The sequence below is a fragment of the Stenotrophomonas sp. Nf1 genome, from assembly GCF_003028475.1.
Taxonomy (GTDB): Bacteria; Pseudomonadota; Gammaproteobacteria; order Xanthomonadales; family Xanthomonadaceae; genus Stenotrophomonas.
On sequence record NZ_PYTV01000013.1, the window covers coordinates 1 to 56117 of the forward strand.

Below are 56117 nucleotides of genomic sequence, written 5' to 3' on the forward strand. Positions count from 1 at the left end.
GGCGGCCCATGACCGAAGCGGAGAAGAAGAAGGTCGGCTACGTCGACAAGGGCGTGGCCATGAGTGGCCGGATCGGCAAAACCGGCGTCGTGCAGGACCTGGTGAAGCGCAAGCAGGGCGTGAAGTCTGCGGCCAGCAACCCGCTGGTGGCGGCCATCGCCGCGCGCATCCGCCGCGCCATCGTGGCAGGGCAGGGCTTCCATGTGTACATCACCTTGCCCGTGCATCCGGAAGGCAGCCTGTTCGACGGTGCCGTGCTGAAGCAGCAGTACTGGGTGCAACAGACCTTGCTGCGCGGTGACCGCAGCCTGATCCGGAGTATCTGCCGTTCACTGATCGCGCGCGACAAGGACATCCGCGAAGCGAGCGTGGAAGAGGCCGATCTGCAGGCAGAGGTGAAGGCCGGGCGCTGGAAGGAATATCTGTCGGTAATGAACCTGAGAAGCTATGGGGTCCTTGCCGACGTCAACCATAAGAACCACTACGCACCGCATACGATCGGCGCGGACCAGGCCACCCCCTTGTACGTGGTGACCGAGCAGTGTTACGTACACTCCAAGCTGCTGATCGTGGACGACGCCGTGGCCATCATTGGAAGTGCGAACTGCAACGACCGCAGCCTGCTGGGCACGGGCGATACCGAGATAGCCGCAGTGATCGTGGATGGTGCGGCCAAGTCGATGGACCTGGGCAATGGCTTGCAGGTGATAACCCGGAAGTTTGCGCGGGATCTGCGGATGAAGCTTTGGAGGAAGTTCCTGGGGCAGGCGCTTGAGACGAAGCCTGAGAAGGGGGGGAAGCAATTCGTCTTTTCTAATGCAACCGAAGACTACTACCCATGGTTCAGCGAAAAAGTTCCAACCCTGGAGGTCGACAAACCGGCAAGTGCAAGAACTTGGACGGGAATCAGGGGCCTTGCGGATGCCAATTCGGAAGCTTATCAGCGTGTCTTCACGAATGTCCCTCGCGACTCATTCCCTCGCTACGACTCTGTGTTTCATGGATTCCCGGCGGCAGGTCTTAGTGACAAAGGGCACGTGAGGCGCATGCTCTACGCGCAGCCGGCAGATCTGCAGCCAGATTTCATGCAGGAGCCAAGTGTTGTGAACGACTACGTGAACGGCGCAGTGGGGCGGCATGACGTGCGTAAGGCGACGGATTTCCTCAGAGGTACCCAAACGCGCCGCGGGATTCAGGGCTTCTGGGTGACCATGCCACTTCTCTGGGGGAGTGAGATGGATGATCCGGCTGCAGCGATGCCGAACGAGATCATCGCGGTCGTACCTATTGAGGGAAATCGGTCAACTGAACTAGCGTACTCGGGTCGACATGGTTCTTGGGGGCACGGAGAGCAGGTATGAGTGGGCATCTACTGTTGAGGGCGATGGTGGCCTTGGGGGCCCTGTGTGGAGTGCAAACCGCGCTTGCAGACTGCGGTTCGTCAAATGAGAAGGGCCTCCGGTTTCAGGATGGTGGGATGGTGATCAAGTTCAGGCCAAGCCCATCGGACGAGGTGGATGCGGTAGGCGCCAGCCTTAGTCGCGCGAACAAAGTTGCCCCCTACGTACGGATCAGTGTCGAACCAAACCTCGGTGAGCTGCACAATCAGCCGTTCAACTCGAATGGTGGTGCTATTTATTACTTGCAAGAAAGCGCTCAAGGGCAACGGCTGTGCCGCGTTGAAGAGTGGAAGAGGCGGGAATCCAAATTGATTGGGCAGGCGCCGCCTGAGAGCCTGCATCCTGCTGTGAGGCCGGTGTATCCCTATTTCGAGCTGAACAGGAGCTATGAGCTCCATTATGACTCGGCTGGTGGATTGACTTCGATTCAGAATGTTGATGCGAAAGGGCGTAGGGTCACAACGTTCTGTGCACTCTACGACGAAAATGGTCGCATAGAAGTGGCAAATGAGAGTTCTGGGTTGATTGTCTCGGATAAGCCAGAGTTCCAGTGTTCACAGCTCCGCGATGTGCCATCCCGCGTTACCACTCGGTACTTCACTTATCGGCCGGATGGATTGCGCGCTTCCGATGTAGTCAAGCAGGCCACCCGTAAGCCAGGTGAGGATCCCTACCGCGAGGACACCGGCCTTGGAACGGAGGCGACCGATGGTGCCTGGACTGTGGGGGGCTTCGTCAATGTCGACGATGCTGAATTGAAACGGATCGTCGGCATTCGCTTCTATGGCAGCGAAAAGCGAGGGCTTGTAGGGGTGCAAAGCCCTTCCGCTACGCTGGTTCCATCTGACGCCACTCCAGTTTTCGCAGAGCGCAGTCGGAGCGTGTCGCAGGAGGTGCGGTACACGTTCCCGGGTGAGCGTGTTCCTCCAGAGGTCGCTAAGGGGTACTTTGAAGGAGTCACAGGCTATACCCGTGTGCGTGAGTATCTGCACCGTTCGGATAGCAGGATTTTCGAAGTATTCGGACCGCAGGCAAAGCATCCGAGCGAACGCCAGTGGCGCACGCTGGACCTGAATCGTCAGGAAAACTACGACGCAAAGGGCAAGCTTACGCGGGTGATTCTGTCCGGCCCGGTCTCTGGTGACGACGGCTACACCGAAAACCTGCGCGCCTACGCTGAGAAGGGCGTTTTGAAGCTCACGCCGCTCACCAATGGCTACAGCTCTTACCGCGTGTACGACTATGACGCTGCCGGTAGAGAGACCCTGTCGTTCGTGTGCTGGCGCTACGAAGTCTCGACCAACAAGCCCTATGCCCATTTCCCCTGGTGGGAGCCCGATCCTCGGCCCAAGCGCAGTCGCGAAGCCGAGCTGCAGTACGCCAGGACGCAGGTTGGTACACGCTGCGGTACGCCGGACGGCAAGATGAGCGTGGAAGGCATGGGCCCGGTGAAGACGCTGATGGAAACCAAGTACGGCTTCGGTACCACGAAGCTCGGTTTGCCGGGCGAGTAACGAGTAAAGCGCTCTACGTACAAGGGTGCATGCCAGGAGGCAGTCAAATGAAGTCGATAGGTGCGGAACATCAGCAGAAGCGCGGGTGGTCAGCGGCGGGGCGGCGGGCAGCGGGCGTGATGCTGGCGTGTGTCGTGCTCAGCTCCTCGGCCTGGGCCTGTGGGGATAAGGTGGCAGACGATCCTTGGGTTTCCCCTTGGAAGATGGAGTACATCAGCGTTCTGACGTCCCCTCTGATCGATGACTATGCAACGGAGCTGAGAGAAGCATCGCCCATGGCTGATGGTCGGCTCTCGCTTCCGCAGATCAGGCTCAGTCGTTCGAATTCGGCCTCACGCACGCTTCCCTTCTCGCTGTTGGGTGGGAGCATTGTGTACGTCCAGTCGGAAGGCGGGGCCGGTGAGCGTGTCTGCCGCGAGGAGCTGTGGCGGAGCCAAAGATCTGATAGCTGGAATTCCGAAGCGGCCGGCCTGGTGTCCCGCGAGGTGCCTTTGTCCCCTCCTACCGACGTCGAGATTGATCCTTCAGCTAGAACGGCAGCTGCCGGACTTCTCCGGACGATATCCAAGGACTTCGTGCTCGCCGAAGCTCGTGATTATCTCTACGACGACCAGGAACGCCTTGTCGAGATCCGCAAGCACGGGCGTGGATCGGATGGCACGTTGTTCAGCCAGATATTGAACTGCATGAAGTATGACAAGCACAGTCGCCCGACATGGTCGGCGCAGCCAACCTCGGCCAGTCTGCGCCAAGGTGGAGAGGGATTGACCTGTGATCAGATGGATCAAGGCAACGCTCTGGTGCAACGATACCTGCTCGATGAAGATGGCCGGATGTACGCCTCTGTCAGATCAACGCCGCCGTCGCCATCGATGGGACGGAATGTCTTGGCATCGGTCAGGGGTACGTCCGGGTGGACCGGCGTTGCGGAGTACATTAGGCCGTCCGAGCGGAGCGTCTACGGATATGAGACCTATGCGATGGCCCGGATGGATCAGCAACTGGGGGTTTACGCGATCAACAGCATCGAAGGGGATCTGTTGCCGGCCGATGCGCAGCCTCTCTATCAGGATGCCGTTACCCGGCTGGGCGTGAAGGGTGCAGACCTGCGGTACGACTTCGTCAACGTCACCATTCCCGCCGAGGTGGGAATGAATGGGTTCTCGCAACTGTCGACCTATCCCCGGATCCGTAGTCATCGCGTTGCGGAGAAGATGCGGGTTCACGAAGTGTTTGATGCAGATTCCCACGCACTGCGCCGGCGGGCCTGGGCCAGCGATTCCGGGCCGGTCTATCGCCAGGAGGATTACGATAAGGCTGGACGCCTGGTGCAGGTCATCAATGGCAGGGTGAATCCTGACGTACCGATGCCGGAAGACGCCATCGCTGCAGACGGATTCGATGCACGCGTGCTCCAGGGGTCGGGCGAAGGTTACAGGGTGTTTCACTTCGACCGGCGAGGACGTCCCGAGCACGTGCTGGTGTGCGGAAAAATCGCGGCGGGCGCGGAATCACGCGATGAGATGCACTGCGGTAAAAGTGATCGTAGCGTTGTCGCCTACCAGAACAACGAGGTCAGTGGTTTCCTCAAGGATGCCTATGGATGGCGTGACCGGCCTCTGGCCGCAGGCTCTCCGCTCTGACGTCGCAGCTTTTCCACATCCGCTGTGGCTTGCCGTGCTGGTGGGATCGGCGCTCCAGCGGGATCCGATCTGGGCAATCAGGCCACCACAACGGGCGCGCAGCGGGGTGCTCAGCGTTTCGGTGATCACCCCGTTGCGCGATCCATCCTGCCGCCGGCGCACGTTCCATTGCCAGGCGAGCATTCCGGCCATCCCCCTGCGCTTTTCCACACCAGCTGTGGAATGATGCCGAATCAACCTGTGGATAGGTGGGCCAGACCCCGGCGGCACAAGGCCTGCCAGGGCGTGGCGAAAAAACCGCCAGGGCGGATCGGCATCATCGCGGGTGCACGGGGCAGATGGCACCGTAGCGCCGTCGCTGGAGGGGATGGACATGGGCAACGGCATGCGTGGGTTCGGACTGGTGGGCCTGGCCCTGCTGGCAGGCTGTGGCCAGGCGCCACCGACTGCACTGGGAACGCTGGAATGGGACCGGGTCACCGTGCCGGCCCCGGCGGCCGAAGTGATTGCAGCGGTGGAGGTGCGCGAAGGCCAGCAGGTCAAAGCCGGCACCGTGCTGATGCAGCTGGACCCGGCCCGCGGTGACGCCCAGTTCGCCGCCGCACAGGCCGACACCGCGCGTGCACAGGCGCAGCTGGAAGAACTGAAGATCGGCCCGCGCCAGGAGCAGATCGCGCAGGCCCAGGCGCAGCTGACCGCACTGCGCGCGCAGGCCGCTGAGGCCAGTGCCTACTACCGGCGGGTGCAGCCGCTGGCACGCCAGCGCCTGATCGCCGCCGCCGAGCTGGACCGCGCGCGGGCGGCCGCCGGCAATGCCGAGGCCAGCGTGCGCGCCGCCGAGCAGGCCTGGCTGGAGCTGGTGCATGGCAGCCGCGCGCAGGACATTGCCCAGGGCCAGGCGGCGGCGGACGCTGCGCAGGCGCAGCAGGTGGTGCAGGGCGTCAACCTGCAGAAGCTGCAGCTGCGCGCACCCCGCGATGGCGTGGTCGACGCCTTGCCCTATCGGCAGGGCGACCAGGCCCCGATCGGCGCACCACTGGCAGTGATGCTGGTCGGCGAGCGTCCCTATGCACGCGTCTACCTGCCGCAGCCGCTACGCTTGCAGGTCAAGGTCGGGCAGGCCGCGCAGGTGCATCTGGAAGGGCAGGGCGCTGCGTTGAAGGGGCATGTGCGCTCGATCCGCAGCGAGCCTTCATTTACGCCGTACTACGCGTTGACCGGTGACGACGTGGCGCGGCTGAGCTACCTGGCCGAGATCGAAGTGGACGAGGCGACCGACATGCAGAAGCTGCCGGCCGGGTTGCCGGTGCGGGTGAGCTTCTGAACACCGGCGACGACATTGCCGTGCATGCGCAGGGCCTGACCCGCCGCTTCGGCGATCTGCTGGCCGTGGACAATGTCGACCTGACCGTGCCTCGCGGCCAGGTCTACGGTTTCCTCGGCCCGAACGGCTCGGGCAAGTCGACCACCATCCGCATGCTGTGCGGCCTGCTGGAGCCGAGCGCGGGGCAGATCGAGGTGCTGGGCCTCGCTGTGCCGGAACAGGCAGAAGCACTGCGCCGCCGCATCGGCTACATGACCCAGCGCTTTTCGCTGTACGAAGACCTGTCGGTGCGCGAGAACCTGGAGTTCCTTGCCGCCATCCAGGATCTGCCGCGCGCGCAGGCCCGACAGCGCGTCGATGCACTGTTGCAGCAGTATCGGCTGCAGGACCGGCAGCCGCAGTTGGCCGGCACGCTCAGCGGCGGGCAGAAGCAGCGTCTGGCCCTGGCCGGTGCGGTGGTGCATGGGCCCGAGCTGCTGTTCCTCGACGAACCGACCAGTGCGGTCGACCCGGAATCGCGCCGCGATTTCTGGGAGGCGCTGTTCGAACTGGCCGACGCCGGCACCACCGTGCTGGTTTCGACCCACTACATGGATGAAGCCGAGCGCTGCCACCGGCTGGCGATTCTGGATCGCGGCGCGCTGGTGGCCGATGGCACGCCGGCCGAACTGTGCGCGCGGCTGCAGGGGCGCACGCTGCAGGTCACCTCTTCGCAGCCGCGCCAGGCCAGCCGCGCGCTGGCCGAACTGCCCGGGGTGCTGAGCGTGGCGCAGATCGGCACGCAGCTGCGCGTACTGTGCAGTGAAGACGCGGCCGACATGGCCACGTTGCAGCGCGCCTTGGCCGGTGCCGATCCGCAGGCGCGCATCGAGGCGGTGGCGCCGAATCTGGAAGACGTGTTCGTCGCCGCCACCCGCGGTCGTGGCCGGGAGCCGGCGGCATGAACCTGCGCCGGCTGTGGGCGATCATGCTCAAGGAGCTGCGGCAGCTGCGCCGCGACCGCATCACGCTGGCGATGATCGTCGGCATTCCGGTGATGCAGCTGCTGCTGTTCGGCTATGCGATCAATCTCAACCTGCGCCACCTTGATGCGGGTGTGGCCGACCAGGCCAACAGCGCGGCCTCGCGCGCGCTGGTGCAGGACATGGTCGCCACCGGTGTGATCACCCCGCGCAGCGAAGCCTACAGTCCGGACCAGCTGATGCAGGCGCTGCGCCGCGGCGAGATCAGTGTCGGCATCGTGGTGCCGGCAGATTTCGAGCGTCGCCGTTTCGATGGGCGCGAAGCGGTACAGGTGCTGGTCGATGGCAGCGACACCGTGGTGCAGAGCGCGGCGATCCAGCTGGCGCAGGTGCCGCTCGACACGCGCCCGACCAGCAACACACGGCCGCTGCGCGAAGGCAGCATCGCCAGCGGCCAGGTCAGCGTGACCAGTTTCTACAACCCGCAGCGGCGCTCGGCAGTGAACATCGTGCCGGGGCTGATCGGGGTGATCCTGACCATGACCCTGGTGATGTTCACAGCGGTGGCGGTGGTCCGCGAACGCGAGCGCGGCAACATGGAGCTGCTGATTGCCACGCCGGTATCGCGCAGCGAACTGATGGTGGGCAAGGTGCTGCCCTATGCGGCCATTGGCCTGCTGCAGACCACGCTGGTGCTGGTGCTGGGTACCTGGCTGTTCCAGGTGCCGATCCGCGGCAGCCTGCTGGATATCTACCTGGCCGCGGTGCTGCTGGTGCTGGCCAACCTCGCGCTGGGCCTGTTGATCTCCACGCGCGCGCGCTCGCAGTTCCAGGCGATGCAGATGACGTTGTTCCTGTTCCTGCCGTCGATCCTGCTGTCCGGCTTCATGTTCCCGTTCGCCGGCATGCCACGGCCGGTGCAGTGGCTGGCCGAAGTGCTGCCGTTGACCCACTTCCTGCGCCTGGTGCGCGGCATCATGCTGCGCGGTGCTTCGCTGTGGGAGCTGTGGCACGACGCGCTGGCGCTGCTGGCCTTCATCGTGGTGATGATGACGCTGGCGATCCTGCGTTTCCGCAAGCGCCTGGATTGAGGGCATGCCATCCGGTAGTGCCGGCCGCTGGCCGGCATCGATTCCGGTAGGTGCCGACCGTTGGTCGGCACACCCTGACTTTATTCGGCCACCACCCGCGCGCGCAGCGAATTGGTCAGCGCTTCGGTAATCACCACATCCACGAACTGGCCGATCAGCCGTGCCGGCGCCGGGAAGTTCACCGACCGCATGTTCTCGGTCTTGCCGGTCAGTTCGTTCGGGTTCTTGCGCGAGGGGCCTTCCACCAGCACCGTCTGCACGGTGCCGACCATCTTCTCGGAGATGCCGGCGGCGTGCGCATTGATGCGCTCCTGCAGGCGCGACAGGCGCGCGTGCTTCTCGGCATCGCTGATCGTATCTTCCAGATCCGCAGCCGGCGTGCCTGGGCGGCGCGAATAGATGAAGGAGAAGCTGTGATCGAAGCCGATGTCCTCGATCAGCTTCATGGTCTTCTCGAAGTCGGCGTCGGTCTCGCCGGGGAAGCCGACGATGAAGTCCGAGCTGATCGAGATGTCCGGGCGCACCGCGCGCAGCTTGCGGATCTTCGACTTGAATTCCAGCGCGGTGTAGCCGCGCTTCATCGCCGACAGCACGCGGTCGCTGCCGGCCTGTACCGGCAGGTGCAGGAAGTTGGCCAGCTGCGGCACGTCGCGGAACGCATCGATCAGCGAATCGCTGAACTCCAGCGGATGCGAGGTGGTGAAGCGGATGCGGCCGACGCCGTCGATCTCGGCGATGGTGCGGATCAGCAGGCCCAGGTCGGCGAACTCGCCGTCGCCATACGGGCCGCGATAGGCATTGACGTTCTGGCCGAGCAGGTTGATTTCGCGCACACCCTGCGCGGCCAGCTGGGCCACTTCCACCACCACGTCCTCGAACGGGCGGCTGACCTCGGTGCCGCGGGTGTAGGGCACCACGCAGAACGAGCAGTACTTGGAACAACCTTCCATGATCGACACGAACGCCGAAGCACCTTCCGCGCGCGGCTCCGGCAGGCGGTCGAACTTCTCGATCTCGGGGAAGCTGATGTCCACCTGCGGGCGCTTCTGCTCGCGGCGGGCGCGGATCAGTTCCGGCAGGCGATGCAGGGTCTGCGGGCCGAACACAAGGTCCACGAACGGCGCGCGCTTGATGATCGCCTCGCCTTCCTGCGAGGCGACGCAGCCGCCGACGCCGATGATGACCTCGCGGCCCTTGTTCTTCAGGCCCTTCCACACGCCCAGCTGGCTGAACACCTTCTCCTGCGCCTTCTCGCGGATGGAACAGGTGTTGACCAGGATGACGTCGGCGTCGTCCGGAGTATCGGTCAGTTCCAGGCCATCACTGGCAGCGAGCACGTCGGCCATCTTGGCCGAGTCGTACTCGTTCATCTGGCAACCGTGGGTCTTGATGTACAGCTTGCCTTTCACCTGGTCGGACTTGCGCGGACCAGTGGGCAGGGCAACGAGCGGGGTACCGCCCGGCGTGGCGGGCGGAAAGACGTCTGGCGTCCCGGTCATGGCGCTTAATCCATTCGGGTGGCGGGAAAGGCGGCAATTCTACCCGCATCCCACGCCGCCCGCCGCGCGCCCTTGTAGAGCCGAGCCCACGCTCGGCTGGTTTCAGTAGAGCCAGGCCATGCCTGGCTGCCCCATGGGGAGCGGTAAGAGCAGCCGAGCGTGGGCTCGGCTCTACAAAAGAAGCCCGGCGGGCGCCCTTACGCCGCCGCCAGCTCCGCATCGATCTGCCGCGATCGGTCGAAGGCGGTCATCGCGCTCATCCGGGCGATGTAGTCGGCCGTTGCCGGTGCCGGCTGCACCAGGCCGAAGGCCGTGGTCCAGGCCAGCGCATTGCCCCACAGCACGTCGGCGGCACTCATCACCTCGCCCAGCAGGTACGGCCCCTGCGCCAGCTGGGCCTCGATCACCTGCAGCACGGTCTCAGCGTCGTTGTAGGGCGACATCGACTGCGGCGGCGGGTCGCGGCGCATCGCGCGGTCGATCATCGCCGGCTCGAAACACGCGCCGTAGAAGGCCATCCAGCGCAGGTAGGGGCCGCGCAGGGCATCACCGATCGGCGGCGCCAGCCCGGCTTCCGGGTACAGGTCGGCCAGATACAGGTAGATCGCCACCTGCTCGGTGACCAGCGCACCGTTGTGGACGATGGCCGGCACCTTGCCCATCGGGTTGATGGCCAGGTAGGCCGGGGCCAGGTTGGCGCCGGCCTTCAGGTCCAGCACCTGCATGCGGTAGTCGGCACCGAGTGCTTCGAGCAGGGCCACCGCGCCGCTCGAGCGCGAACGGGCGGCGTGGTACAGGGTGATCTGGCGTGAGGTCATGGCAGTGCTCCTTGCAGTGGGTGGTGAACTGGAGGCCATCCTGAGGCACTATTGCGGACGACTTCTGTCCTCGATCCTTCATGCGCCATACCGCCCATCGCCTGCTGCGCCTGATCGCCCTGTTGCAGGCCCGCCGCCAGTGGTCGGGGGCCGAACTGGCCGAACGCATGGGCGTGGACCGGCGCAGCATCCGCCGCGACATCGAGCGCCTGCGCGAACTCGGCTACCCGGTGCAGGCCTCGGCCGGGGTCGGCGGCGGCTATCAGCTCGGGGCCGGTGCGCCGGTGCTGCCGATGCTGCTGGACGAGGAGGAGGCCACCACGCTGGCCATTGCCCTGCGTGCGGCCTCGGCCACCGTCGCCGGCATCGATGACACCGCGCGCGGTCTGCTGTCCAAGCTCGACCCGCTGGTGCCGACCCGCCGTCGACAGCAGGCGGGCGAAGTGCATGCGGCCACCGCCACCCTGTCCGATCTGCCCGCCACCGATGCACGCCTGCTCGGCCGGCTGGCCCAGCACTGCCGGCAGGCCTCGCGGCTGGCCTTCGAGTACCGCAGCGCGCAGGATGCGGTCACCCAGCGCGAGGTCGAGGCCCAGCACCTGGTCAACTATGGACGGCGCTGGTACCTGCTGGCCTGGGACCTGGGGCGGCAGGACTGGCGCACCCTGCGCGTGGACCGGATGGGCGCGGTGCGCGAGTGCACCGAGCCAGGCCTGCATCGGCGCACCCCGGCACCGCCGGACGTGATGGTGCGGCAGGCGGTCAGCCAGGCGCCGTTCGCGTTGCAGGCCATTGTGCGCCTGGCCGGCAGCCGCGCCGACCTGGAAGGCCGCGTCCCGCCGTGGTGTGGCGTACTGGAAGCGGATGGCCCCGACCACTGCCTGCTGCGCATGGGTGCCGAGAGCCGCGGCATGATGCTGGCGCAGATTCTCAGCCTGGACCGGGTACCGGTGGCGCTGTGGACCACGCCGCCCAGCCTGCGTGAGGAGCTCGCCCAACGGCTGGACGGGCTGGGGCAGGTGCTGGCTGTGCCGCCGGTCACAGGCTGAGCCGCGTGGCTTGGCAAGTTCCGGCGAAGCTGGGACACTCGCCGCCATGAAGGGGATACTGGGGACAACGGCGATCATCATCGCTGCGCTGACCGCTGCGCCGGCCAGCGCCGGAACCCTGTTCAAGTGCCAGGGCGCCGATGGCGTCACCAGCTATGTCAGCAAGCGCGTGGCCGGGGCCCGTTGCAGCACGATCAGCTACAGCCGCGACACCCGCCCGGCGCCGCGTCCCATGCTGGCGGCGCCAAAACCGGCGACGGCCACGGTGGCCAGCATCGAGCGCAATCCGGTCGCGGTCGCCGCCAGTGCCGCCGCGCCGGCCGTGGCCACACCGACGCCGCCGCCCGCCGCCGCACCCGCGCCGGCAGCGTCTCGCGGCGGACGCATGGTCAGTGGCCAGGTCTATTCCTTCATGAAGGATGGCGTACGTCACTACACCAGCGCACGCCCGACCCAGGTCGCCAACCTCGGCCCGGTGCGCACCATCCGCTACAGTTTCATGGAGCGCTGCTATGCCTGCGGGGTCAACCCGCGGGTCGACTTCGGCACGGTGCGTCTGAACACCACGGCCTTCCAGAGCGAGATCACCTCGGCCGCGCGCGAGTTCGGTGTCGAGGAGGCGGTGGTGCGCGCGATCATCCATGCCGAGTCGGCCTACAACCCGACCGCGCTCAGCCGCGCCGGCGCGCAGGGGCTGATGCAGCTGATGCCGCCCACCGCCGCCCGTTTCGGCGTAAGCGATTCCTACGACGCCGGGCAGAACATCCGCGGCGGCGTGCAGTATCTTGCGTGGTTGTTGAAGCGCTTCAACGGCGATCTGACCCTGGCCGCAGCGGGCTACAACGCCGGCGAAGGCGCGGTCGACCGCCACGGTGGCGTGCCCCCTTACAGCGAAACCCAGTACTACGTGCGCCGGGTCGGCCAGCTGGCCGAGCGTTACCGCACCGCCCTGAGTCACCAGTAGTGCCGGCCGCTGGCCGGCAACCCCTCGAACAGGCAGGTGCCGACTGTCAGTCGGCACGCGCTTCAAAATATTGTTGCACCGCGTTGTGTGGCGCGCGACGGTTCCGCTACACTCGCCCAAGATTCAATGCGGCTCTGGCCCCCACCGGATCCGCTGGCAGCCTTAAAGCTACCTAATCAATATCGGAGTGCCGGATGGCCAACGATGGGGTACACGATCCAGTCAACACCGGACGTCGGCGTTTTCTTTCTGCCACCACAGCCGTGGTGGGCGCCGTCGGCGTCGGATTCACCGCAGTTCCTTTCATCAAGTCCTGGAACCCCAGTGCCCGCGCCAAGCTTGCCGGCGCACCGGTGGTGGCCGACATCAGCGCCCTGCAGGAAGGCCAACGCCTGATCGTGGAATGGCGTGGCCAGCCGATCTGGATCGTCAAACGGTCCAAGGCCATCCTTGATGCGCTGCACGGGCTGGATGGCCGCCTCAAGGACCCCGAGTCCGGCGAGAAGGACCAGCAGCCGGACTACGTGCTCAAGCAGAACCCCGAGCTGCGCTCGATCAAGCCGGACATCTCGGTGCTGGTCGGCCTGTGCACGCACCTGGGCTGCTCGCCGGAAATGGTCGCCGAGATCCGGCCCGAACCGTATGACCCGCAGTGGAAAGGCGGCTACTTCTGCCCCTGCCACAAGTCGCGCTTCGACATGTCCGGCCGCGTCTTCAAGGACGTGCCGGCACCCATCAACCTGAAGGTGCCCGCGCACCACTACCAGGACGACAACACCATCATCATCGGTGTCGATCCGCAGGGGGCTGCCTGATGGCCAATATCCTCAGCCGTACCGCCAGCGGCGTGGCCGACTGGGTCAACGCCCGCGCGCCGGGCCTGATGCCGGTGTACCGCAAGCACGTCAGCGAGTACTACGCGCCGAAGAATTTCAACATCTGGTACTACTTCGGTTCGCTGGCGCTGCTGGTACTGGTCAACCAGATCGTCACCGGCATCTTCCTGACGATGCATTACAAGACCAACGCCGCCGAGGCGTTCGGCTCCATCGAATACATCATGCGTGATGTGGAGTGGGGCTGGCTGATCCGCTACATGCACTCCACCGGTGCCTCGCTGTTCTTCATCGTGGTCTACCTGCACATGTTCCGTGGCCTGCTCTACGGCAGCTACCAGAAGCCGCGCGAGCTGGTGTGGATCCTGGGCATGCTGATCTATCTGGTGCTGATGGCCGAAGCCTTCATGGGCTACGTGCTGCCCTGGGGCCAGATGTCGTTCTGGGGCGCCAAGGTGATCATCTCGCTGTTTGGCGCGATACCGGTGATCGGCAACGGCCTGACCGAATGGATCATGGGCGACTACCTGCCCAGTGACGCCACGCTCAACCGCTTCTTTGCGCTGCACGTCATCGCCCTGCCGCTGGTGCTGTTGCTGCTGGTGGTGCTGCACCTGGGCGCACTGCATGAAGTGGGCTCGAACAACCCCGATGGCGTGGAGATCAAGAAGGGCCCGAAGGGCAACCGCTGGTCGCCGAACGCCCCGGCCGACGGCATTCCGTTCCACCCGTACTACACGCTCAAGGATGGCGTTGGCGCCGGCTTCCTGCTGATCATCGCCGCCTTCATCATCTTCTTCGCGCCCGGTTTCGGCGGCCTGTTCCTGGAGCATGACAACTTCACCGAGGCCAACCGCCTGGTGACCCCGGAGCACATCAAGCCGGTCTGGTACTACACCCCGTACTACGCGATGTTGCGTGTGGTGCCGAACAAGCTCGGCGGCGTGCTGGTGATGTTCTCGGCCATCGCGATCCTGTTCCTGGTGCCGTGGCTGGACAAGGCGCGGGTGAAATCGGTGCGCTACCGCGGCTGGATCTCGAAGGTGATGCTGGGCGTGCTGGCGGTGTGCTTCGTGTGGCTGGGCGTGATCGGCTCCGGCCCGGGCACCGACGTGCACGAGACCTACATCGGGCGGGTGCTGACCTTCCTGTACTTCGCGTTCTTCATCACCATGCCGCTATGGACAAGGCTGGACAAGACCAAGCCGGTACCGGAGAGGGTGACCACGCATGACTGAGCGCTGGATGGTCCGGCTGGCCTTGGCGGCCACCCTGATGCTGGGCAGTTTCCTGGCCTCCGCCGCCGAAGGCGGCACCAAGCTGCTGCAGGCCGGCAACGACCTCGGTGACCGGGCGTCGCTGCAGCGCGGCGCGCAGCTGTACATGAACTACTGTTCCGGCTGCCATGCACTGAAGTACCTGCGCTATTCACGGATGGCGGAGGATCTGGGCCTGACCGAGGAAGAGGTGATGAACAACCTCAACTTCACCGGCTCGGCGATCGGTGATCCGATCCCGGTGGCGATGCCCAAGGAAAACGCCGAGAAGTGGTTCGGCAAGATGCCGCCGGACCTCAGCCTGATCGCGCGTGTACGGGGCAGCGATTGGGTCTACACCTACCTCAAGTCGTTCTACCTGGACAGCAGCCGCCCGCTGGGCTGGAACAACGCCCTGTTCGCCAATGCGTCCATGCCCAACCCGCTGTGGGAGATGCAGGGCCTGCAGCACGCCGTGCATGGCAAGCCCGAGGCGCCGGGGATGGACCCGCCGGTGACAGGCCTGAAGATCGAAACGCCTGGTGCGGTCGACCCCGGCCAGTACGACCAGGCGGTGCGTGATATCACCAACTTCCTCGAATATGCCGGCGAGCCGGCCGCGCTCAAGCGCCAGCAGCTGGGCGTCTGGGTGATCCTGTTCCTGGCGCTGCTGACCTTCCTGCTGTATCTGCTGAAGAAGGAATACTGGAAGGACGTTCACTGATTCTGCCGCCGGCGATCACGCAAGCCTATTGGCTTTTGTGATGGCCGGTTGCACACTCGGGGAGGAGTCGACCGCTGGCACGGTGCTGGCGGCGCCGATGCGGCAGGCGGTCTCCTGTCGTAGGAGAGCCTTTGATGGCGGCGAGCGTACGCATGCGCAATACACTGACGCTGTTTTCCTCGAACGACGACGTACTGTGCCACCGCGTACGCCTGGTGCTGGCGGCCAAGGGGGTGTCTTTCGATTTCGTTCCGGTCGATCCGCAGAATCCGCCTGAAGACCTGATCGACCTCAATCCCTATCACTCGGTGCCGACCCTGGTCGAGCGGGAACTGGTGCTGTACGCCGCGTCGGTGGTCAGCGAGTACCTGGACGAGCGCTACCCGCATCCGCCGCTGATGCCGGTCGATCCGCTTTCGCGCGCGCGCATCCGCCTGGCGATGCTGCGCATCGAGCACGACTGGGTGCCACAGGTGCAGGCCATCCAGCTGGGCAACAAGACCCAGGCCGAGGCCGGGCGCAAGCGCCTGAAGGAGTTGCTGACCGCGTCGTTGCCGCTGTTCAAGGCCAGCAAGTTCTTCCTCAATCCGGAAATGAGCCTGGCCGACTGCGCGATGGCGCCGATCATCTGGCGCCTGCAGTCGCTGGATGTGCCGCTGCCGAAGGACGGCAAGGCGATCGAGGACTACGGCAACCGCATCTTCCGCCACCCGGGGTTCGTCCGCAGCCTGACCGATCAGGAAAAGAAGCTGCGCGACCTGCCGGTCTGATCCGGCGGTGGTCTACCCGTCTGCACGCCGACCGGTGTGCAGGCGATCCGCCCCGTCGGGGGCGCCGGGCGCGTACACTTCACGCATGACCGAAGACTTCTTCCACATGACCAGCCACCGCCCGTACCTGCTGCGGGCGCTGGTGGAATGGATCAACGACAACCAGCTGACCCCGCACATCCTGGTCGACGCCGGCGTTCCCGGCGTACAGGTGCCGCCTTCGGCGGTGAAGGATGGCCGGGTAGTGCTCAACATCGCCGAACGTGCCGTCGTGCGGCTGATGATCGACAACGAGATGGTGAGCTTCTCGGCGCGCTTCTCCGGTACCAGCTACCCGGTGCAGGTGCCGATCAGCGCCGTGCTGGCCGTCTACGCCCGTGAGACCGGGCAGGGCATGGCACTGCCGGATGACATTCCGGGCAACGAGACCGCGCCGACCAGCGACGAGCTGCTGCATGACGACAGCACGCCGCCGGACGATACGCCGCCGACCAGCCCGCCGCCGAAGGGGCGTCCGACCCTGCGCGTGGTCAAGTAACGGTAGGTGCCGGCCGCTGGTCGGCACATTGCCAGGCATCGGTGGGTGCCGACCGTTGGTCGGCACACCTTCAACGCCTACACATCCTCGGCATCATCCACGTCCGGCCGGATCTGGCTGATCCGCGCCGCGCCCGGCCCTGTGAATGAAATCAGCTGGTCGCCGCGCAGCACCATGCGGCCTACGTGGCGATCGATGCCGTCGTAGGAATACTCGAACTTGAAGGTGCGCTCGAAGCCGAGCCGGCCATCTTCGCCGCGCGACAGGCGCAGGCCGGTGGCGTGCACCGCCTGGTCCAGCCACTGCACATCGGCGGCGCGGCAGGCGTTGCGGCCCAGTTCAACGGCGCGCTCGGCGGCCGAACGTGCCGCGTTCCAGAAGAAGTAGATGATTCCGCCGGCAATCAGCAACAGCAGCAGGGTGGGCATGGCGTCAGCCGTCAGGTGTCGATCCGGCAAAGATGGCGGCGAACGGGCGCTGGATCAAGCGCGTTGACGCAGATGGATGGTCAGGCGATCGCAACGGGCGCATGGACCAGCGCGGCACGGGCAATGCCGACAAGAGGGTGTCGCCAATGCCTCTCGAATTTCGAGGCGATGACGGGCAGGGTCGGTGCTTTCCCGGCAATGGCAGCGCGACGCATGCAGGCACTGATGAAATGGGGGGTGGGGATGCTGATGGCGGCGGCAGGCTCTGCCGGGGCTGCGACGAATCCTGCACAGGCCTGGCCGGCGTATCACCAGACACAGGCACGACAGCCATGGTCATATGAGGCGGTCGCCCGCACGCGCTTCGACGGCGGGCAGCGACGAAGCTTCGTGCTGGCCTCGCAGTCCTGGCCAGACCCGCAGCAGGGAGCGGTCTGGCGTCATCGGGTCGAGCTGCTGCAGCCCGATGTGGCCCAACCCGGTCCTGCACTGCTGGTCATCAACAATGGCGTGGCGCATGACGGCGGCGGCCGCCCGGCCGGCGCCGCCAATGATCTGCCCGACGACGTGCTGGAAACGCTGGTGCGCACACTGGGGATGGCCGTGGTGTCGATCGCCGACGTTCCGCCGCAGGCGATGGTGCTGCCGGGCGATCCTGTGCTGCGCACCGAGGACGATCTGGTCGCCGCCAGTTGGCGGCGTTACCTGGATGCGCCCGCAGCGCATGCGCATTGGCCGCTGCACCTGCCCATGGCGGTATCGGCGATCCGCGCCATGGATCTGGCCGACCGGGAACTGGCTGTGGCACAGCGCCCGTCCTACATCGTCACAGGTGCCTCCAAGCGTGCCTGGGCCAGCTGGTTGCTGCCACTGGTGGACGAGCGCGTCAGTCATCTGGCGCCGTTCGTCATCGACATGCACTGGCAGGCGTTGGCCCCGCATATCGGCCGCGTCTACGGCGGTCGCTGGCCGATCGCGCTGGCTCCCTATGTGGAACACCGCATCACCGATGCCATCGGCAGCGAGGGTTTTGCCGATCTGATGGGCATCGTCGACCCGTACACCTACCTGCAGGGACCGCGCGCGTCCCGGCTGGCGCTGCCGAAACTCCTGGTCAATGCCAGCGGCGACGACTTCTTCCCGCCGGATGCGACGATCCACTACCTGTCTGCGATGCCGGGTCCGACCACGCTGCGGGTGGCGCCCAACAGCGACCACGGCGGTATCCGCCGCCACACCCTGGAAATGCTGGTTCCGGCCCTCAGGCGCTGGCGTTCCGGTCTTCCGCTGCCGCAGGTGCATTCGCACTGGGAGGCCGCAACCGCCCGGATGCACGTGCAGGCAGGAAAGGAGCGGCCGGTGAGTGCCGTGCTGTGGCAGGCCTACAACCCGGATGCACGGGATTTCCGCCACGCCTGCGGCATTGCCTATGCCCCGACGGCGTTGGCGGTGGCCGCCGATGGGCATATGGAGGTTGCGCTTGAGACGCCCGGCCAGGGCTGGACGGCCAGTTTCGTCGAGCTGCACTACCCGGACGGGATGATCGTCACCACCCCGGTGCAGGTGTTGCCGCAGGAGCGCTTCCCTGACCCGCCGCCGGTGCAGGGGGCCGGACGGTGCCGGCTGGTGCCTGCGCCGGCAGCGGTGGCGAGCCTGCCGGCGCAGCAGGAGTGATGGGGGTGGGCGGGGCCATCAGCAGCGGCGCCGTTGCCGTCAGCTGCAGCAGCGCTGCCCAGTCCTGGCGGTTGAAGCTGCACTCGTCCTCGCGGCCCGGCGTGCAGCTGGGATCGATGCCGGTGCTGTTGCGCTCGCGTGCCGGCGGCAGCTGGATCAGCCCGGTGCGGTCCAGCGGCAGCAGTCGCATCGCCACGGTGTTCATCACGTTGCCGCCGACCAGATACAGGGTCTGGTCGCCGCCGAGATTGGCGGCCACCACCACCTCGCAGTGCGATTTCCAGTGGCCCACCGAGCCGTTGCCCAGCGCCTGCACCAGCCCGCTGTAACTGAGGGTGCTGCTGCGGTCGCGCAGGAAGCACAGCAGGTCACCCGGCGCCGGCTTGGCCGTGGCCGGGTCGACCAGCCGATACGGCACGCCCGAAGGGCCCGCCTGATAGGCGGCGCGGATGTAATCGATGTGGCGTGGCGAGGTGTTGAAGCCCGGCACGCCCGCGCGGACCATCACCCAGGAAATGAACGCTGCCGACCACGGGTTGTCGACCAGGAACGCGCGGCAGTCGCTGTCGGTGTAGCGCGTGCCCAGGGGCGCCAGGCAACTGCTGGCGCCGGCGATGCTGCCCATTGCATTGAGCGTGCCGCTGTCACGCCAGTAGCCGGCAACGCGTCGCCAGGCGATCAGCCCATTGTCAGCCAGATGATCGCTTTCGGCTTCGGTAACGCTGAGACTGGCGGCGCGGCCATCGCGGTCGATGAAGGGGCGGAACCACAGCCGGTGTTCGTTGCAGGCGGTGTTGCGGATGGCCACCGCCAACGGACTCAGGCCGAAGCGGGGCGGCACGTCGCAGGCTTCTGCGGCGGCAGCGGACAACGGCGCGGCAGCCAGCAGCAGGCAGGCAGGCAAGAGCATCCGGCGCATGCGCGGCTCCTGTGGGGGATGACCGCAGCGTCGCAGCGCCGTCGTGAACGCCGGGTGTGAGAACGGGGTCAGATCCCTTTTCCATGGGAAAAGGGATCTGACCCCAAGCCCGGCCTCAACCCGGCGGCGGGCCCAGCTTCAACGACAGATCGATGGCCTGCACATGCTTGGTCAGTCCACCAATGGAAATGCAGTCCACGCCATCCTCGGCAATCGAACGCAGGCCGCCCAGGCCGACGCTGCCCGATACTTCCAGCGGGATGCGGCCGGCGGTGATGCGTACCGCCTCGCGACGCAGATCCGGGCTGAAGTCATCCAGCAGGATGCGTTCGCAGCCGGCTTCCAGCGCCTGCCGCAGCTGCGCCAGATCTTCCACTTCGACCACCAGCGGCAATGCCGGCCATTGGCGGCGCGCGGCAGCCACCGCCGCAGCCAGCGAACCGGCGGCGCGGATGTGGTTCTCCTTCAGCATCACCGTGTCGTACAGGCCGAAGCGGTGGTTCTCGCCGCCACCGCAACGGACCGCGTATTTCTGCGCCAGGCGCAGGCCGGGCAGGGTCTTGCGGGTGTCGAGGATACGCGTGCCGGTGCCGGCCACCGCGGCCACGTAGCGGGCGGTGGTGGTGGCGGTGCCGGACAGGGTCTGCAGGAAGTTCAGCGAGGTGCGCTCGGCACTGACCAGGCTGCGGCTGCGGCCGTGCAGCAGGGCCAGCACAGTGCCGGCGGTAACCGTGTCACCTTCGGCAACGCGCCACTCGATGCGCACCTCCGGGTCGAGCGCGCGGTGGGTGGCGTCAAACCAGGGGCGACCGGCGATCACCGCGTCCTGCTTGCACAGCAGATAGGCGCTGTCGGCCTGGTCGGGCAGCAGGGCGGCGGTGACGTCGCCACTGCCCAGATCCTCGGCCAGCGCGCGCGCGACATCGGCGGCGACCACGGCCGCATCCGGCGTCGGCAGCGTGCTCATGCGGCCGGGAAGTCGGCGATCTGCGCGGTCGGGATGGCTTCCTCGGCCAGCAGCACCGGGATGCCGTCGTCGACGCGGAACACCTGCTTGCGGTCGCGGGTGATCAGCGCCTCGCGCAGCGGCTGCGCCAGCGGGTTGCCATCGGCCTTGTTCACCGCGCCGGCGGAAATGGCCTTGTTGAGGGCTTCCAGGCCCTTGCCATCCAGCAGGGACAGGGGCTGGCGGGTGTCCGGCGACACCAGCAGGTCGAGCAGCTTGCGATCCATGGTTCTTCGTCTTGCGTGGAAGACGGCTAGAATACGTCTTTAAGGCAGGTGACGGCCAATGACCCCCAACCCGATCGCGCCGCTTGTCGGCATCGTCATGGGTTCCCGTTCCGACTGGGAAACCATGCAACACGCCGCCCAGAAGCTTGAAGCCCTGGGTGTTCCGTTCGAAGTGAAGGTGGTGTCCGCGCATCGGACGCCGGATGTGTTGTTCAGCTACGCCGAGCAGGCGGGCCCGCGCGGCCTGCGCGCGATCATCGCCGGTGCCGGCGGGGCCGCGCACCTGCCGGGCATGATCGCGGCCAAGACCGCCGTGCCGGTGCTGGGCGTGCCGGTGCAGTCCAAGGCCCTCAACGGCATGGACTCGCTGCTGTCGATCGTGCAGATGCCGGCCGGCATCCCGGTCGCGACCTTCGCCATCGGCAATGCCGGCGCGTCCAACGCCGCGCTGTTCGCCGCGGCGATGCTGGCCAGCGACCAGCCGGCGATCGGCCAGGCGCTCGATGCCTTCCGTGCGCGCCAGACCGAAGACGTGATGGCTCACGACGACCCGCGCCAATGAGTCTGACCGTCGGCATTCTGGGCGGCGGCCAGCTCGCCCGCATGATGGTACTGGCCGGTGCACCGCTGGGGCTGCGCTTTGAGCTGTACGACCCGGCCGCCGACGCCTGCAGCGGGCCGCTGGCCCCGCTCACCGTCGCCGCCTTCGACGATCGCCAGGCGCTGGCGGATTTCGCCGCCAAGGTGGATGTGGTCACCTTCGATTTCGAGAACGTGCCGGCCGACAGTGCGCAGTGGCTGGCCGAACAGGTGCCGGTCTACCCGCCGCCGTCGGCGCTGGCCGTGGCCCAGGACCGGTTGAGCGAGAAGACCCTGTTCCAGCAGCTGGGCATTCCGCTGCCGGCCTTCGCCGATATCCGCAGCCGTGACGAACTGGCCGCCAAGGCCGCCGAGTTCGGCCTGCCGTGCATCCTCAAGACCCGCCGCCTGGGCTATGACGGCAAGGGTCAGTTCCGCCTGCGCAGCACGGCCGACATCGACGCCGCATGGGAGGCGCTCGGCGCCCAGGTCGAGCGCACCGGGCTGATCCTGGAAGGCTTTGTCGCCTTCCAGCGCGAAGTCAGCGTGGTCGCCGTGCGTGGCCGTGATGGCAGCTTCCAGGCCTGGCCGGTGACCGGCAACTGGCACGTCGACGGCGTGCTGTCGGCCAGCGTGGCGCCGGCGGTGCTGTCCGCCGCCGAGCACGACGCCGCGGTCGGCTATGCGCGTCGCGTCGCCGAGCATCTGCAGTATGTCGGTGTGTTCGCGCTGGAGCTGTTCTGCCGTGATGGCGAACTGCTGGCCAACGAGATGGCGCCGCGCGTTCACAACTCCGGCCACTGGACCATCGAAGGCAGCGAGACCTCGCAGTTCGAGAACCATCTGCGCGCCGTGCTGGGCCTGCCGTTGGGCAGCACCCGCATGCTCGGCCACGCCTGCATGCTGAACTGGCTGGGGGCGATGCCCGATCCGCTGCCGGTGCTGGGCCAGGCCAGTGGTCATTGGCATGACTACGGCAAGCAGCCGCGCGAAGGTCGCAAGGTCGGTCACGCCACGCTGCGCGACGACGATGCCGCTGCACTGGCCGATGCGCTGGAGCAGGTCGGCCTGGAGCTGGACCGGCAGGCGCAGGTGGCACCGGCGGTGCACGTGCTGCGCCACCGCTGAGCCCGGCAGTGCCGGCCGCTGGCCGGCATTGCAACGCTGTGACGCGCCGGTGCAGGCATCGGCGCAACACTGCCGGTGATAGCGTGGAGCTCCTTTCACAGGAGTCACGACCATGCTCGACTGGAATGCCTACCGCAAGGAACTGAAGGGTCGCATCGGCGAGATCGGCAAACTCTCGCCGGACACGCTCAAGGGCTATGCCACGCTGTCCAACGCGGGTGCCCAGACCAATCACCTTGATGCCAAGACCCGTGAACTGATCGCGCTGGCGGTGGCGGTGACCACCCGCTGTGATGGCTGCATCACCGTGCACGTGGATGCGGCGTTGAAGCAGGGCGCCAGCCGCGAGGAGATCGCAGAAGCGTTGGGTGTGGCGGTATCGCTCAATGCCGGTGCGGCGCTGGTGTATTCGGCGCGGGTGATGGACGCGGTGGCGGCGCACGAGAACGCGTGAGGCACCGTTCTGTTTTCCGGTAGTGCCGGCCGCTGGCCGGCAGATCCGGCTTCTCTGTGCGCCTGCGGGGTTGCCGGCCAGCGGCCGGCACTACCTGTGGGCGGGCTTCGGCGAATTCCCGGTTGACCCGTTGCCAGAACGCGTCCAGACCGTGCACGTGGATGCCGCGTTGAAGCAGGGCGCCAGCCGCTGCTTTCCGGTAGTGCCGGCCGCTGGCCGGCAGATCCGGCATCTCTGTGTGCCTGCGGGGTTGCCGGCCAGCGGCCGGCACTACCTGTGGCCGGGCAGTTGCCTCAGCGCAGCTGGCTCTCGGCGAATTCCCAGTTGACCAGTTGCCAGAACGCGTCCAGATAACGCGCGCGGTCGTTCTGGTAGTCGGTGTAGTAGGCGTGTTCCCACAGATTGCAGCCCAGCAGTGGCGTGCTTTCGCCGGTCAGCGGGGTGCCTGCATTGCGGGTCGCCTGGATGCCCAGCTGCCCGCCCGGGTGCTGCACCAGCCATACCCAGCCGGAGCCGAACAGGCCCAGTGCGGTGCGGTTGAACTCTTCGCGCAGGCGCTGCAGGTCGCCGAACTGGCGCTTGATCAGCTCGCCGAGGCGGCCCTGCGGTTCGCCGCCGCCCCGCGGGCGCAGGCATTGCCAGTAGAAGCCATGGTTCCAGGCCTGCGCCGCTGCGTCGAACAGCGCGCCCTGGCTGTGGCGGACGATGTCTTCCAGTGACGCCTCTTCCCACTCCGTGTCGAGGATGCCGGCATTGACTGCATCGACATGGGCGCGGTGATGCCGGCCGTGGTGCAGCTCCACGGTCTGGGCGGACAGGTGCGGCTGCAGGGAGCCGGAGAGGTAGGGCAGGGCGGGCAATTCGACGGGCATGGACAGGTTCGTGGCCAGGGGGCGGCGGCAGCTGGTTCCATCGGCTTACAATGGCGGCTACCGTGGGCAGTCTAGCCGACCATCACGGTCGGTTTGTCCGGCGAAGCAAGGAGTGAGGTTGTGGCGGTAATGCAGCAAATCCAGGCCGAGGTCGATCGTTACCCGCTCGTGTTGTTCATGAAGGGGTCTCCGCAGTATCCGATGTGCGGCTTTTCCAGCCGCGCGGTGCAGGCGTTGATGGCCGCCGGCGCCGTGACCCTGCGCACCGTCAACGTGCTCGAAGAGCCGGAGATCCGTGCCAACCTGCCGCGCTTCTCCAATCTTCCGACCTTCCCGCAGCTGTTCATCAACGGCGAGCTGATCGGCGGCTGCGACATCGTCATGGAGCTGTTTGAATCCGGCGAGCTCAAGCGCATCGTCGAAGAGGCGACCCAGGGATGAGTGCCAGGCCATCGACGTCACCGACGGAAGGGGCGCTCGATGGCCGTCCGTTGCAGGACCGCGTGGTACTGGTGGCCGGCGCTGGCGGCGGCCTGGGCAGCGCTGCGGCGGTCGCGGCCGCTGCAGCCGGCGCGACCGTGGTGCTGCTGGGGCGCAAGCCGCGCCGGCTGGATCGCGTCTATGCCCAGGTCCAGGCGGTTGGCCCGGAACCCCTGCTGTACCCGCTGGACCTGGAAGGGGCCGGACCCGATGACTATGCCGAGCTGGCCCAGGCCCTGCAGCGCGAGCTGGGGCGGCTGGACGGCCTGCTGGTCTGCGCCGCCCATTTCCCTGGCCTGACCCCATTCGAGCTGGCCGACCCGGCCAGCTTCGCCCGCGCGGTCCATGTCACCCTGACTGCCCCGGCCTGGCTGGCGCAGGCCTGCCTGCCGCTGCTGCGGCAGCGCGAGGACGCGGCCCTGGTATTCGCGGTGGATGCGCCCGAACGGGTCGGGCAGGCCTACTGGGGCGGCTACGGCGTGGCCCAGCACGGCCTGCGCGGGCTGATCGGCAGCCTGCATGACGAACTCGGACGCAGCCCGGTGCGGGTCAGCGGCCTCTATCCCGGCCCCCTGCGCACGGCCCTGCGGGCCCGCGCCTACTCGGTCGACCAGGATCCGGCTGCGCAAGGCCCGGAGGCCGCCGCAGCGGCGGCTGTGACCCTGCTGTCCAGCGCCGGTGGCGCCTGGCGGGGGCAGATCCTCGATGCCAGCGGTGACCCGGCCGCCGCGTGAAGGTGGCCGTAAGGCGGAATGAAGATCCCGTCACGATTGCGTTGCGATCCGGTGCCGTTTGTCGCACAACCGTCACATTGAAGGCGTAGCGTGTTAATCTAGTGTTAACCGTTATGGCTGCCTTCAGCCAGGCGGTAGGGAACCCCAGATAACTCTCCGACCAGCCACCCGCAGGGCTGATTGGATGCGCTTTTTTTCCGCCATCGCCAACTCGCATCGAGGCTACCGAAAAATGACCCACCCACTCCGGATGTCCAAGCTTACCCTTGGTCTCGTGGCTGCACTTGCTGCCGCTCCCGCCTTCGCCCAGAGCACCTCTGCCGGTGTCGGCGGCCAGGTCGTGTCCCGCAGCGGCCAGCCCGTTGCCGGCGCTGAAGTCACCATCACCCACAGTGAGTCGGGCACCGTCTCGCGTGCGACCACCGACGCGGCCGGTCGCTACAACGCGCGCGGCCTGCGCGTGGGCGGTCCGTACAGCATCACCATCACCAAGCCGGGTGAAGGCACCAAGACCGAAGATGGCGTCTACCTGGGCGTGAACCAGACCGGCACCATCAACGCGACGCTGACCGGCGATCTGGCCGGCGCGACCAACCTGGACACCGTGCAGGTCACCGCCGTCGGCGGCGGCTCGGAAGTGTTCAGCGCCACCAAGATGGGCTCGGGCACCAACATCAGCCAGCAGCAGATCGAAGTTGCGCCGTCCATCGGCGGCAACATCCAGGATCTGATGCGCCTGGATCCGCGCGTGACCTTCATCGATCGCGCCTCGGGCTCGATCTCGGCCGGCGGCCAGAACCCGCGCTTCAACTCGATCAACATCGACGGCGTCTCGGCCAGCGACACCTTCGGCCTGGAAGGCAACAACATGCCGACCCGCCGCCAGCCGGTCGCGATGGAAGCCATCGAAGCGCTGGACATCAACCTGTCCAACTACGACGTCAGCATCGCTGCTGCCGCCGGTGCCACCGTCAACGCGGTGACCAAGTCGGGTACCAATGAATTCCACGGTTCGGTGTACGGCACCTACCGTGATGGCGACTGGTTCGGCGACAACCCGGAAGGCCAGCCGTTCAAGGGCTTCACCAAGGAAGAAACCTACGGCATGACCGTGGGCGGCCCGATCGTCAAGGACAAGCTGTTCTTCTTCGCCAACTACGAAAAGTTCAAGCAGGCCGCCCCGGGCGCCGACCTGAGCGGTACCGCGCTGGGCAAGAGCAACCCGCAGTTCACCCTGGCCGACGTGACCCGCGCGCAGCAGATCGCGCAGGGCTACGGCATCAATGCCGGTGGCCTGGAAAGCAACGGCGACACGGAGATGGAAGAGTACGCGCTGAAGCTGGACTGGAACATCAGCGAAAACCACCGTGCCAACATCCGTTACAGCAAGATCGACCAGAGCAAGCTGCGCATCAACGGCATGACCACCAGCTCGGCCTCGCTGAGCTCGTACTGGTACCAGCATGACAAGACCAACGAGAGCTATGTCGCCCAGCTGTTCAGCGACTGGACCTCGAACTTCTCGACCGAACTGAAGGCGTCGTACCGCGAGTACTCGGCGATCCGCAACGTGTCCACCGATGCGCCGAGCATCCGCATCTTCTTCGGCGGCACCCAGGCTGCGCCGTCGGGTGACTCGCTGTACCTGGGTACCGAAGTCAACTCGCAGAACAACATCCTGGAAACCAAGGCGTGGAACTACTACGCCGCCGGTACCTGGACCCTGGGTGACCACGACGTCAAGTTCGGTGCGTCGTACGACACCAACGACATCTACAACTACTTCGGCGCCAACTCGTGGGGTGCCTACACCTTCTACGGCCTGGACAACTTCGCCGCTGGCCGCTGGAGCAGCTACAACTACAACCCGGAGCGCACCCCGGGCTCGATTCCGGCGGACTACAAGTACAGCAACCTGGCCCTGTTCGTGCAGGACACCTGGTATGTGAACAACAACCTGACCCTGACCCTGGGCGTGCGCGCCGACCGTGCTGACACCAGCCCGGCCCCGGCCTACAACGCTGCGGCCTCGACGTTCTTCGGCAACGACAACAGCAAGGTGCTGAGCAACAAGTTCCTGGTCCAGCCGCGCTTTGGTTTCAACTACACCTTCGACAGCGAGCGCCCGACCCAGCTGCGCGGTGGCGTGGGCCTGTTCCAGGGTGATGCCCCGCAGGTGTGGCTGAGCAACAGCTACTCGGCGACCGGCTTCAACAACTCGGTCTATACCTACACCCGTAACGACCCGACGCTGCCGTTCAACCCGAACAAGGACAACCAGCCGGTCCCGACCACCCCGGGTTCGAACCGTCAGAACGTCAACTTCGTCGGCAGCGACTTCAACATGCCGTCGGTGTACAAGGCCAACCTGGCCTTTGACCATGAGACCCCGTGGTACGGCATCGTGGCTTCGGCCGAGCTGCTGGTCACCAAGGTCAAGGACGCGCTGTACTACAAGAACCTGAACCTGGGTCCGGTGCAGCAGCTGGGTCCGGACGGCCGTGAGCTGTACTACGCAACGGCGCGCAACGGCAACCTCTGGACCAACAGCGACGCGCGCGCTGGGCGCAATGGCGCCTACGACTCGGTGTATGAAATCGCCAACACCGACAAGGGCCGCACCTCGCAGTTCACCGTGTCGTTGAGCAAGCCGTGGTCGGAAGCCAGCGACTGGTCCTGGAACATCGGCTACACCTACACCGACGCCACCGAAGTGGGCTCGCTGACCAGCTCCACCGCCAGCTCGGGCTGGGGCTACCAGTACGCCTTCAACGCCAACAGCGAAACCGAGAACACCTCGCGCTACCAGATCCGTGACCGCCTGTCGGGCTCGCTGAACTGGAAGCACAAGTTCTTCGGCGACTACGAGACCAAGGTTGGTCTGGTGTACGAAGGCCGCAGCGGCCGTCCGTACAGCTACGTGTACGTCAACGATGCCAACGGCGACAGCCGTTCGGCCAACGACCTGTTCTACGTCCCGAATCCGGGCGACGTGCTGTTCGGCAACCTGGTGGGCAGCACCTTCACCCCGGATGCGGCCATGGAGAAGTCGTTCTACGACTGGCTGGCCGCCAACCCGCAGCTGGCCAAGTACGCCGGTAGCTACGCTCCGGCCAACCAGTTCCGTACCGGCTGGATCAACACCTTCGATATCCGTATCAGCCAGCAGCTGCCGGGCTTCATGAAGGGTCACAAGTCGGAAGTGTGGGTGGACATCCAGAACGTCGGCAACATGCTGAACAAGAAGTGGGGCAACATCTACGACTACGGCTTCTTCGCCGATGCACGTGTGGCCACCCTGCAGGGCATGAAGGACGGCAAGTACGTGTACAACTTCCGCGGCGCTGACCTGCCGGCAGTGGCCAACAATGACGCAGACGGCTTTGACGTCGGTGTCTCGCAGTGGTCGGTGCAGCTGGGCTTCCGCTACCAGTTCTGATGCACTGATGTAGCCACGCTGTAGACGGAAACGGCCGGGGAAACCCGGCCGTTTTCCTTTGCGCCGAAAGTCCTTGCAGGTCGGTGGGCAACGGCGTAGCATCCAGAAATGTGCGCGGCGCCAACGCCGCAGAGCGGTCCCGGAACGGTGAACGCGGTCGGCACACATCCAACGGTCGGGCTTCCCGGCCGTTTTGCTTTTTAAGGGGGCGGCAGTACAGTCGGAAACCTTGAAGGAAGCGAAAAATTGGACATGACCACGAACGAAAAGGCGGCCCGTGCGCTGCCGGTGCAGGATGCGCGGATCTACCCGCGCGGCGGGCTGGACGTACTCTCGCGCGCTGAAGTCGCACGGCTGCGCGATGCCTCCGCCGGCGGCATGCACGAACTGCTGCGTCGCTGCGCGCTGGCGGTGCTGACCAGCGGCAGTGCCTCGGACGATCCGCGCGCGGCGCGCGATCTCTATCCGGATTTCGACATCCAGGTGGCGCAGCAGGATCGCGGCGTGCGCATCGATCTTTCCAACGCGCCTGCGATGGCCTTCGTCGATGGCGAGATCATCCGCGGCGTGGCCGAACTGCTGTTCGCCGTGGTGCGTGACCTGGCCTACATGGCCATCGAGATGGGCCCGGCCTACGCGGCCGAGCTGGAATCGTCCGAGGGCATCACCAACGCGGTGTTCGGCCTGCTGCGCAACGCGCGCATCCTCAACCCGGGCGACCCGAACCTGGTGGTGTGCTGGGGCGGCCACTCGATCTCGCGCGATGAATACCTGTACACCAAGCAGGTCGGCTACGAGCTGGGTCTGCGCGGTCTGGACATCTGCACCGGCTGCGGCCCGGGTGCCATGAAGGGCCCGATGAAGGGCGCCACCATCGCCCATGCCAAGCAGCGCAAAACGGTCACCCGCTACATCGGCCTGACCGAGCCGGGCATCATCGCCGCCGAGTCGCCGAACCCGATCGTCAACCACCTGGTGATCATGCCGGACATCGAGAAGCGGCTGGAGGCCTTCGTCCGCATCGGCCACGGCATCATCGTGTTCGCCGGTGGCGTCGGTACCGCCGAGGAGATCCTGTACCTGCTGGGCATCCTGCTGCGCGAGGAGAACAAGGATCTGCCGTTCCCGCTGATCCTGACCGGCCCGACCGTGGCCGCGCCGTACTTCGAGCAGATCGATCGTTTCATCCGCCTGACCCTGGGCGATGCGGCCGCCGAACGCTACGAGATCATCATCGGCGATCCGGTCGCGGTGGCCAAGAAGATGGCCAGCGGCATCAAGCGCGTGCGCGAGCACCGCCTGGCGCAGAAGGATTCGTTCTTCTTCAACTGGTCCATCGAGATTCCGTGGGAGTACCAGCAGCCGTTCGTGCCGACCCATGAAGCGATGGCCGCGCTGGACCTGCACCACGGCCGTGCACCGCACGCGCTGGCGGCCGACCTGCGCCGGGCGTTCTCGGGCATCGTGGCCGGCAACGTGAAGGAAGACGGCATGCGCCGGATCGAGCAGTTCGGCCCGTTCCAGATCCATGGCGACACGGACATGATGCAGGCGCTGGATGCGCTGCTGCGCGCCTTCGTCGAGCAGCGCCGGATGAAGATCTCCGGCGAGTATCAGCCCTGCTACCAGGTGCTGGCCTGACACGCCCGGGGTCGGATCCCGCCGGGCTCCGACCCCATTGCAGGCGGCCTGCAGGGCAGGGTCTGTCAACCCTTTGACGCCTGTCGCCCCGAATTGACCGTTCGTCCTGCCGCCGCTTGCCGGGGGCAGGGCGATGGCCCATCGTGGCCATCAACACGCTGGGGAGCGTCCAATGTCTTTTCGCCGGGAAAACGGCTTCACGCTGGTTGAGCTGATGGTGACGGTCATGGTTCTGGCCGTGCTCGCCACGATCGCCTTTCCCAGTTTCCAGAGCACGATCCGCTCCAACCGCATCGCGACCACCAGCAACGAGCTGATTGCCTCGCTGTCGCTGGCCCGCAGCGAGGCGGTGCGCAACCGCCGCGGCGCCGGCGTCTGCGCCTCCGCTGCCGGCAGCGCCTGCGACGGCAAGAGCTGGGCCGAGGGCTGGCTGGTCTGGGAAGACCGCAATGGTGACGGCGGCCTGAGCGCCGGCGAGACCGTGCTGCGCTACAGCGCCGGCAAACCGGGCGTGAGCGCGGTCGGCACGCCGGACCTGTCGGTGAGTTTCGATCCGCGCGGGCGCAACCGCGCGGACGCCAGCCTGGATCTGACCCTGCGCCCGGACACCTGCGGCAAGCAGCCGCTGCAACGGACGCTGCGCATCTCGCCGACCGGGCAGGTCCGGCTGCTGAAGGAGGACTGCAAGTGAAAGCGCCCCGTTTCCGTTCGCCACGTACCGCGCAGGGTGGTTTCAGCCTGATCGAAGTGCTGATCGCCATCCTCGTGCTTGGCGTCGGCCTGCTGGGCTTTGCCCTGATGCAGACCATGAACGTGCGCTTCGTGCAGAGCGCCAATTACCGGACCCAGGCGACCAACCTCACCTACGAGATGCTCGACCAGCTGCGCGTGAACCGCGCGCGGGCGCCCTCCTATGTGGGCAACTACGCGGCGACCACCTCGACCAAGAACTGCCTGCCGCCCACCGGCAAGGACATCAGTCGCGACGCCTTCACCCTGGACTGGCGCTGCCGCCTGGGCAAGGCGCTGGGCGAGGGCGCCAGCGGCAGCGTGGTGCGCAACGGCGATCAGTACACGGTCAGCGTGAGCTGGGGTGACGAGCGCTGGAAAGCCGATGCCGGCGATACCACCTTCACTGCCAGGAGTGGCCTGTAATGCGCGCGCCGTCCTTCCCCCGGTCTGCCACTGGCCTGTCGATGGTCGAGTTGATGATTGCCCTGACCATCGGCCTGATCGTGATGCTGGGCGTGGTGCAGGTGTTTGCAGCGTCACGCGCGGCCTATCAGCTGTCCGACGGCCTGGCGCGGGTGCAGGAGAACAGCCGCTTCGCGATGGACACGCTGCAGCGGGAAGTGCGCATGGCCGGCCATTTCGGCTGCGTCAACGACCAGGCACGCAATTCGCCGGACAACCCTTCGCTGTTCTCCACGTTTGCGGCCGCACCGCATCCGGCACTGGATTTCCAGACCTCGATCCAGGGCTATGAAGCGACCGCGACCGCGCCGGGCGACGCGGTGACGCTGAGCGCCACGCCGGGGACCGGCGGCACCGCCTTCAAGCCGGCGCTGCCGGCCCAGTTCGCCGCCGCCACGCCCAACCGTGTCAATGGCAGCGACATCATCGCCCTGCGTTACCTGATGCCCGACGGGGTGCCGATCACCGGCAACGCAGGCAGCGACGGGCAGCCGGTGTTCACCTTCGACAAGGCGCGGCTGGCGGTCCTCAAGAGCGGTGTCTCGAACCCGGGCCTGTATGGCGCGGCCGACTGCGCCAGCGCGACGGTGTTCCAGGCCCGTGCGGTGGATGCGGCCGCAGGCACCGTCACCTTCGGCGAGACACCCAACAACGTCGGCAACTTCACCCGTCCGGTCACGGCCGGCCAGGCGATGCTGCACCGCGCCGAGAGCGCCCTGTACTACGTGGGCTACGACGCGGCGAGCGCGCGCTCCTCGCTGTACCGCGTGCGCTTCAGCGCCGTGCCCAACGGCGCGCTGGTGGCCGGCGCGCCGGAGGCGCTGGTCGATGGCGTGGAGAACATGCAGCTGCTGTATGGCCAGGACCGCGGACTCACCACGCCGTACCCGACCGGTTTCATCGACCGTCAGGGCACCGCGGAAACCGTGCAGGCCTCGACCATTCCCGCCGGCAATGGCTGGCGTCGCGTCGGTGCGGTGCAGCTGGGGCTGGTGATGGCCAGTCCTGATCCGTCCGCCGCACCGCAGGCCGACCAGAACGCTTCGCTGATCTCGATGGGGGTGACGTTCACCGCCCCGACCGACGGTCGCATGCGCACGGTCTACCAGACCACCATCGCCCTTCGAAACCGCCTCTTCGGCAACTGAGGCCGCCATGCACCCGCGCCCACGCACTCCTTCCTTCGCATCGCCCCGCCAGCAGCGTGGCGCGGTGCTGTACGTTGCCCTGATCATGCTGATCCTGCTGGCACTGATCGGCATTGCCGGCATGCAGGTCACTGGCATGCAGGAGCGGATGGCGGCCAACTACCTGCGCTCCAACCAGGCCTTCCAGAATGCCGAATCCAGTGCGCGTTCGCAGGAGGCGGTGATCCAGGCCGCGATCGGCAGCGGCAAGATCTACGAAGCCAACCAGGAAGAATGCAGCCCGGTGTTCGATCCGGCGACCTGGGCCGACGGCAAGACTACGGCTACCGCCATCAACACCCGGCGTCTGGACAAGTGCGTGCCCCGTGGGCCGATCAAGACGGGCGGCCGCAAGAACGAAGAAACCGAGAACATCTACCAGATCACCGTGTTGGCCAGTGACGATCCGGCCAATCCTTCTTCCAGCGCTGTCATCGACACGATCTACATTCCATGAACACTCCGCGCCGCTTTTCCCGCATCGTCTCGACACCCTGGCTGCGCCGGGGCGCGGCTGTGGCCGTGCTGGCCGGCGTCGGGGCCCTGATGTACCCGCTGTTCGCTGCGCTCGGTGACTACGACATCGCGCAGGAACCGCTGTACAGCAAGAAGACGCAGCCGCCGCTGATGATGATGGTGATGTCGCGCGACGAGCAGCTGTTCAACAAGGCCTACAGCGATTACAGCGACCTGGACGAGGACGGCACGCTCGATACCACCTACCAGGACAAGTTCGACTACTCGGGTTACTTCGACTCCAACCTCTGCTACACGTACAGCAGTGGCCAGTTCAAGGCCAGCGCGCAGGCCACCGGTACCCTGAAGCACACCTGCGGCGGTACCTGGTCGGGCAACTTCCTGAACTGGGCGACGATGAGCCGCCTGGATGTGATGCGCTACGTTCTGTACGGCGGCCACCGCATCACCGATTCCAACAGCAGGACCGTGCTGGAGCGCGCGCAGATCCCCAACGATCTGCATGCCTGGGTGAAGGTCTACAGCGGCAGCGACATCGGCAACTTCACGCCGTACAAGACCACCACCTCGTTCTGCAACGCCACCATCGCCAGCGGTGGTGCGCCGCTGATGCGCGTGGCCAGCGGCAGCTGGAGCGAGTGGGCCTCGACCGCCAGCCGCCAGTGCATCGCCGGGCGCTCGGATGAAGGCAAGGACGACTCGCCGCGTTCGGTCGTGGCCGACCTCAATGTGCGCGTGGAAGTGTGCGCGTCCGGCAGCGGCACGTTCCAGGAAGCGTTCTGCCGCAAGTACAACGATGGCGCCAACGACTACCTGAAGCCGGCCGGCCTGCTGCAGTCCTATGGCGAGAGTGGGCGCCTGCGCTTCGGCCTGGTCACCGGTACCTACGCCAACCCGCGCGATGGCGGCGTGGTCCGCCGCAACATCGGCAAGATTGCCGGCAACGGCACCTCGTTCTGCGCGGCTGGTGATGAGATCAATCTGTCCAATGGCCAGTTCTGCAACTCGCTGACCGGTGGCGCCGAAGGCATCATCAATACCATCTCCAACTTCCGCATCGACCAGTGGAACTGGAGCAACAACTGGAACGACTGCAACGCCTACAGCATCCTCAACCGCCAGGGCTTCGGCGGCAACGGCAACCTGACCGATCCGGGCAATGCGTCCAAGACCTGCAGCGCATGGGGCAACCCGCTGGCCGAGATGTATGCCGAAGCGCTGCGCTACATCAAGGGCGAGACCAAGGGCATCTATAGCGCCAGCGGCGACCTGAGTGGCCTGCCCAATGCCGTGTCCTGGAAGGACCCGTACCGTTCGCCGAATGATGGCGGCAACTCCTACTGCGCCACCTGCAACATCCTGGTGATGTCCTCGGGCCTGCCGTCGTTCGACAGCGACAACATCGGCTCGGTCAGTGGATTGCCGACCGCAGCGAGCTCGACCGACGCCATCGGCAATCTGGAGAACATCACCGGCGGCAACTACATGGCCGGTCGCATCGGCCTGACCGAGCGCTATGCCTCGATCAACACGCACGAAGACATCTGCCGGGCGGCCCAGGTGACCGGACTGTCGCTGGTGCGCGGCATCTGCCCGGACGTGCCCTCCACCGAAGGCAGCTACCTGATGGCCGGCCTGGCCAAGTCGGCCGCCGAGAACGACCTGCGCCCGCGCGTGCAGGACAAGCCGGATTCGTACAAGCTGACCGCGACCACCTATACCGTGGCCATGGCCGAGAGCCTGCCGAAGTTCGAGATCCCGGTGGGCAATGGCAAGATCACCCTGGCGCCGCTGTGCCAGGCCAACAACACCGGTTCGGCGAAGATTTCCAGCACGGGCTGGCGCAGCTGCTTCCTGGGCTCGGTCGGCATCGGCACCAAGACGTCGACGGTGTCGCCGAACTTCGTCTACGGGCGCACCTATCGCGCCGACGGCAAGGCCGGCAGCTTCTCGCTGGTCTGGGAAGATTCGCTGTGGGGCAACGACCACGACAATGACGTGGTGTCGATGCTCAGCTACTGTGTGGGCGAGACCTGCAACGAGGGTGACAACACCACCTTCCGCAACATCTGCTGGCGCTCCACCAGTGGCGAATGCAACAACAACGCGGTGCGCAACACGGTGGCTGCCGATGAAGTGCTGGTCCGCATCGAGAACCTGTCGGCCTACGCCGGCAACGCGATGCTGACCGGCTATACCATCGTCGGTTCCAATGCCGCCGACAACGTGCAGCGTCTGGTGCTGCGCCCGGGTGACAAGAACGGCTCGGTGTTGACCACCTCCTCGGCGCCGCCTGCGGAATGGACTGGCGCGATCGTGCTTCGCTACCGTCTGGGGACCGGCCAGGCCGGCCAGCTGGAAAGCCCCCTGTGGTACGCCGCCAAGTACGGCGTGCCGGCAGGCAAGAAGTGGGACAGCAAGGTGGCCGGCGTGCCGGACAACTACTTCCTGGCGCGCAATCCGGCCAAGCTGAAGTCGGCACTGGAGGCGATCTTCGACAGCGCCGCAGCCGGCGAGGCACCAGTGGGCGGCAGCGCGACCGGCGCACGCGTCAATGCGGGCTCCTTCACCGTGTCCGCGCACTACGCCGTGGCCTCCGGCTCCAACGACTGGACCGGCGATCTCATCGCCAGCCAGGTCACCGCCACCGGCGGCATCGGTGCGGAGCTGTGGCGTGCGTCGACCCGGATGAGCGCCTCCGGTCGCACCATCGTGATGTCGACCGCGCCGACCTATGTGAACAAGTCCAACCAGCTGGTGGCGGCAGCAGCGGCGGATTTCACCGCCGACAACGTGCCCGGCCGTGATCGTGCCGAGAAGCTGGGCAACATGGGCCTGAATACCATCCCCAACTGGTTCGGTTCGCATACCGTGGCCGATCTGGTCAGCTACCTGCGTGGCTCGCCGGTCAGTGGCTTCCGCCCGCGCAGCGTGCTGCTGGGCGACATCGTCAACTCCAGCGTGGAGATCGTGTCCAACAAGGACGACTACGGCTATACCTCCTGGAAGGCGCAGGGCGGGGTTGGCTGGAAGACCACGCTGGGCACGCGTTATGACGCCTACCTGACGGCCAAGAAGGCCTCCGGCGGCCCACCATCGATGGCCTATGTCGGCGCCAATGACGGCATGCTGCACGGGTTCAATGCCGGTACCGGCACGGCTGCAGGCACCGAGCAGTTCGCCTTCATTCCCTCGGCGTCGCTGCAGCACATGGCCGAGCTGGCCAACCCGGCCTACGGCCATCGCTACTACGTCGATGGCGGCCTGACCTCGTCCGACGTCTACTACGGCAACGCTTGGCATACGGTGCTGGTGGGCTCGACCGGTGGTGGCGGTGCCAGCCGCGGTCCTTCGGCGACCTCGGTCGGCAATGGTTCGGTGTTCGGGCTGGATATCAGCAATCCCACCGGATTCACCTCCAGCAACGTGCTGTGGGAGATTTCCGGCAAGACCGAGTCAGACATGGGCTTCGCCTTCGGCAAGCCAGTAGTGGTGCCGGTGGCCGGTTCCGATCCGGACGGTCCGCCGCGCTTCGTCGCCCTGTTCGGCAATGGTGTCAATTCCAGTACCGGTCGTCCGGTGCTGTACGTGGTGGACATCCAGACCGGGCAGGTGCTCAAGCGCCTGTATCCGGCCGGCACCAAGTACGCGATCGCCAACGGCCTCAATCACGTGACCGCGGTGGGCCTGTACAACAGCAACGGCCTGGCCGACACCGTGTACGGTGGCGACATGCAGGGCAACATCTGGCGCTTCGACCTGCGCGGTGGCGACACCACGGCCTGGAACGTGGGGCTCAGTGGTTCGCCGTTGTTCACCGCCATCCGCAGTGCGGTGGTGCAGCCGATTACCGGTTCGATCGAAGTCTCGGCCGGTCCGGGCGGTGGTGTCAGCCTGTTCTTCGGCACCGGGCGCTACTTCACCGCCGATGACAATGCGGTGACCCGCAACTCCCCGGTGCAGACCCTGTACGGCATCTGGGACAATCTCTCCAGTGCGGTCAGCGGCCGCGATGTGCTGGTGGGCCAGACCGTCAGTTCTGCGGGCAGCGGCTTCCGTGACATCTCCGGCAATCCGGTGGATTACGCGACCCAGCGCGGCTGGTATGTGGATCTGATCGTCGGTACCGACGTCGAAGGTGAGCGCTTCTTCGGCTATCCGACGCTGCAGGGCGGCAACGTGATGTTCACCACCTACGTGCCGGGGCAGACGGTCTGTGGCACCGGTGGTGGCGTCAACTGGCGTTACCGGCTGAACATGCTCACCGGGCAGCCGGCCATGAGCGGGCTGACCGATGAGCCCGGCGGCGGCAATCCGCTGTGTGGTGCGAACTGCGGCGCCGGTGCGCTGACCCGCGGCGGCGACGTCGCCAGCGGCGCGCCGGTGCTGGGCACCAATGTCAGCAGCACCACGCTGAAGGGGTGCGATGCCAGCGATCCGAAGTGCTCGGTCGACGGCTCGATCGACCGCTGCATTGTGGCGTTGAACACGCCGGGCGCCGATACCGCCTACGGCCAGCGTGCCTGCGGCCGGCAGTCCTGGCGCCAGATCCGCTGACCATCATGAACATGAGAATGCCAATGCGTACCCCTGCATCGCGTCGTTCCACCGCCGGCTTCACCCTGATCGAGCTGATGATCACCGTGGCAGTGATCGCCGTGCTCGCGGCCATCGCCCTGCCGTCGTATCAGCGCCATGTGCTGAAGACCAACCGGGCGCTGGCCAAGGCCGATCTGGTAGAGATCGCACAGCTGCTCGAGCGCTACCACACGGTGCAGAACAGCTATGACGGTTTCTCGCTGCCGTTCGACCAGTCGCCCCGGCAGGGCGCCAAGCGCTACACGCTGTCCCTGAGCGGCAAGGCCACCGCCAGCACGTACACGCTGCAGGCGGTGCCGGAAACCGGCCAGGACAAGGATGTGTGCGGCACGCTGACGTTGGATCAGGCCGGGCGCAAGACACCGGACAAGAAGACCAACGCGGAGTGCTGGTAAGGCTGGGTCATCGCGCGTGAAAAAAGGGCTTGCGCTGGCCGCCAAACGCTGGCTAAAATGCGCACCCCGCCCGAATAGCTCAGCCGGTTAGAGCACTTGACTGTTAATCAGGGGGTCGTTGGTTCGAGTCCAACTTCGGGCGCCAGATTCGAAAAAGCCGCGAGAAATCGCGGCTTTTTTCGTTGTGGCCGGCCGCTCAGCAGGCGGTGGGCTGTCGTGGCCGTTGGCTGCGCACCCGCCCCGGGACATTGATGATCACGCGGCTGTGCTCGTAGCCGTCCACGCACAGCACGATGGACTGGTTGGTGCCGGCGTTGCGGCCATCCGGCCGGAACTGCACCTCGGGACGATGATCGCTGGCGCGCAGCTCGACCCGGTGTTGGCGGCTGGTGTGGGTACGCAGCAGCCGGCCGGGGCCTTCGGCGGCCGTGCGTGGCTCGATCCGGACACGCCAGCCCCGGCTCCAGGCCTGGTCACACTGGTGGCCATCAGACGAGCCGCAGACGGACACGCGGCGGCGTTCGGTGATGGCCGTGCTGCGTGCCAGCGACAGGCTGGCGACCAGCTCCCGGCGCAGGCTCTCGGCCTGCAGGTGGCGCAGCGCGCGTTGCCAGGGGCCCCAGGCCAGTGCCAGCGCCACCGCCAGCAGCATGACGATCAGCAGCAGTTCGATCAGCTGGAAGCCACGGGCGGGCCGGGCGGTGGGGGCAGGGAGGCGGCGAGGCATGGGCCCAGCCTCCGCCCGGGCGCGTTCGGCCGCCATCGGCCAACGCCGTCCTGGCATGCCGGAAAACCCCTCAGCCTGCCGTCACCCCTTGCCTCGTATACTCACGTTTCCCGGGAACTGGCAACACCATGAGCGACCGTTTTGAACTCGTCTCGCCGTACTCGCCGGCGGGCGATCAGCCCGATGCCATCGCGAAGCTGACCAGCAACTTCGAAGCCGGCATCGCCAAGCAGACCCTGCTCGGCGTGACCGGTTCGGGCAAGACCTACACCATCGCCAACGTCATCCAGAACGTGCAGAAGCCGACGCTGATCATGGCGCCGAACAAGACGCTGGCCGCGCAGCTGTATGGCGAGTTCAAGGCGTTCTTCCCGCACAACGCGGTGGAGTACTTCGTCAGCTACTACGACTACTACCAGCCCGAGGCCTACGTGCCGTCGTCGGACACCTTCATCGAGAAGGACAGTTCGATCAACGAGCACATCGAGCAGATGCGACTGGCGGCGACCAAGACCCTGCTGTCGCGCCCGGATGCGATCGTGGTGGCGACGGTGTCGGCGATCTACGGCCTGGGTGCACCGGAAGACTACCTGTCGCTGCGCCTGATCCTGTCCAAGGGCGAGCGCATCGACCAGCGCGACCTGATCAATCACCTGACCCAGCTGCAGTACACGCGCAACGAATATGAACTGCAGCGCGGTACGTTCCGCGTGCGCGGCGAAGTGATCGACGTGTTCCCGGCCGAATCGGACAGCGAGGCGCTGCGCCTGGAGCTGTTCGATGGCGAGGTCGAGAAGATCACCCTGTTCGATCCGCTCACCGGCGAGACGCTGCGCAACATGCAGCGCTTCACCGTGTACCCGAAGACCCACTACGCAACCACGCGCGAGCGCGTGCTGGCGGCGATCGAGACGATCAAGGTCGAACTGAAGGAACGCCTGGAGCAGCTGTACGCGCAGAACAAGCTGGTGGAGGCGCAGCGCCTGGCGCAGCGTACCCAGTACGACATCGAGATGATGGCCGAGGTGGGGTTCTGCAACGGCATCGAGAACTACTCGCGGCACCTGACCGGCAAGAATGCCGGCGAGCCGCCGCCGACCCTGTTCGACTACCTGCCGGCCGATGCGTTGCTGGTGATCGACGAATCGCACGTGACCATTCCGCAGATCGGCGCGATGTTCAAGGGCGACCGTTCGCGCAAGGAAACCCTGGTCGAGTTCGGTTTCCGTCTGCCGTCGGCACTGGACAACCGCCCACTGCGTTTCGAGGAGTGGGAGGAGCGCTGCCCACGCAGCATCTATGTGTCGGCAACGCCAGGGCCGTACGAGTACCGCGAGGCCGGTGACGAGATCACCGAACTGGTGGTGCGCCCGACCGGCCTGATCGATCCGGTGGTGGAGATCCGTCCGGTGGGAACCCAGGTTGACGACCTGATGAGCGAGGCCAACGAACGCATCAAGGCCGGCGACCGCGTGCTGGTCACCACGCTGACCAAGCGCATGGCCGAGAACCTCACCGAGTACCTCACCGAACACGGCATCCGCGTGCGCTACCTGCACTCGGACGTGGACACGGTCGAGCGCGTGGAGATCATCCGCGATCTGCGCTTGGGCAAGTTCGACGTGCTGGTCGGCATCAACCTGCTGCGCGAGGGCCTGGACATGCCGGAAGTGTCGCTGGTGGCGATCCTTGATGCCGACAAGGAGGGCTTCCTGCGCTCCACCGGCTCGCTGATCCAGACCATCGGCCGCGCCGCCCGCAATGTGCGCGGCAAGGCGATCCTTTACGCCGACAAGATCACCCGTTCCATGCAGGCGGCGATCGACGAGACCGACCGCCGCCGTGCCAAGCAGGTCGAGTACAACCAGGAGCACGGCATCGTGCCGCGCTCGGTGGCGCGCCCGATCGTGGACGTGCTGGAGGGGGCCCGCTCGGATGCAGCGGAGAAGGAGGCCAAGAAGGGCAAGGGCAAGGGCAGGGCGGGTGTGACCGAGGAGGGTGCCGACTATCGTTCACTCAGCCCGGCCCAGCTGGCGGCCCGGCTCAAGGCGCTGGAGCAGCAGATGTACCAGCACGCCAAGGACCTGGAGTTCGAGGACGCCGCACGCGTGCGCGACCAGATCCGGCAGCTGAAGGAGGCCAGCCTCGGCTGAACGCGGCAGTGCAGCATCATCTTCACAAAAGTGTTGCGCTTAACGGCCGGCGTCCGTAATATACGCGGCCTGCACCGACGCAATCGCGGCCTTGCAGATGCAAAACGGGCGGTTAGCTCAGCGGTAGAGCACTACCTTGACATGGTAGGGGTCACAGGTTCGAACCCTGTACCGCCCACCACGAAGTCTCCGGAAGGGGGCTGTCGTGAACTGCAAAGCCCGGCCCTGGCGCCGGGTTTTTACGTAGCAAGGCCAGCCTTTGGGCGGCAAGAACAAGATGGGCGGTTAGCTCAGCGGTAGAGCACTACCTTGACATGGTAGGGGTCACAGGTTCGAACCCTGTACCGCCCACCACGACATCCTCGGCGAGGATCGACGTGAACAGAAGACCCGGCCATGGTGCCGGGTTTTTTGCGTTTCGCTTCTGGCCTGTCGCCATCTGCAACGCTTCGCGCCCGGGCATGCCTTCCATATGCGCGACTTACGGACGAGGCTGACGCAACTGTGCGGAAGTCAGAGTTCCAGCCTGCTTCAGGGATCTTTCTCCCCTTACTCTGGTTGCGCTCGGCTTTAGACCGAAAGTGTGGCATTGAGTGTTGGGGCGCTGCACCCGCTTGCAGCCCAAATGGGTCCAGGGGCGGCGGTGTGCATGCCAAAGGGGAGCGTCATGATGTACTTCAGTGGAAGCCCGATACTGCTGGGCGATCGGGTGGACCTGGGAGCGGGAATGACGGGAATTGTTGTGGCAGTCATTGACTCGGGTCTGTATTCGGAAGATTACCCAGAGCGCGAGTGGGCATACCTGAATTCAGGTGTTCTTATTGAAACTGCTGAGGCCGGGTTGATCCACTGGCCGGTTGCAGGGGATGACTTCGACCTGCTTGAGCGGGGGCAGTTGTAGCCGTCATCAAGCAGGCAATGCTGAGCGACGGGAATGGCCTCAGATGTCGAGGTGAGGGGGCGCACTCCGCGCTCCGGGAAGGAATCATGAACTTGAGCAGATCAAAGAGAAGCGTTCTGGCCCGGATATCGCTTCCGAAGGAAAGGATGTTCATCAATCTGGATGATCTTGAGGCTGGGGCGCCCGTAACATGCCGGAGCGGTAGCCGATGATTGCACTGCTTAGAATCTTTGGTGTTGCCGTCGGTCTGCTCACCATCGCCTTCGGAGTCGCTGTCATGAATGGTGCGCTGGTTGGGGTCGGGCCGTGTGGCGCCAGTTGTGGGTTGTACAGGTCGATCCTGTCTCTGGTGGGGCAGGCGGGTTACAACAGGGTGATGGGCCTGGCATGGCTCCTGGCGGGAGGCGCCTTCTGTGTTGCGTCCTTGCTGGGGAAAAGGCAGCGCAAGTAGCAGATTGATGCTGCTCGGGCGGAACGTTCCAGGCAACTACAAGGCGTGTTGATTCAGTGCTGCCAGATCGTGGCATCCACGCTGACCGCGCGCTGCATCCGCCACTGACCATCCACACGCTGCCACAGCTGCGCCACATAGGCGCGCTCGGCCGGTCCATTCGTGCGCCCCTGGCATCCAAGTCGCAGTACCCGGTCCTCGCGCAGCGGAAAGAGCTGCAGCGCGGACGCGGTGTCATCACGCTGTGGCGTCGCGCTGGCCGTCTCGTTGAGTTGGATCTGTTGACGCACTGCCACTTCGGCGGGCCCGCCGTGGTCGCCGAACAGGCCGGTGAACAGCAGCATCAGGGCAAGCATCGGCATGGCACGGTGCTCCAGCGGGAAAGTGCACGCAGGCTGGCACGCCGCCGCCGGGGTCGCAGCCGGTCTGCGACGAACAGCGGGATTGCGCCGCCAAAGCCAGCCAGGTGGCGATGAATCCGGGCCGGGCAGGCGTAGACTTGCCGCTACCGCGCAATCGCGGTCATCACAAGGAGCAGCTGCATGAGCGATCACGTTCCGGTTTCCAGGCCCAACCCGCTGTTCGAACTGCTGTTCGGCGGCAACATGCTGCAAGGCACGTTCAAGGCCGTGATCTGGGTGGCACTGTTGTCGGCGGTGCTGGCCTGGAGCACGCTGCGCTGACGACGGTCGCCTGCGTTCAACGCCCCGCGCCGCGGGGTGTCTGCTGGGTCAGGCGCTGAAGGCCTGGCGCAGGCTGTGCAGGGTGGCCTGGCGGTGTTCCTTCGCGCTGGCCTCGCCCATCTCCAGCTCCTGCAGGCGCAGGCCAACCAGGGTCATCGACAGCGCGTAGCCGCGTGCCGCATCGGCGGCGCGCGACAGGCCCAGGGCGCGGCGGGCAAGCGCATTCACGTGTTCAAGATCGGGCATCAGGCCCAGGTAGGCACGCTCGGCGCTGTCCAGGTCGGGTGCACGCAGGATTGCCTGCGCTTCGCTGGTGGGGGAGACGGAGGCCATGGGGGTGTCCTTGTCCGTGGGCGACCACTGTGCGGGGATGGCTGTGCATGGTGCAGGCGCAACATTGTCAGAACATTGCGCCAGCGAGGCCGGCTGCAATCGGCGCAAAATTACGGCGGCAGGCACTATGATCGGCACCGTTTCCGGTAGCCGAGCCCCTCATGCGTATCCTCCTGGTCGAAGACGATCCCGATCTGTCCCGTGCCCTGCAATCGGGCCTGGAGCGGCAGGGCGTGGTCGCCGACGTGGTCGCCAGCCTGGCTGAAGCGGCCCTCGCGCTGCGCGAGCCGGTGCACCAGCTGATGCTGCTCGACCGCCAGCTGCCCGATGGTGATGGTGCCGGCTTCGTTGCCACAGCCCGTGCGCTGCGGCCGAACCTGGCCGTGATCATGCTGACCGCCAAGGGCACGCTGTCGGACAAGGTGGAGGGCCTGGACGTCGGCGCCGATGACTACCTCGTCAAGCCGGTGGCGATCGAAGAACTGATGGCGCGCATCCGCGCGGTGTCGCGGCGTCCCTCGGCGATGGTCACGCCCAGCCTGCGGCTGGGGCGCATGGAATTCGACTTCGAATCGTTGCAGGCGCGGGTCGAAGGCCAGCCATTGCCGTTGCCACGCCGGCAGGTGCTGGTGCTGCAGGCGCTGGCGATGCGGCAGGGGCGCACGGTCACCCGCAGTGCGCTGGAGGCGGCGGTGTACGGCTTCGATGATGAGATCCAGTCCAACGCGCTCGACGCGCATATCTCCAAATTGCGCAAGGCACTGCAACAGGCCGGTGCCGGCGTGGAGATCCACGTGATCCGGGGCGTCGGCTATCTGCTGGCGGAGGCCTGAGATGGCCCGTCCGATCCGTTCCATCACCCTGGGCCTGGCCTGGCGCCTGTTCCTTGCGCAGGCGTTCACCGTGTTGTTTGCGGTGGTTGCGCTGATCCTGACCTGGGGTGACAAGGACACCTGGGGCATGGACATGTTCATGGCCGAGGCGGTGGCCAAGGCGGTGCACAGCGAAGACGGCCGGTTGGTGCTGGACGAGGCGCGCTGGAACACCCTCGATGCGCAGGCCGGCGGCAACCTGTGGTTCGCTGCGGTCGATGACAAGGGTGTCTGGCTCGAGCGCGGCACCCTGCCGGCAGTGCACGCGCCGTTGCTGGCCCGCTTGCCGACGCTGGGCGCCACCGAGCTCGGTTCACTGGTACCGCCCTATCTGGATGTGGCGCGGGTGATGATCCGCAACGAGGAGGGGCGCCGTATCACGGTGATGGTGGGCGGCGCGCCGAAGGGCGGCCTGCTCGATGGCGCGCTGATGGTGCTGCGGTTGATCGGTCTGTGGTTCTTCCTGCCGCTGATCGTGGTCACGCTGCTGGTGATGCCGACGGTGATCCATCGCGCCATGCGTGGCGTGCGCCGTTCCGCGCAGCAGGCCAAGGAGCTGGATATCGGCCAACCGGGCGCACGCCTGGATGCGCAGCTGGTGTCCACCGAAGTGGCGCCACTGGTGGAAGCGTTCAATGATGCGATCGACAAGGTGCAGCAGGGCTACGCGGCGCGTGACAAGTTCCTCGCCGATGCGGCGCATGAACTGCGTGTCCCGATCGCGGTGGTGCAGGCGCGCCTGTCGCAGCTGCCACAGGGCGAGCTGAAGTCGCAGTTGCTGACCGACGTGGCGCGGCTGGGCAACGTTGCCGAGCACCTGCTCGACCTGCAGCGGCTGGATCGCAACGTGGGCGCACTGCAGCGGCTCGACCTTGCGCTGCTGGTGCGTGAGGCGGCCGCCGATCTGGCGCCTCTGGTGGTGGGTGCCGGCTACGGGTTCGAGGTCGATGCGCCGGACGTGCCGGTCTGGATCCATGGCGATGGCCTGGCCCTGGGGCGGGTGATCGCCAACCTGGTGCACAACGCGATCGTCCACGGCGGTGGCCGCGGCATCATCTGCGTGCGGTTGGATACGCGCGCGCTGCTGGAGGTCAGTGACCAGGGCGCGGGCATTCCGGTGGGAGACCGCGAGGCGATTTTCGAGCCGTTCCACCGTTTGCGCGCGGCCGGCAGCGGCAGCGGCCTGGGCCTGCATCTGGTCAAGGAAATCGTGCAGCATCACGGCGGCTCGGTGAGTGTCGGCGAAGCCGCCGGCGGCGGTGCCAGTTTCCGGGTCAACTTCCACCGCGGCAGCGTTCGGCGCTGACCTCGGAACGCGGTAACCGCTGATAGGCAGGCGACGGCCCGCAGCCGCAGGCTGCGGCCATGGCTGTCGATCGATCCGGTGCAACGGTGTTGGGGGGCGGCTGCGCCGCCGGCCTGGTGCTGGGCGCGCTGGCCTGCGTGCAGCTGCCGGCACTGCCGCCACTGTGGCTGTGTGCCGTGGTGGCGGTGGGCGCGCTGTGCGGCTGGATCCTGCGCTGGCGAGGACGGGTGCCGGCGGCTGCGCTGTTCGGCCTGGCCTGGACCGCGCTGCACGGGCACTGGGCATTGCAGCAACAGCTTGCGCCGGGCGCATCGGCGCAGGATGTCGTGGTTCGTGGGCGGATCATCGACCTGCCGCAGCATCGCTCCAGCCAGACCCGTTTCCTGCTGCGCGTGGACGATGACGACCGTCTGCCGTTGTTGCGGGGCAAGCGCCTGCAGGTCAGCTGGAATGATCCATGGCGGGGCACGACCGCAGGCCACCGCGGTGGACGCCAGCAGCTGCAGGCAGGCGCGCGCTGGCAGCTGGCATTGCGGGTGCGGCCTCCACGCTCGAGGATCAATCCCGGCGGATTCGATGGCGAGCGCCATGCGCTGCTGCAGGCCATCGCCGGCACTGCCACGGTGCGCGACCCGGCTGGCGCACGCGAGCTGCAACCCGCGTTTGGCCTGCCAGCCTGGCGCGAGCGCAGCAGCGCCGCGATCGCCGCCCAGGTGGTCAGCCCCGGCGCGCGCTTCGTGCAGGCGCTGGCGCTGGGCGATACGCGAGGATTGTCCGATGCCGACTGGGAGCAGCTCCGCGCGCTCGGCCTGACCCATCTGATCGCCATTTCCGGATTCCACGTCGGCGTGGTCGCGGGGCTGGGTGTGCTGCTGTGCCGGCTGCTGTGGTGGCTCTGCCCGCAGCTGGGCCGCCATTGGCCCCGATAACAGGCGGCGGCCGGCGCGGCGGCGGTGGCCGCTGCCGGTTACGCGGTGCTGGCTGGCGGCGCGCTGCCTACGGTGCGTACGGCGGTGATGATCGGCCTGCTCGCGTTGGCGCGCGGCAGCCGGCGCCCGCTCGGTGTGGCGCACGGGGTGTCGCTGGCGGCGTTGGCGCTGCTGCTGCCGTCGCCCCTGTCGGTGCTGTCGGCCGGCTTCTGGCTCAGCTTCGGCGGGGTGCTGTGGCTGTTGTGGTGCCTGCCGCAGGCGTCACCGCAGGGGTTGCGCGAACGGCTGCACGGCCTGCTTGCCGCGCAGGGGGTGGCCAGCCTGGGGCTGCTGCCGTTGGGCATCGCGCTGTTTGGCGGCACCGCGCGGCTGGGCCCCCTGGTCAATCTGCCGATCATTCCCTGGTGGAGCCTGCTGGTGGTACCGCTGTCGTTGCTGGGTGCCGGCCTGCAGGCGTTGCATGAGGGCACGGGGCGCTGGGCATGGCGGGCTGCGGCGTGGCTGTTCGACCTCAGCTGGCGAGCGCTGCAGCCGCTTGCGGTCCATCCGCAGGCGATGTGGTGGCTGGCCGAGGCACCCGCATGGGCGGTACCGGCGGCGCTGCTGGGTGTTTTCTGGTGGTTGCTGCCGCGCGGCGCAGGCGGTGGCCTGGCGGGCGCGTTGCTGTGCCTGCCGCTTCTGTGGCCGGCACATGAAGGGCCGCGGCAGGGCGAGCTCGAACTGCTGGTGCATGACGTCGGCCAGGGCACGGCGGTGCTGCTGCGCACGGCGCGGCATGCGCTCTGGTATGACGTCGGACCACCGGCCGGGGGCGACAGCAGTGAACGCACCCTGGTGCCGGCGCTGCGTGCGCTGGGCCAAGCCATGCCGCAGCAGGCGGTGCTCAGCCATGACCACCAGGATCACACCGGCAATCTGCCCGCTGTGCGCCGGCAGCATCCGGGGCTGGCGCTGCTGGCGCCCGACGGCAGCGCCATCGCCGGGGCCCGGCCCTGCCAGACAGGCCTGCGCTGGCACTGGGATGGCGTCGACTTCCAGGTACTGCATCCCGCGGCCGGCAGCCGGCAGCCCGTGAACGAGCGCAGCTGCGTGCTGCGCGTGGCGGGCGCCCATGGCGTGGTGCTGCTGCCCGGCGACATCGGCCGGGTTGCCGAAACGACGCTGTTGGCAACCTCTTCGCAGCAGTTGCGTGCGGATGTGGTGCTGGTCCCCCATCACGGCAGTGGGGGCAGTTCCAGCGCATCGTGGGTGGCGGCGGTGGCGCCACGGCTGGCGCTGGTCTCGGCCGGGCACCAGAACCGCTTCGGCCACCCGCGGCCGGAGGTGGTGCGGCGCTGGCGGGCGCAGGGGGCCGAGGTGGTGACCACCGCCGAGTCCGGAGCGATCCGCGTATGGCTTGGCGCACAGGGGCTGCAGCTGCGTGAACAGCGTATCCACGCGTCCCGGTGGTGGGATGCCGCTGGGCGGGCACGGTCGGCTGCTATCCTATCGCCGATCGAACAAGCGGCCGTTGGGCCGGAGGGTTGAAACGTGTGGGAACTGGTCAAGGCCGGTGGCTGGCCGATGGTGCCGCTGCTGCTGTTGGGCGTACTGGCTTTGGCGATCATCCTGGAGCGTTTCTGGTCCCTGCGGCGGACCGAGGTGCTGCCGCCGGGCCTCGGCCAGGAAGTGCGCAACTGGGCCGCGCGCGGCAAGCTCGACCCGGCGCACCTGCAGACCCTGCGCGCCAACTCGCCGCTGGGCGCGCTGCTGGCGGCCGCGCTGGAAGCGCGCAACCGTCCGCGTGACCAGATCCGCGAGCGGATCGAGGACACCGGCCGCCATCTGGTGCACCGCATGGAGCGCTTTCTCAATGCGCTGGGCACCATCGCCTCGGCCGGCCCGCTGCTGGGCCTGCTCGGCACCGTGATCGGCATGATCCAGATGTTCCTGGGCATCCTCGACCATGGTGTGGGCGACGTGAACCAGCTGGCCGGCGGCATCGGCAAGGCGCTGGTGTGCACCGCTACCGGCATGATCGTGGCCATTCCGGCGCTGATGTTCCATCGCTATTTCAAGGGCCGCATCCATGGCTATGTGGTGGAGATGGAACAGGAAGCCAGCGCGCTGCTGGACACGCTCGACGGCCGCCCCGGCGTGATGAACGCCGCGCCGGCAGCACGTGCGGCCAGCCCCGCCACGGCCAAGGCCTGATCGATGCGTATCGGCAACGACCGATCCCAGGATGATCCGCATATCGATCTGGTTCCGCTGATCGATGTGATCCTGGTGCTGATCATCTTCTTCGTGGTCACCACCACCTTCGACGCGCGTTCGACGCTGCAGGTGCAACTGCCGACCGCCAGCCAGCAGCCCAACAACGAACCGCCGCGTTCGCTCAGCGTGCTGATCAACGCCGAGGGCCGCTATTTCATCAATGACCAGGAAGTGCTGCGCAGCGACGTCGAGTCGGTCAAGCAGACCATCGCCGCCGTCGCCGGCAGTGATCGCAGCCAGCCGGTGCTGCTGCGCGCCGATGCACGCACTCCCTACCAGGCTGTGGTGACCGCGCAGGACGCGCTCGGTCAGCTCGGTTTCCGTCGTATCGCCATTGCAACTGCGCCAGAGGTGCGTCCATGAGTTCCCATCACGCGCCGGTGTGGCCGATCTACAAACGTCTGCTGGGCTACACCCGCACCTACTGGGTGTTCATGGTGGGTGCGGTCATTGCCATGGTGGTCGAGGCCCTGGCCGGCTATCACTTCACCAAGCTGATGGAGCCGCTGGTCAACCGCGGTTTCGTCAACCCCGAACCGCGCATGGCGGTGATCCTGCCGCTGACGATCCTGGGCCTGTTCCTGATGCGCAGCGTGGCCACCTGGGTCAGCGACTACACGCTGGCCAAGACCGGCCGCAGCGTGGTGCGCGACCTGCGCGAGCAGGTGCTGCAGAAGTACCTGCACCTGCCGTCGTCGCACTTCGATACCGAAGCGACGCCGGTGATGGTCAGCCGCCTGAACTTCGATACCGAACAGGTCACCCAGGCCAGCGCCGATGCGCTCAAGACCGTGGTGGCCGATACCCTGACCATCATCGCGATGCTGGCGGTGATGCTGCAGATGAGCGTGAAGGTCACCCTGGCGATGCTGCTGGTGGTGCCGCTGATCGGTGGCATCGTGTCCTATGTGGGCAAGCGCTACCGCCGCATCAGCCGTGGCATCCAGGATGGCATGGGCACGATGGCGCAGACCGCCGAGCAGTCGCTGGCGGCACAGCAGGAAGTGAAGGTGCACGGCACCCAGCAGCACGAGATCTCGCGCTACTCGCGCCTGGCCAACCGCATGCTGGCGCTGAACATGAAGGTGGAAGTCACCCGCGCCGCCGCCTCCAGCGTGGTGCAGTTCCTGGCCGCACTGGCGCTGGCGGTGATCGTCTGGGTGTCCACCCGCGAAGCGCTGGCTGGCAAGCTCAACGCGGGCCAGTTCATGGGTCTGATGACCTCGATGATGGCCATCATTCCGTCGCTGCGCCGTTTGACCAGCGTGCAGACCTCGATCTCGCGCGGTGTGGCTGCCGCCGAGCGCCTGTTCGGCATCCTCGACATGCCGGTGGAGCGCGACGAGGGCCGCACGACGGTGCAGCGCGTGCGGGGTGAGCTTGCATTCGACCACGTCATGCTGCGCTACCGCGAAGACAGCGGCATCGCCCTGGACGACATCAGCTTCGTCGCCAGGCCGGGCACCGTCACGGCCATCGTCGGCCGCTCCGGCAGCGGCAAGACCAGCCTGATCCGGCTGGTGCCGCGCTTCTATGAGCCCAGTGGCGGTGTCATCACCCTCGACGGCGTGGCCCTGGACGATTACCCGCTGGCCGATCTGCGCCGGCAGGTGGCGATCGTCGGGCAGAAGGTGATGCTGTTTGACGACACCATCGCCGCCAACATCGCCTATGGCATGGAAGCGACCGACGCACAGATCCGCGCCGCGGCCGAAGCGGCCAATGCGTGGGAATTCATCGCACGCATGCCGCAGCAGCTGCAGACCCCGGTCGGCGAAAACGGTGCGCTGCTGTCCGGCGGCCAGCGTCAGCGCCTGGCGATCGCCCGCGCGATCCTGCGTGATGCCCCGATCCTGATCCTCGATGAAGCCACGGCGGCGCTGGACAACGAGTCCGAGCGGCTGGTGCAGGATGCGTTGCAGCGCCTGATGCCGGAACGCACCACGCTGGTCATCGCCCACCGCCTGTCGACCATCGAACATGCCGACCAGGTGCTGGTGATGGACCACGGCCGCATCGTCGAACGCGGCACCCACCGCGAGCTGCTCGAGATGGGGGGGCTGTACCAGCACCTGCACAGCATGCAGTTCCGCGAAAGGCAGGACTGATGGCAGGCAAGGGTACCCAGACCCCGCCGTACTGGTATGACGGCACGCCGGTTCCGTGGGCGATGCGTCTGCTGGCACCGCTGTATGCCGGCGTCACCGCGCTGCGCCGGCGTGCCTACCGGCGCGGCTGGCGCAAGCGCCACGCATTGCCGGTACCGGTCATCGTGGTCGGCAACATCACCGCAGGGGGGACCGGCAAGACACCGCTGACCATCGCCCTGGTTGAACGCCTGCGTGCGGCCGGCTGGAAACCGGGTGTGGCCAGTCGTGGCTACGGCCGCGAAGACGCCGACACACCGCTGTGGGTGCAGGCCGATACGCCGACCGCCAAGGGCGGCGACGAGCCGGTGCTGATCGCCTGGAAGACCGGCGTGCCGGTACGCGTGGACCGCGACCGGGTGGCCGCTGGCAGGGCGCTGGTCGAGGCCGGCTGTGATGTGATCGTCTGTGATGACGGCCTGCAGCACTACCGCTTGGCGCGCGATATCGAGATCGAAGTTGTCGATGCGCAGCGCCGCTATGGCAATGGCCTGATGATTCCGGCCGGGCCGCTGCGTGAACCGGTCAGCCGCGCCAGCGAATGCGACTTCCGCGTGGTCAATCTCGGCCAGGCCGAGGCGGAAAGCGCGGCTCAGGCTTGCGGTTTCGGGCAGTGGCCGATGGCGTTGCAGATCGACAGTGCGCAGCCGCTGGCCGGCGGTCGCGCGCGCCCGCTGTCGTACTTCAAGGGCCAGCGCGTGCATGCAGTGGCCGGTATCGCGCATCCACAGCGCTTCTTCGACATGCTGCGTGCGCGTGGCATCGGCGTGGTGCCGCATGCCTTCGCCGACCACCAGGCCTACCAGCCGCAGGATCTGTCCTTTGGCAGCCAGCTGCCGGTACTGATGACCGAGAAGGATGCGGTGAAATGCCGTGCGTTCGGCAACGATTGGCACTACGCGGTGCCACTGCGCGCTGAGCTGCCCGCCGCGTTCTGGGTGGCGCTGACCGATCGCCTGGACAAGCTGCGACCCAACTGAGTGGCGCGGCGGCGCTTGCATTCACACGCCGCCGGCCGCATTCCCGTTGTAACGAGCCTGCCGAGTACCGCCCGCATGACCGATTTCGTTGTCGCCATCCCGGCCCGCTATGCCGCTTCGCGGTTGCCGGGAAAACCGTTGCGTCTGCTGGGCGGTGAGCCGCTGGTGCTGCACGTGGCGCGCCGCGCACTGCAGGCCGGTGCCGGCGAGGTGTGGGTGGCCACCGACGATCAGCGCATTGCCGATGCGCTGTCCGGGCTGGCCGAAGTGAAGGTGGCGATGACCGCTGCGTCGCACGCGTCCGGCACTGACCGCCTGGCCGAATGCGCGCGTACTGCCGGCTGGGCCGATGACACCGTGGTGGTCAACCTGCAGGGTGACGAACCGTTCGCGCCAGCGGCGGGCATCCGCGCCGTGGCCGAGGCACTGGTCAACGGCACTGCGCCGATGTCGACCCTGGCCACCACCGTCGAGGACGCGCCTACGCTGTTCGACCCGAACGTGGTCAAGCTGGTGCGCAACGTGCGCAACGAAGCGATGTACTTCAGCCGCGCCCCGATCGCCTGGCACCGCGATGGCTTCGCGCGCAGTCGTGAGGCGCTGCCGGAAGGCCATGCCTGGCTGCGCCACATCGGCATCTACGGCTACCGTGCCGGTTTCCTGCAGCAGTTTGCCGCCATGCCGCCAGGGCAGCTTGAACAGGTCGAATCGCTGGAGCAGTTGCGCGTGCTGGAGGCCGGTTATCCGATCAGCGTGGCGATCTCGCCCGAGCCGTTCCCGCCGGGCATCGACACGCCCGAAGACCTGGAGCGCGCCGAGGCGCTGTTGCAGGCGCTGGCCGCACGATGAGACTGCTGGTCGTCTGCCTCGGCAACATCTGCCGTTCGCCGATGGCCGAAGGCGCGTTGCGCGCCCGCCTGGACGCCTCGCCGCTGGCCGGGCGGGTACAGGTCGATTCGGCCGGCACCGGTGACTGGCACGTGGGTGAGCCGCCGGATCGGCGCGCGATCGCCTGCGCGGCCGGTCATGGTGTGGATATCGGCGGGCTGCGTGCACGCCAGTTGCAGGCCGGCGATTTCGACCGGTTCGACTGGATCCTGTGTGCCGACGAGGCCAACCTGCGTGATGCCGGTCGCCTGGCGTCGGCCGGCCAGCGCGAGCGCCTGGCGCTGTATCTGCCGTGGTCGGGCGGGCAGGGAGCGGGCGCGATCCCGGACCCCTACACCGGGGGCAGCGAGCAGTTCGAACAGGTCTGGACGCTGGTGGACGAAGCTGCAAAACGTGCGGTGGCACGACTGTTGCATGACGCCGACTCCGGCATAATCGGGTCATGAACGTCCAGCCCGTCCCGGACCTGCCCGAGTTTGCCGCCTGGCTCAATGCCGCGCCCTGCACGCTGACCGAACTGCGCGGTCGGCCGGTGGCCTTGTTGTTCGTCAATGCCGCCTCCGCGTGGAGCGCGCAGCGCCTGGCCGAGTTCGGCCAATGGTTGTCGCGACACCCCGGCAAGCTGCAGCCGCTGGTGCTGCAGGTGCCGCGCTTCGATTTCGAGCGCGAGGCCGATGCCGCACTGAAACTGCTGCGCCGGCAGGGGTTGTCGATGCCGGTACTGCTTGATACCGACTGGGACGGCTGGCGCCGCTTCGGCATCACCGCGTGGCCGACGCTGGTGCTGCTGGATGCACAGGGCCGCGAACAGCAGCGGCTGGTCGGGCAGGGCGCCCCCGGGGACCTGGAGCGCGCCTTGAACGCGCTGTGCCAGGGCGCGCCTCTGGCGCCGCCCCGTGGCGGCAGCGAACTGCATCCGGAGCCGCGCCATCCGCTGCGCTTCCCGCTCGGCCTGGCAGTGAGCACCGAACGGCTGTACATCGCCGACAGTGGCCATCACCGCATCCTGGAATGCAGCCATGGCGGGCGCATCCTGCGCCAGTTCGGCCTCGGTACCGCCGATTTCATGGACGGCAACCTGGCCGAGGCGGCGTTCCACCGTCCGCAGGCGCTGGTGCTGGAACGCGATTCGCTGTACGTGGCCGACACCGGCAACCATGCCGTACGCCGTATCAACCTGCTGACCGGTATCGTTGACACGTTGTGCGGCAACGGTCGCCCGGGTGCGCCGGTGGAAGGGCCGGTCGCGCAGGCGCGGCAGGTCTCGCTGGACCATCCGACCGGCCTGGCCATTGCCGATAACCAGCTGCACATCGCCATGGCTGGCGACAACCGCATCTGGAGTTTCCATCTGGGCCAGCGCAGCCTGCAGTGGCGCGCCGGCAGTGGGTCGATCGATGAGCGTGACGGCAGTGGCCACCTGGCCGCCTTCGCCCAGCCGACCGCGTTGGCCGTGGTGCAGCAGGTGCTGTACGTGGCCGATGCGCTGGGCTCGTCGATCCGCGCGCTGCAGCTGCGCGGTGATCTGGTGCAGACCCTGGTCGGCCAGGGAGCCTGGCGCTTTGGCCATGAGGATGGCCCGCGCGCGCAGGCCAGCCTGCAGTTCCCGCAGGCGATCGCGCTGAGCCCCGAGGCGCCCCTGCTCTGGATCGCCGATACCGGCAACGGCCATCTGCGCACGTTGCGCCTGGGCGGCGGTGAACTGACCACCCAGCCATTGCCGCGCCGGCTGCACGGCCCGGCGGGCCTGGCAGTGGGTGCGGGCGCGGTGTGGATCGCCGAGACCGATGCGCATGCCGTACTGCGGTTCGACCCCGACAGCGGCGTGCTCAGCGAAGTACCGATCAGCGAATGACCGACGCTTCCGCCCCGGCCTTCGACGGCAAGGCCTTCGCGGCCCATTTGAGCACGGCGCCCGGTGTGTACCGGATGTACGCCGCCGACGACACCCTGCTGTATGTCGGCAAGGCGCGCGCACTGCGCAACCGTGTGGGCAGCTACTTCAACGGCAGCCCGAAGAATGCGCGGATCATGTCGATGATCTCGCAGATCGCGCGCATGGACGTGACCGTGACGCGCTCGGAAGCCGAGGCGCTGCTGCTGGAGAACCAGCTGATCAAGTCGCTGTCGCCGCGCTACAACGTCTCGCTGCGCGACGACAAGACCTATCCGCATGTGCTGCTGACCCGCGAAGACTGGCCGCGCATCGCCCTGCATCGCGGCCCGCGTGCCATTCCCGGGCGCTATTTCGGGCCGTACCCGGGCGTCACCGCAGTGCGCGAGACGCTCAACCTGATGCACAAGCTGTTCAAGCTGCGCAGTTGCGAGGACAGCGTGTTCCGCAACCGTTCGCGGCCGTGCCTGCAGTACCAGATCGGCCGCTGCAGCGCGCCCTGCGTGGAACTGGTGGCGCCGGCCGAGTACGCCGAATCGGTGCGACGCGCCGTACTGTTCCTGGAAGGCAAGAGTGATGAGCTGACCCGCGAGCTGGGTGAGCAGATGCAGGCCGCCAGCGAGGCGCTGGAGTTCGAGCAGGCCGCGCGCCTGCGCGATCTGATTTCCTCGTTGCGCAGCATGCAGACCCGCCAGTATGTGGATGGCCGCGCCGCCGATCTGGACGTGCTGGCGGTGGCCATGCAGGGCTCGCAGGCCTGCGTGCTGCTGCTGGCGTTCCGCGACGGCCGCAACCTCGGCACCCGTCCGTTCTTTCCGCGCACCAATGGCGAGGACAGCGCGGAGGAAGTGCTGGCCGCGTTCGTCTCGCAGTACTACATTGAGTTCGAGCCGCCGCGCGAGATCCTGCTGGACCGCGAGATTCCCGATGCCGACCTGCTGGTAGCGGCGCTGTCGGCCTCGGCCGAGCGCAAGGTGCAGCTGAAGTGGAACGTGCGCGGCGAGCGGGCCGGCTACGTGGAACTGGCCAGCCGCAACGCGCAGTTGACGCTGGCCACGGAACTCAACAGCCGCAATGCCCAGCACGCGCGCAGCGATGCGTTGCGCGACATGCTGGGGCTGGCCGAGCCGGTCAAGCGGGTGGAATGCTTCGATATCAGCCATACGCTGGGCGAAGCCACCGTGGCCTCGTGCGTGGTGTTCGACGCGGCCGGGCCGGTGCGCGCGCAGTATCGCCGCTTCAACATCAGCGGCATCGAGCCGGGCGATGACTATGCCGCCATGCGCCAGGCCATCGACCGCCGCTTCCGCCGTGCGGTGGAAGAGCAGGGCGTGCTGCCGGATGTGCTGCTGATCGACGGCGGTGCCGGCCAGCTGGCCCAGGCCCAGTCGGCGCTGGCCGACCTGGGCGTGGAAGGCGTGCTGCTGGTGGGCGTGGCCAAGGGCGTGGAGCGCCGCGCCGGCCACGAAGCGCTGGTGATGCCTGATGGCCGTGAGTTGCGCCCGGGGGCCGCCAATCCGGCGCTGCAGTTCATCCAGCAGGTGCGCGACGAGGCACACCGGTTCGCGATCACCGGCCACCGCGGCCGTCGCCAGAAGGCCCGGATGACCAGCAAGCTGGAGGACATCCCCGGCATCGGCCCGCGTCGCCGTGCCAGCCTGCTCAAGCATTTCGGCGGTCTGGTCGGCCTCAAGGCCGCCGGCGAGGCGGAAATCGCCAAGGTGGAAGGCATCAATGACGCCCTTGCGGCGCGTATCTACGCTAACCTGCACGGGT

General features: G+C 66.7%; 49 protein-coding genes, 3 tRNA genes and 2 pseudogenes (1 of these 54 running past the window's edge). 44 read left to right on the forward strand and 10 right to left on the reverse strand.

All coding sequences use genetic code 11. The features are described 5' to 3' along the window. From C9412_RS18870 to C9412_RS18900, 6 genes are all read left to right on the forward strand, one after another. A partial coding sequence (locus tag C9412_RS18870; protein ID WP_258190361.1) for a phospholipase D-like domain-containing protein occupies positions 1 to 1361 on the forward strand: 1361 nt, incomplete at its 5' end. A gap of 116 nt (positions 1362 to 1477) precedes the next feature. Further along, positions 1478 to 2914, forward strand: a complete 1437-nt coding sequence (locus C9412_RS20640; RefSeq protein ID WP_146161742.1) for a hypothetical protein — start codon at positions 1478 to 1480, stop codon at positions 2912 to 2914. Positions 2915 to 2961: 47 nt separating this feature from the next. Next, positions 2962 to 4557 carry a hypothetical protein gene (locus C9412_RS18885; RefSeq protein ID WP_107233022.1) on the forward strand — a complete coding sequence of 532 codons (1596 nt, stop codon included), beginning with the start codon at positions 2962 to 2964 and terminating at the stop codon, positions 4555 to 4557. Positions 4558 to 4924: 367 nt separating this feature from the next. After that, positions 4925 to 5881, forward strand: a complete 957-nt coding sequence (locus C9412_RS18890) for an HlyD family efflux transporter periplasmic adaptor subunit (RefSeq protein WP_107233023.1) — start codon at positions 4925 to 4927, stop codon at positions 5879 to 5881. A gap of 20 nt (positions 5882 to 5901) precedes the next feature. Further along, positions 5902 to 6825 carry an ABC transporter ATP-binding protein gene (locus tag C9412_RS18895; RefSeq protein WP_107233024.1) on the forward strand — a complete coding sequence of 308 codons (924 nt, stop codon included), beginning with the start codon at positions 5902 to 5904 and terminating at the stop codon, positions 6823 to 6825. After that, complete coding sequence (locus C9412_RS18900; RefSeq protein ID WP_008265309.1) at positions 6822 to 7934, forward strand: ABC transporter permease; 1113 nt, start codon at positions 6822 to 6824, stop codon at positions 7932 to 7934. Before C9412_RS18895 ends, C9412_RS18900 begins: the two co-directional genes overlap by 4 nt. A gap of 80 nt (positions 7935 to 8014) precedes the next feature. On the opposite strand, the gene miaB is transcribed toward C9412_RS18900, so the two are convergent. Then, positions 8015 to 9433, reverse strand: a complete 1419-nt coding sequence (miaB, locus tag C9412_RS18905; protein WP_107233025.1) for a tRNA (N6-isopentenyl adenosine(37)-C2)-methylthiotransferase MiaB — start codon at positions 9431 to 9433, stop codon at positions 8015 to 8017. 197 nt (positions 9434 to 9630) lie between these two features. After that, positions 9631 to 10251 carry a glutathione S-transferase gene (locus C9412_RS18910; protein ID WP_107233026.1) on the reverse strand — a complete coding sequence of 207 codons (621 nt, stop codon included), beginning with the start codon at positions 10249 to 10251 and terminating at the stop codon, positions 9631 to 9633. An 80-nt stretch (positions 10252 to 10331) separates the two neighbouring features. Here C9412_RS18910 and C9412_RS18915 point away from each other — a divergent pair, with 80 nt between their 5' ends. The 7 genes from C9412_RS18915 to C9412_RS18945 all read left to right on the forward strand — a co-directional run bounded on the left by C9412_RS18915 (position 10332) and on the right by C9412_RS18945 (position 16388). Next, entirely contained in the window at positions 10332 to 11300 is a 969-nt protein-coding gene (locus tag C9412_RS18915; RefSeq protein ID WP_107233027.1) for a WYL domain-containing protein, read from the forward strand. Between the two features lie 46 nt (positions 11301 to 11346). Next, positions 11347 to 12264: a lytic transglycosylase domain-containing protein gene (locus C9412_RS18920; protein WP_107233028.1), complete on the forward strand. Its 918-nt coding sequence runs from the start codon at positions 11347 to 11349 to the stop codon at positions 12262 to 12264. Between the two features lie 194 nt (positions 12265 to 12458). Next, positions 12459 to 13079 (forward strand): ubiquinol-cytochrome c reductase iron-sulfur subunit, encoded by a 621-nt coding sequence (petA, locus tag C9412_RS18925; RefSeq protein WP_004151998.1) that lies wholly within the window; start codon positions 12459 to 12461, stop codon positions 13077 to 13079. Then, positions 13079 to 14338, forward strand: a complete 1260-nt coding sequence (locus C9412_RS18930; protein WP_006429450.1) for a cytochrome bc complex cytochrome b subunit — start codon at positions 13079 to 13081, stop codon at positions 14336 to 14338. The genes petA and C9412_RS18930 overlap by 1 nt, the downstream gene beginning before the upstream one ends. After that, entirely contained in the window at positions 14331 to 15080 is a 750-nt protein-coding gene (locus C9412_RS18935) for a cytochrome c1 (RefSeq protein ID WP_107233029.1), read from the forward strand. The genes C9412_RS18930 and C9412_RS18935 overlap by 8 nt, the downstream gene beginning before the upstream one ends. Before the next feature lie 134 nt (positions 15081 to 15214). After that, positions 15215 to 15850 carry a glutathione S-transferase N-terminal domain-containing protein gene (locus C9412_RS18940; protein WP_107233030.1) on the forward strand — a complete coding sequence of 212 codons (636 nt, stop codon included), beginning with the start codon at positions 15215 to 15217 and terminating at the stop codon, positions 15848 to 15850. 85 nt (positions 15851 to 15935) lie between these two features. After that, positions 15936 to 16388 (forward strand): ClpXP protease specificity-enhancing factor, encoded by a 453-nt coding sequence (locus C9412_RS18945; RefSeq protein WP_107233031.1) that lies wholly within the window; start codon positions 15936 to 15938, stop codon positions 16386 to 16388. A 77-nt stretch (positions 16389 to 16465) separates the two neighbouring features. On the opposite strand, the gene C9412_RS18950 is transcribed toward C9412_RS18945, so the two are convergent. After that, positions 16466 to 16816, reverse strand: a complete 351-nt coding sequence (locus tag C9412_RS18950) for a DUF3301 domain-containing protein (RefSeq protein WP_049436544.1) — start codon at positions 16814 to 16816, stop codon at positions 16466 to 16468. Positions 16817 to 17065: 249 nt separating this feature from the next. Between C9412_RS18950 and C9412_RS20965 the strand changes: the two are divergent. Continuing rightward, positions 17066 to 18214: pseudogene (locus tag C9412_RS20965) on the forward strand (PhoPQ-activated protein PqaA family protein); the annotation flags it as partial. 148 nt (positions 18215 to 18362) lie between these two features. On the opposite strand, the gene C9412_RS18960 reads toward C9412_RS20965, so the two are convergent. The 3 genes from C9412_RS18960 to C9412_RS18970 all read right to left on the reverse strand — a co-directional run bounded on the left by C9412_RS18960 (position 18363) and on the right by C9412_RS18970 (position 20642). Beyond that, a complete protein-coding gene (locus C9412_RS18960) occupies positions 18363 to 19409 on the reverse strand; it encodes a DUF2272 domain-containing protein (protein ID WP_107233033.1) in 1047 nt (348 codons plus the stop codon). A gap of 115 nt (positions 19410 to 19524) precedes the next feature. After that, entirely contained in the window at positions 19525 to 20376 is an 852-nt protein-coding gene (gene nadC, locus C9412_RS18965) for a carboxylating nicotinate-nucleotide diphosphorylase (RefSeq protein WP_107233034.1), read from the reverse strand. Next, on the reverse strand, positions 20373 to 20642 hold the full coding sequence (locus C9412_RS18970; protein WP_107233035.1) for a Trm112 family protein: 270 nt from the start codon (positions 20640 to 20642) through the stop codon (positions 20373 to 20375). Before C9412_RS18970 ends, nadC begins: the two co-directional genes overlap by 4 nt. Before the next feature lie 58 nt (positions 20643 to 20700). Between C9412_RS18970 and purE the strand changes: the two genes are divergently transcribed. The 3 genes from purE to C9412_RS18985 all read left to right on the forward strand — a co-directional run bounded on the left by purE (position 20701) and on the right by C9412_RS18985 (position 22803). Next, complete coding sequence (purE, locus tag C9412_RS18975) at positions 20701 to 21204, forward strand: 5-(carboxyamino)imidazole ribonucleotide mutase (protein ID WP_005412808.1); 504 nt, start codon at positions 20701 to 20703, stop codon at positions 21202 to 21204. Next, a complete protein-coding gene (locus tag C9412_RS18980; protein ID WP_107233036.1) occupies positions 21201 to 22349 on the forward strand; it encodes a 5-(carboxyamino)imidazole ribonucleotide synthase in 1149 nt (382 codons plus the stop codon). Before purE ends, C9412_RS18980 begins: the two co-directional genes overlap by 4 nt. A 112-nt stretch (positions 22350 to 22461) precedes the next feature. Then, the gene (locus C9412_RS18985; protein ID WP_107233037.1) at positions 22462 to 22803 is read left to right on the forward strand and encodes a carboxymuconolactone decarboxylase family protein; all 342 of its coding nucleotides are present in this window, start codon (positions 22462 to 22464) and stop codon (positions 22801 to 22803) included. Between the two features lie 293 nt (positions 22804 to 23096). Here C9412_RS18985 and C9412_RS18995 read toward each other — a convergent pair whose 3' ends face one another. After that, positions 23097 to 23675, reverse strand: a complete 579-nt coding sequence (locus tag C9412_RS18995; RefSeq protein WP_107233039.1) for a superoxide dismutase — start codon at positions 23673 to 23675, stop codon at positions 23097 to 23099. A 120-nt stretch (positions 23676 to 23795) separates the two neighbouring features. Here C9412_RS18995 and grxD point away from each other — a divergent pair, with 120 nt between their 5' ends. The 11 genes from grxD (at position 23796) to C9412_RS19050 (ending at position 37966) form a co-directional block, all read left to right on the forward strand. Beyond that, positions 23796 to 24116: a Grx4 family monothiol glutaredoxin gene (grxD, locus tag C9412_RS19000; RefSeq protein WP_057495823.1), complete on the forward strand. Its 321-nt coding sequence runs from the start codon at positions 23796 to 23798 to the stop codon at positions 24114 to 24116. Continuing rightward, a complete protein-coding gene (locus C9412_RS19005) occupies positions 24113 to 24889 on the forward strand; it encodes an SDR family NAD(P)-dependent oxidoreductase (protein ID WP_107233040.1) in 777 nt (258 codons plus the stop codon). Before grxD ends, C9412_RS19005 begins: the two co-directional genes overlap by 4 nt. A gap of 250 nt (positions 24890 to 25139) precedes the next feature. Then, a complete protein-coding gene (locus C9412_RS19010; protein ID WP_107233041.1) occupies positions 25140 to 28328 on the forward strand; it encodes a TonB-dependent receptor in 3189 nt (1062 codons plus the stop codon). Between the two features lie 252 nt (positions 28329 to 28580). Continuing rightward, positions 28581 to 29969, forward strand: coding sequence for a nucleotide 5'-monophosphate nucleosidase PpnN (gene ppnN / locus C9412_RS19015; RefSeq protein ID WP_107233042.1), 1389 nt, complete (start codon positions 28581 to 28583; stop codon positions 29967 to 29969). A gap of 172 nt (positions 29970 to 30141) precedes the next feature. Next, entirely contained in the window at positions 30142 to 30660 is a 519-nt protein-coding gene (locus C9412_RS19020) for a Tfp pilus assembly protein FimT/FimU (RefSeq protein ID WP_107233043.1), read from the forward strand. Beyond that, positions 30657 to 31124 (forward strand): type IV pilus modification protein PilV, encoded by a 468-nt coding sequence (gene pilV, locus C9412_RS19025; RefSeq protein ID WP_107233044.1) that lies wholly within the window; start codon positions 30657 to 30659, stop codon positions 31122 to 31124. The genes C9412_RS19020 and pilV overlap by 4 nt, the downstream gene beginning before the upstream one ends. Next, positions 31124 to 32311 (forward strand): PilW family protein, encoded by a 1188-nt coding sequence (locus C9412_RS19030; RefSeq protein ID WP_107233045.1) that lies wholly within the window; start codon positions 31124 to 31126, stop codon positions 32309 to 32311. Before pilV ends, C9412_RS19030 begins: the two co-directional genes overlap by 1 nt. Positions 32312 to 32318: 7 nt before the next feature. After that, positions 32319 to 32807 carry a PilX N-terminal domain-containing pilus assembly protein gene (locus C9412_RS19035; RefSeq protein WP_181358755.1) on the forward strand — a complete coding sequence of 163 codons (489 nt, stop codon included), beginning with the start codon at positions 32319 to 32321 and terminating at the stop codon, positions 32805 to 32807. Further along, positions 32804 to 37384: a PilC/PilY family type IV pilus protein gene (locus C9412_RS19040; protein WP_107233046.1), complete on the forward strand. Its 4581-nt coding sequence runs from the start codon at positions 32804 to 32806 to the stop codon at positions 37382 to 37384. Before C9412_RS19035 ends, C9412_RS19040 begins: the two co-directional genes overlap by 4 nt. A 23-nt stretch (positions 37385 to 37407) precedes the next feature. Beyond that, a complete protein-coding gene (locus tag C9412_RS19045) occupies positions 37408 to 37821 on the forward strand; it encodes a type IV pilin protein (protein WP_107233047.1) in 414 nt (137 codons plus the stop codon). 68 nt (positions 37822 to 37889) lie between these two features. Further along, positions 37890 to 37966 (forward strand) — tRNA-Asn (locus tag C9412_RS19050). A gap of 51 nt (positions 37967 to 38017) precedes the next feature. Here the strand turns inward: C9412_RS19050 and C9412_RS19055 are convergent. After that, entirely contained in the window at positions 38018 to 38548 is a 531-nt protein-coding gene (locus C9412_RS19055; RefSeq protein WP_107233048.1) for a GspH/FimT family pseudopilin, read from the reverse strand. A 128-nt stretch (positions 38549 to 38676) separates the two neighbouring features. On the opposite strand from C9412_RS19055, the gene uvrB reads away from it, so the two are divergent. The 4 genes from uvrB to C9412_RS19075 all read left to right on the forward strand — a co-directional run bounded on the left by uvrB (position 38677) and on the right by C9412_RS19075 (position 41602). Next, the gene (gene uvrB / locus C9412_RS19060; RefSeq protein WP_107233049.1) at positions 38677 to 40701 is read left to right on the forward strand and encodes an excinuclease ABC subunit UvrB; all 2025 of its coding nucleotides are present in this window, start codon (positions 38677 to 38679) and stop codon (positions 40699 to 40701) included. A 106-nt stretch (positions 40702 to 40807) separates the two neighbouring features. Continuing rightward, positions 40808 to 40882 (forward strand) — tRNA-Val (locus C9412_RS19065). Positions 40883 to 40980: 98 nt separating this feature from the next. After that, a tRNA-Val gene (locus tag C9412_RS19070) sits at positions 40981 to 41055 on the forward strand. 313 nt (positions 41056 to 41368) lie between these two features. Then, positions 41369 to 41602, forward strand: a complete 234-nt coding sequence (locus C9412_RS19075) for a hypothetical protein (RefSeq protein ID WP_107233116.1) — start codon at positions 41369 to 41371, stop codon at positions 41600 to 41602. 504 nt (positions 41603 to 42106) lie between these two features. Here the strand turns inward: C9412_RS19075 and C9412_RS19085 are convergent. Further along, positions 42107 to 42415 (reverse strand): hypothetical protein, encoded by a 309-nt coding sequence (locus C9412_RS19085; RefSeq protein ID WP_107233051.1) that lies wholly within the window; start codon positions 42413 to 42415, stop codon positions 42107 to 42109. A 180-nt stretch (positions 42416 to 42595) separates the two neighbouring features. Here C9412_RS19085 and C9412_RS20750 point away from each other — a divergent pair, with 180 nt between their 5' ends. Continuing rightward, positions 42596 to 42736 carry a hypothetical protein gene (locus C9412_RS20750; protein ID WP_181358754.1) on the forward strand — a complete coding sequence of 47 codons (141 nt, stop codon included), beginning with the start codon at positions 42596 to 42598 and terminating at the stop codon, positions 42734 to 42736. A 48-nt stretch (positions 42737 to 42784) separates the two neighbouring features. On the opposite strand, the gene C9412_RS19090 is transcribed toward C9412_RS20750, so the two are convergent. After that, on the reverse strand, positions 42785 to 43069 hold the full coding sequence (locus tag C9412_RS19090; RefSeq protein ID WP_107233052.1) for a hypothetical protein: 285 nt from the start codon (positions 43067 to 43069) through the stop codon (positions 42785 to 42787). A gap of 161 nt (positions 43070 to 43230) precedes the next feature. Here C9412_RS19090 and C9412_RS19095 point away from each other — a divergent pair, with 161 nt between their 5' ends. The 11 genes and pseudogenes from C9412_RS19095 to uvrC form a co-directional block, all read left to right on the forward strand. Next, positions 43231 to 43902, forward strand: a complete 672-nt coding sequence (locus tag C9412_RS19095) for a response regulator transcription factor (protein WP_107233053.1) — start codon at positions 43231 to 43233, stop codon at positions 43900 to 43902. A gap of 1 nt (position 43903) precedes the next feature. After that, positions 43904 to 45247, forward strand: coding sequence for a HAMP domain-containing sensor histidine kinase (locus C9412_RS19100; protein WP_107233054.1), 1344 nt, complete (start codon positions 43904 to 43906; stop codon positions 45245 to 45247). A 59-nt stretch (positions 45248 to 45306) separates the two neighbouring features. After that, positions 45307 to 47703, forward strand: a pseudogene (locus C9412_RS19105) (DNA internalization-related competence protein ComEC/Rec2). 3 nt (positions 47704 to 47706) lie between these two features. After that, positions 47707 to 48369: a MotA/TolQ/ExbB proton channel family protein gene (locus tag C9412_RS19110; protein WP_057495839.1), complete on the forward strand. Its 663-nt coding sequence runs from the start codon at positions 47707 to 47709 to the stop codon at positions 48367 to 48369. Between the two features lie 3 nt (positions 48370 to 48372). Beyond that, positions 48373 to 48795: a biopolymer transporter ExbD gene (locus C9412_RS19115; protein ID WP_107233055.1), complete on the forward strand. Its 423-nt coding sequence runs from the start codon at positions 48373 to 48375 to the stop codon at positions 48793 to 48795. Then, positions 48792 to 50540 carry a lipid A export permease/ATP-binding protein MsbA gene (msbA, locus tag C9412_RS19120; protein ID WP_107233056.1) on the forward strand — a complete coding sequence of 583 codons (1749 nt, stop codon included), beginning with the start codon at positions 48792 to 48794 and terminating at the stop codon, positions 50538 to 50540. Before C9412_RS19115 ends, msbA begins: the two co-directional genes overlap by 4 nt. Beyond that, positions 50540 to 51559, forward strand: a complete 1020-nt coding sequence (lpxK, locus tag C9412_RS19125) for a tetraacyldisaccharide 4'-kinase (RefSeq protein ID WP_107233057.1) — start codon at positions 50540 to 50542, stop codon at positions 51557 to 51559. Before msbA ends, lpxK begins: the two co-directional genes overlap by 1 nt. A 75-nt stretch (positions 51560 to 51634) precedes the next feature. Beyond that, on the forward strand, positions 51635 to 52408 hold the full coding sequence (kdsB, locus tag C9412_RS19130) for a 3-deoxy-manno-octulosonate cytidylyltransferase (protein ID WP_107233058.1): 774 nt from the start codon (positions 51635 to 51637) through the stop codon (positions 52406 to 52408). Then, positions 52405 to 52893, forward strand: coding sequence for a low molecular weight protein-tyrosine-phosphatase (locus C9412_RS19135; protein ID WP_107233059.1), 489 nt, complete (start codon positions 52405 to 52407; stop codon positions 52891 to 52893). Before kdsB ends, C9412_RS19135 begins: the two co-directional genes overlap by 4 nt. Continuing rightward, complete coding sequence (locus tag C9412_RS19140) at positions 52890 to 54302, forward strand: hypothetical protein (protein WP_107233060.1); 1413 nt, start codon at positions 52890 to 52892, stop codon at positions 54300 to 54302. Before C9412_RS19135 ends, C9412_RS19140 begins: the two co-directional genes overlap by 4 nt. Beyond that, positions 54299 to 56117, forward strand: partial view of an excinuclease ABC subunit UvrC gene (gene uvrC, locus C9412_RS19145; protein WP_107233061.1) — the 5' portion only. Its footprint extends 26 nt past the window's final position; only the first 1819 of its 1845 coding nucleotides appear in the window; its start codon is at positions 54299 to 54301; its stop codon lies beyond the right edge, outside the window. Before C9412_RS19140 ends, uvrC begins: the two co-directional genes overlap by 4 nt.

What these genes read in the sequence shown, in the direction of transcription:
- C9412_RS18945 (WP_107233031.1), top strand. Translation starts at nt 15,936, where the DNA reads ATGACCGAAGACTTCTTCCACATGACCAGCCACCGCCCGTACCTGCTG.
- C9412_RS18915 (WP_107233027.1), top strand. Translation starts at nt 10,332, where the DNA reads ATGCGCCATACCGCCCATCGCCTGCTGCGCCTGATCGCCCTGTTGCAG.
- C9412_RS18930 (WP_006429450.1), top strand. Translation starts at nt 13,079, where the DNA reads ATGGCCAATATCCTCAGCCGTACCGCCAGCGGCGTGGCCGACTGGGTC.
- purE (WP_005412808.1), top strand. Translation starts at nt 20,701, where the DNA reads ATGACCCCCAACCCGATCGCGCCGCTTGTCGGCATCGTCATGGGTTCC.
- C9412_RS18920 (WP_107233028.1), top strand. Translation starts at nt 11,347, where the DNA reads ATGAAGGGGATACTGGGGACAACGGCGATCATCATCGCTGCGCTGACC.
- C9412_RS19030 (WP_107233045.1), top strand. Translation starts at nt 31,124, where the DNA reads ATGCGCGCGCCGTCCTTCCCCCGGTCTGCCACTGGCCTGTCGATGGTC.
- petA (WP_004151998.1), top strand. Translation starts at nt 12,459, where the DNA reads ATGGCCAACGATGGGGTACACGATCCAGTCAACACCGGACGTCGGCGT.
- C9412_RS20750 (WP_181358754.1), top strand. Translation starts at nt 42,596, where the DNA reads ATGAGCGATCACGTTCCGGTTTCCAGGCCCAACCCGCTGTTCGAACTG.
- uvrB (WP_107233049.1), top strand. Translation starts at nt 38,677, where the DNA reads ATGAGCGACCGTTTTGAACTCGTCTCGCCGTACTCGCCGGCGGGCGAT.
- C9412_RS19035 (WP_181358755.1), top strand. Translation starts at nt 32,319, where the DNA reads ATGCACCCGCGCCCACGCACTCCTTCCTTCGCATCGCCCCGCCAGCAG.
- C9412_RS18995 (WP_107233039.1), bottom strand. Translation starts at nt 23,675, where the DNA reads ATGCCCGTCGAATTGCCCGCCCTGCCCTACCTCTCCGGCTCCCTGCAG.
- C9412_RS18935 (WP_107233029.1), top strand. Translation starts at nt 14,331, where the DNA reads ATGACTGAGCGCTGGATGGTCCGGCTGGCCTTGGCGGCCACCCTGATG.
- C9412_RS19055 (WP_107233048.1), bottom strand. Translation starts at nt 38,548, where the DNA reads ATGCCTCGCCGCCTCCCTGCCCCCACCGCCCGGCCCGCCCGTGGCTTC.
- C9412_RS19045 (WP_107233047.1), top strand. Translation starts at nt 37,408, where the DNA reads ATGCGTACCCCTGCATCGCGTCGTTCCACCGCCGGCTTCACCCTGATC.
- C9412_RS18985 (WP_107233037.1), top strand. Translation starts at nt 22,462, where the DNA reads ATGCTCGACTGGAATGCCTACCGCAAGGAACTGAAGGGTCGCATCGGC.
- C9412_RS18910 (WP_107233026.1), bottom strand. Translation starts at nt 10,251, where the DNA reads ATGACCTCACGCCAGATCACCCTGTACCACGCCGCCCGTTCGCGCTCG.
- C9412_RS18885 (WP_107233022.1), top strand. Translation starts at nt 2,962, where the DNA reads ATGAAGTCGATAGGTGCGGAACATCAGCAGAAGCGCGGGTGGTCAGCG.
- C9412_RS19075 (WP_107233116.1), top strand. Translation starts at nt 41,369, where the DNA reads ATGATGTACTTCAGTGGAAGCCCGATACTGCTGGGCGATCGGGTGGAC.
- kdsB (WP_107233058.1), top strand. Translation starts at nt 51,635, where the DNA reads ATGACCGATTTCGTTGTCGCCATCCCGGCCCGCTATGCCGCTTCGCGG.
- nadC (WP_107233034.1), bottom strand. Translation starts at nt 20,376, where the DNA reads ATGAGCACGCTGCCGACGCCGGATGCGGCCGTGGTCGCCGCCGATGTC.
- ppnN (WP_107233042.1), top strand. Translation starts at nt 28,581, where the DNA reads ATGACCACGAACGAAAAGGCGGCCCGTGCGCTGCCGGTGCAGGATGCG.
- C9412_RS18950 (WP_049436544.1), bottom strand. Translation starts at nt 16,816, where the DNA reads ATGCCCACCCTGCTGCTGTTGCTGATTGCCGGCGGAATCATCTACTTC.
- C9412_RS19010 (WP_107233041.1), top strand. Translation starts at nt 25,140, where the DNA reads ATGTCCAAGCTTACCCTTGGTCTCGTGGCTGCACTTGCTGCCGCTCCC.
- msbA (WP_107233056.1), top strand. Translation starts at nt 48,792, where the DNA reads ATGAGTTCCCATCACGCGCCGGTGTGGCCGATCTACAAACGTCTGCTG.
- C9412_RS18970 (WP_107233035.1), bottom strand. Translation starts at nt 20,642, where the DNA reads ATGGATCGCAAGCTGCTCGACCTGCTGGTGTCGCCGGACACCCGCCAG.
- C9412_RS18960 (WP_107233033.1), bottom strand. Translation starts at nt 19,409, where the DNA reads ATGCGCCGGATGCTCTTGCCTGCCTGCCTGCTGCTGGCTGCCGCGCCG.
- C9412_RS18940 (WP_107233030.1), top strand. Translation starts at nt 15,215, where the DNA reads ATGGCGGCGAGCGTACGCATGCGCAATACACTGACGCTGTTTTCCTCG.
- C9412_RS19135 (WP_107233059.1), top strand. Translation starts at nt 52,405, where the DNA reads ATGAGACTGCTGGTCGTCTGCCTCGGCAACATCTGCCGTTCGCCGATG.
- C9412_RS19115 (WP_107233055.1), top strand. Translation starts at nt 48,373, where the DNA reads ATGCGTATCGGCAACGACCGATCCCAGGATGATCCGCATATCGATCTG.
- C9412_RS19020 (WP_107233043.1), top strand. Translation starts at nt 30,142, where the DNA reads ATGTCTTTTCGCCGGGAAAACGGCTTCACGCTGGTTGAGCTGATGGTG.
- C9412_RS19095 (WP_107233053.1), top strand. Translation starts at nt 43,231, where the DNA reads ATGCGTATCCTCCTGGTCGAAGACGATCCCGATCTGTCCCGTGCCCTG.
- C9412_RS19100 (WP_107233054.1), top strand. Translation starts at nt 43,904, where the DNA reads ATGGCCCGTCCGATCCGTTCCATCACCCTGGGCCTGGCCTGGCGCCTG.
- miaB (WP_107233025.1), bottom strand. Translation starts at nt 9,433, where the DNA reads ATGACCGGGACGCCAGACGTCTTTCCGCCCGCCACGCCGGGCGGTACC.
- C9412_RS19085 (WP_107233051.1), bottom strand. Translation starts at nt 42,415, where the DNA reads ATGCCGATGCTTGCCCTGATGCTGCTGTTCACCGGCCTGTTCGGCGAC.
- C9412_RS18890 (WP_107233023.1), top strand. Translation starts at nt 4,925, where the DNA reads ATGGACATGGGCAACGGCATGCGTGGGTTCGGACTGGTGGGCCTGGCC.
- C9412_RS18900 (WP_008265309.1), top strand. Translation starts at nt 6,822, where the DNA reads ATGAACCTGCGCCGGCTGTGGGCGATCATGCTCAAGGAGCTGCGGCAG.
- C9412_RS19005 (WP_107233040.1), top strand. Translation starts at nt 24,113, where the DNA reads ATGAGTGCCAGGCCATCGACGTCACCGACGGAAGGGGCGCTCGATGGC.
- C9412_RS18980 (WP_107233036.1), top strand. Translation starts at nt 21,201, where the DNA reads ATGAGTCTGACCGTCGGCATTCTGGGCGGCGGCCAGCTCGCCCGCATG.
- C9412_RS20640 (WP_146161742.1), top strand. Translation starts at nt 1,478, where the DNA reads ATGGTGATCAAGTTCAGGCCAAGCCCATCGGACGAGGTGGATGCGGTA.
- C9412_RS19090 (WP_107233052.1), bottom strand. Translation starts at nt 43,069, where the DNA reads ATGGCCTCCGTCTCCCCCACCAGCGAAGCGCAGGCAATCCTGCGTGCA.
- lpxK (WP_107233057.1), top strand. Translation starts at nt 50,540, where the DNA reads ATGGCAGGCAAGGGTACCCAGACCCCGCCGTACTGGTATGACGGCACG.
- C9412_RS19140 (WP_107233060.1), top strand. Translation starts at nt 52,890, where the DNA reads ATGAACGTCCAGCCCGTCCCGGACCTGCCCGAGTTTGCCGCCTGGCTC.
- C9412_RS19040 (WP_107233046.1), top strand. Translation starts at nt 32,804, where the DNA reads ATGAACACTCCGCGCCGCTTTTCCCGCATCGTCTCGACACCCTGGCTG.